The organism is Bacillus sp. LBA3-1-1.1 (assembly GCF_040676495.1).
GTDB lineage: Bacteria > Bacillota > Bacilli > Bacillales > Bacillaceae_G > Bacillus_A > Bacillus_A nitratireducens.
The window spans coordinates 229,460-287,130 of record NZ_JBEGIB010000022.1; the positions used below are offsets into that span (position 1 = coordinate 229,460).

Consider the following 57,671-nt stretch of genomic DNA (forward strand, 5'->3'; position numbering starts at 1 on the left):
TTGATTTAAACCATATGTTTGTGCTGTCATGACAAACATGAGTCCGACCATTAATACGCTATACATGACAATAATTTGTAGCATTGATGTATCAGGAGTAATGCCTTTAAATAAGAACATTGCAATACCTACTAACACAATACCAGGAACGATAACAACTTTCGGGCTAAATTTATCAAATAGTTTACCTGCGATTGGTCCCATTATGGCGCTAATAATACTTCCTGGAAGCATTATTAATCCTGATTTAAAGGCTGTAACGAGTAAAACTGTTTGCAGGAACATCGGTAATAAAGTCATCGTTGAAAATAACGACATCATAACAATGACAATTAATCCAACTGATATTGTAAACATCGGAACTTTAAATGCGCGTAATTCTAAAATTGGATTCTCAATTTTTAATTGTCGAACGACAAAAATACATAGTGATATAAGCCCAACAATTAAAGCACCGTACACTTTCGTATCAGACCATCCTAAATCACCTGATGCACTAAAACTATACACAATCCCGCCAAATCCTAATGTCGATAAAAGAATAGATGGATAATCTACTTTTGGCCTTGTTAACTCTGAAACATTTTGGATGTACTTCATTCCAATTACAATGGAAATGATCACGATAGGAATAACAATGTAGAATAACCAGCGCCAATTTAGTGAATCAACGATTACTCCAGATAATGTAGGACCAATTGCTGGAGCTGACATCATCACGAGTGCGATTAATCCCATTGTGGCACCACGTTTTTCAGGCGGACAAATAATTAAAATCGTATTCATTAATAACGGTGAAATTAACCCCGTCGCTACTGCTTGGACGATACGCCCGATTAATAAAACGGAAAATGTCGGTGCGAATCCCGCAATTAATGTACCGACTAAAAACGTTACCATAGCGATCAAGAACATTTGTCTCGTTGTGAGCCATTGCTGAAGTAACGCTGTAATTGGTACTAAAACACCAACCACCAACATGTAAGCTGTAGAAAGCCATTGAATAGTTGAAGCTGTTACGTCAAATTCTTTCATTAATACTGTTAACGCATTACCAAGTAACGTTTCATTTAATAATGCAACCATTGCCCCTAAAAGTAATGCAATCAAAATGGGGGTATGTTTCATATTAGAAGTATCAACTTTGCCACTTGCAGGGCTCTTAGTTGTTATATTCATTTGCAGATTCTCCTCCTGTTTCTTACTTAAAAAGTTTTAAATACGCCGGAACACATGTAATATAATATACATATGTAGATTAAAAAGGGAGAATCAATTTAAAGCCATTGTATATTTAAGCTACAAAAAAGGAGAATTGTAGATGAACGACAATGAAAAACAACTTGATTTACGTATTAGACGTACACATAAATTACTTTGGGATTCCTTATTTGAATTAATGACGCAATCAAAACAGAAATATAGTACCATCACGATTAACCAAATATGCGATCGCGCGATGGTACACCGAACGACCTTTTATAAACACTTTGAAGATAAAGATTCTTTATTAGCATTTGGATTTAAACGATACAGCAAGATCATTGCTGTAATACCGATTTCAGATCGATTAAGTAAGCCATTTCAAGTGATGGAACAATTCCTACATCATGAAGAAATCGGTAAAATATTAGAGACGCAAATGTCTGATGAACAATTTATTAGCCGTACGCATTATTTAAGCCATGAAACGAGAAAACAAGAAACAGAAGCATTAAATCGACTTTGTAAAAATCATACGATGCCAAATGATTTAATCATTGAATTTTACTCAGGAGTAATTACATCATTAAGCGCGTGGTGGTTTCAAAACGGAAGAACAGTTTCTGCAGCTGAAATGGATCAATATTTCCACCAACTTATTAATCGGGATATTTTTCAGTTTGAAGAGGAATAACTTCACCATCAAAAAACGCCTATATGAAATAGGCGTTTTTTTGTACATATTACATACCGATTTTCTTCAAATCCGAACTTTCAACAATCGAATGGGTATACCCACCTTTCCCAACTCGCACCATCGCTCTTCCTAATTGTTCAGAAGTTATAACACTGCCGAATCTCTTCAAAAGAGGATTAAAAGGCTTCATAATATCATACATCAATTGATATGATTTCGTTTTTGATTTCGCACCATTTGCCGGGATGATTAATCCTGGTCTAAACATATACGCAGCTTTGAAAGGTAAACGTAATAACTCATTTTCCGTTCGTCCCTTCACTCTCGCCCACATCGTACGTCCTGATTCTGTACTATCTGTGCCGCTACCGGATACGTAAATGAATGTCATGTTCGGATTTAACTTCGCTAATGTTTTTGCGGTAGATAACGTTAAGTCGTACGTAACTATAGAATAAAACGTCGATAAATTTTGTTACAAATATTCAGAATTAATATTAAAATGAAAAATGGGGATAGGGGTATGGGATTATAAAATTTATACATAACGAGGGAATAGAAATGAAACTACAATTAAAAGCGGATTTAGGGCTACTACTAGTTACATTCTTTTGGGGTGCATCCATCTTACTTACAAAGGTTGGACTTGAAGGCATAGAAGAATACAATTTAATCGCATTACGATTTATTATTGCCTTTCTTTTATCAGGTTTAATATTTTACAAACATTTATTCAAAGTCGATTTTAAAACTGTAAAATATGCCTTTATACTCGCTTCTGTCTTATTTATCGTTTACATTTTCGCGACTTTCGGCACAAAGTATACGAGTGTTTCTAACGCTGGCTTCTTACTATGTCTCACAGTCATTTTCATTCCGATATTATCAGCTATATTTTTAAAACACATCCCGGAAAAGAAAGTTATAGTAGGAATCTTTTTAACGATAATAGGAATCGGCTTATTAACATTAACTAGCGAATTCAAGATCGGTAATGGCGATATATTTTGCATACTGTCAGCCTTATTTTATGCGATTCACGTCATCATCACTGGCAGCGTAACAAAACATGTGAACTCAATTGCACTTGGAGTCATACAACTCGGTTTCGTCGGCCTATTTAGTCTTATTATTTCATTCATTATCGAAACACCAAAACTGCCTAGCACAACCAACTCATGGCTAATCATCTTAGCCTTAAGCATATTTTGCACCGCAGTCGCTTTCATCGTGCAAGTTATCGCCCAGCAATACACGACGCCTACACATACGGGACTTATCTTCTCATTAGAACCTGTCTTTTCCGCAGGATTTGCCTTTGTTTTCACAGGTGAAACACTGACAGGGAAAGGGTATTTAGGGGCGACACTTATATTGTTGAGTGTGTTGATTGCTGAGGTGGATTTTAAGGGGTTGTTGCGGGTTGGGGTTAGGAGGAATGCGGAGTAAGAATCTCTTATTCCACATCCGCATCATCTAAATGAGTTAATAATATCCTGTTTCATACTACCAAGTCCTATCCCTTATTCACCATCTCCACAAACCGCCCAAACTCCTTCAAAAATCGTAGCTTAAAGCTCCCCACAGGCCCATTCCGATGCTTCGCCACATGGATCTCCGTCATCTCTTTCTGCATCGTTTCCTTATCATAATAATCTTCGCGATACATAAGCATAATGACATCCGCGTCTTGCTCAATTTGTCCTGTCTCTCTTAAATCAGATAAAAGGGGGCGCTTATCTTGACGTGACTCTACAGAACGAGACAATTGCGACAATGCTACTACACAAACATTTAAATCACGCGCTAATAACTTAAGCTTACGAGAAATTTCACTAATCTCTTGAAACCGATTGCCCTTATGCTTCGGATCGCCCGTAATAAGCTGCAAATAATCTACAATAACTAAAAGCTTTTTATCACCGTGCTTCCTCTTTAACTTACGAGTTTGCATCCAAATATCTTGCACCGTAACGCCTGCATTATCGTAAATCTCAAGTGGTAACTCACCAATCTCCGCAAACGCCTTACTCACCTTTTCCCAGTCTTCCATCGCAAAACGGTGCTTCGGATTTTTCAGCCTACCTCCTGATACTTCACCTACGCACGACGCCATCCTTTTTAACAATTGCTTACTACTCATCTCTAATGAAAATAATCCAACCGCCGCTCCAGACTTCGCCGCATGCAGTCCAACATTTAACGCAAACGCCGTTTTTCCCATAGAAGGACGCGCACCAAGAACAACAAAATCACCTTCCTGCAATCCGCACGTCATCTTATTTAACGATGTATAACCAGTCTCAATACCAGTATTCTCTTTCGTATCTTGATGAAGCTCTTCATACAAACCAACTAACGCATCCTTCAAATCAAACTCACATACACAGTCCTTTTCCTCTAACTCACAAAGTTCCGTAATCGTCTCACCAATAATTTTCTCATTCTTCTCCGCAATAAGACGCTCTCCCATCTTGTGCCCGAGAACGCCAGCCTGAAACATTTTCCATGCACCTCGAACAAGCCCCTCATAATAAGAGAAGTTGGCAGTTGTAGGCACCCCATCCATTAACCCTATAAAATACTCCATTCCCCCGATCCCTTCTAAAAACTTCGGATCTACCCTAGAAATGAACGTCACAAGATCAATCGGTTGCCCCTCTTCTTCCATTTTTCGCATCAGCTGAAATATAGACTTGTGCACTGGCATCGAAAAATACTGCTCCGTCAAACGGCACTCCTTAATAAGCTCTCCATCAAGTAATAGAGAACCTAACACCGTCTTTTCCGCCTCCACATTTTGAATACTCATGGACGCCACCCTCGTTCCGCTAAAAAGCGCTGCAACTCTTCCTCAGACGGTACATTCTTCTCCCACTCCTCACACTTCGCCAAAAAATTCTCTGTCTCTCCGCTACTAACAAACGACTCCTTCTTCCGAAACTTCGACGTATCCGCCTCAACCTCAGACACTTTCGTAAACCCTTTCCCGTGCCACCCTCTCAAAATCCCCTTCACATAAGCAACCGTCCGCTTATTATTCTCAAACGCAATTTGAAGAGCCTTAAGCACAAGCTCCTCTGACAAATCATCCATCCACGCACTCAGTTCCTCCACCGTATGAGGAGACAAACTACCAAAATGTTGCTCGAAAAAAGAAAACACGCGACTTCCCGTTTCTTCCTCTATAACCTCTTCTTCCGCCTCTTCACAAACCGGATCAACATCATGAACGGCCGAATCACTAGGCATACCGAAATGTGCTAAAAGCATCGGAACATTCAGCTCCTCCTCCACGCACTTCTGAAGAAACATATGTACAAACTCCTTATTCTTCACACCCTTAAGCTCACGGAGCACACACTTCTCCACATTCGTATTCGTCACAGGATTATAACGAAGCCAATTTAAAACGAATAACTCCCGCGTCTCTGCATCATAAAGAATCTTCCCATAATCAATGAAGCGCTGCACAAGCTTATCAACAGTCTCCCGATTATAACCCGTCTCCATCTCAGCTAACCGCTTCGGAAAAGGAAAAATCCCACACTGCGTCGTCTTCGAACAAGTTAACAAATAAACATAAAAATACCGCTCCTCCGGCGTCAAATCCAAAACAAAATCATCCTGCCAAAAATTCACCTGCACAGTACGATACACCGCCATCCTAATTCCTCCCGTCTCCGTTCAAAAGTGAAAACCTCTTCATAATATATATGGGAGGATGGCCGGGTTTTTGGCGTGTTATTTCAAAAATTTTTTTCGACTACTACTACGGTGTTTGTTGGTGTTTTTGTTTTGTTGTGTTTTTTCTTAGTGATTTATTACTTGGTAGGGGCTTGCAAGGGGCTTATGAGGGGCTAGTTGTCGGTTACTTCGATTAGGAAGACTCGATTTGAAAAGCCGCCTCGTTCTTCTGCTTTCTTTTTACGGATGCTATTGATTTCGTCTAATGTTGTGCCTTCGTGTTCGGCTAGGGCGTTGATTAATTCTAGGAGGTCGGATAGTTCTTCGAGTTTATGTTCTTTTGTTGTTGCTTCTAGGTATTCGGTTAGTTCTTCTTGTGTTTTTTTGCAGATTTCTTTTATGTATTCGTCTTCATTTAGGATTCTTGTTGTGGGTGTTTTTCCGTTAGCTTTTATGATTTGTGGGATTTTGTTTCGGATTAGTTTGTTGTAGGTTGGCATGGGGGGTTCCCTCCGTTGGTTTTTCTTCTATTATAATGGAAAAGCAGTTTAACTAGGTGTTAAACTGCTGCATTGCTTCTTTTATATAGTTTTCTTCTTCAGTTGTGAAGAGCGTTGGGAATTCGGATAGTGGGAGGTTTGATTTTTGGATTATATCCTCTATATCACTTTGAGGTGTATCAAGATAGTTCGTTACCTCTTCTATTACATTGAGAAATTCCTTCAAGGTAATTTGAACATCTTGATGACTCGGATCCTTCTCTTCTACCTTATACTTTTTCAACTTCCCTATCACATCCATAAAACGCTGATCAAACTCTTCTTTTAATTCCTTATTATTATAAAAAGCTTGAACACTCTCTTTTGAAAAATGTTCCTCTAACCATTCCTTATTTTCTTTCTCCCATATAAAAGTTTGCAGAAAAGAAGAAAACAAAGCAACATCCACTCGTTCTTCCTTTTGAAACTTCTTCGTCATCTCATCCATATGCGAAAGCACCTTCGCAATTCTTTCCTGCTCTGCTAAAAGCAATTCCCTTTGAAAATGCATTTGCCTTAAAAATTCTTCCGTCTCTACATTACGCTGCAATATAATATTTTGAATTTCCCCAAGCGAAAAACCGAGATGCTTAAACGATTGAATTTGCTGCAGCGCATACAAATCATCTTTCGTATATAACCGATGCCCGCCTTCAGTATAATCGCTCGGCTTTAATAAATTAATCTTGTCATAATAACGAAGCGTCCGCACCGTAACATCCCCAACACTTGCAAACTCACTAATCATCCACGCCATATCATCACCTACTCCGCTAACTTCTCTTTCACATACTGAAGCATATGAGAAAAACTCATCTCATTCTGCCTACAATATTGAAACAAACCTACAACAAATAATAAAAAAGGAACATTCCCTCTATAACGATTTTCATACTCACTAATACCATCATAAAAGTACTCATACTTTCTTTTTCGTAAAACAATATAAATCGCAATAAACAACACACCAATCATAATAAAAATTCGCTTTCTCCTTATCTCCACTTCTTTTTTCATCACCTATTCTCCTTCCACAGCGTACTTATCTTCTTTAAATAAAGGAATTCGAATGAAATAACGATATGGCTCGTCGCGTATTACTTTCCATGCAACAATGATCACTTGAACAACCTCTAAGGCAAATACGATCCAAAACAAAACATCACTAATACGCGAACTAATATTAAATAGAAGAAAAATTAACAAATGAAAGTTGAACGCCTTTCGGCAATGATATTTGTACACTTCATTTTTCCGTGCCAGTGTGATGTACATGAGTAGTGGTGAAAAAATTCCTATTGCGGCTGAGAGTAGTAGCATGATGATGGTGTTTCTTTTTCTTTTGTGGTGGTTTTCATGAGTGGTTTTATCCCCCTTTTAATTTGTCTTCTTTAGGTTAGGGGGTGACGTTTGGGGAGGTGCAAGAGGATTATATAGATTAAATTTAGTAACACCAATATAAATAAAATATGACCTTTACCTTGACAGGGTGGAGGTCATCATTTTAATTTTACATCCACTTTATTTACAAATAAAAAGAAGAGCATATACCTCATATGCTCTTCTTCCCATAGCTAACAATACACTTTATCCAACTAATATTTATCTATAATATTTAAATGTTTCTCCACTTCACCTAAAATCATTAGTTCCATGCAAAAATAAATTTGGCCTTTATCCATGACTTAATCACCTTTGTATCTAAGTGCTATTCTTTAACATTTAGCACTTCTAAAACCTCCCTAAACAACACCGATCCTCTCCCAACAACCAACTCCAAAGGAACTTCCTTAACTCGCCCATCTCCCCCCACCATTACAACCTCATTCTCATAATCAACCCAAATCTGAACATCCTGCACATAATAACTCTTAATAGCAGAAGCCTCATCTAAATTGCGATGATCCAACTCAACTTTAACCTGCTTCGTAAAACGGCGTAGTGTTTTCCAAAGAGTTCGTTCTTCTTTTGATTTCATGAAGAGTTCTGGGAGTTCTTGTACTTCTTTTAATAACGACATAGTTGTTATTGTGTATGTTTGAATGCCATATCCTACTGGGCGGATGAGGTGGTCTAGTTTTTTCCATGGTTCTAGTTCGAAATGTACATAATCATCGTTTTGTTGCATTTGAATATGCTTGATTTTGGCAACGTATTGAATTCCACCTTTTTCTCCATGCCATTTTTTCGGTGCATATAATGCTATGTACTTCGCCTCTTGCCATCCTGGTTTTAGCTGTGTGACTAGTAACCGATATAAACCTTCTTTCCTATATGTTTCATAGTCACTTTCAGTTTTCACGCTGCCTACCAATACTTTTTCTTCTATTGAAGAGTGCCATTCTTCTTTTGTACCTCTTGGAAGAATGCCTTCTCTTATAATTTCTTCTGGGCTTTTTTCAATGAGATGATCTAGAAACTGTTCGACTAGTCTTGTTGCGTTTGGTAAGAACGGGAAGCCACCGATATTTACTTTTTCTATACTTTTATAAAATGGATGATTCTCATATGCTTCCTCTTGGTTCCATGGGAATAGTACGTACGCCCCGTAAGCAGTTCGTTCAAATGGTCCTTCTTGTTCTACCACTAGTGCATCTCTGTAACGATGCATTGTGTTAATGTCTTCTTCCATTGGACCAGGGGTGCCATACTTCCTTTTGTAATGAGTTTTTTCAGCAAAATCAATTCGATATTTCGCATCAAAAATGTATTGGTATTGATAGCTCTTTCCCTTTTTCTCAATAGCGAGCATCGTATCTGGCTTTTGTGTAACTGTTGGTAGCCCACTGTTTCTTTTCTGGAAGTAAAGTTCTATTACTTCGTCTGTTTCTGGATGTTTGAACGTTCTTTTTGCATTTTTACTTTCATCTAGCGTTACATATAAACCATCTTGTTTCACTTGAATAACATCTTGATGGAGCGGTATATATTTTTTTGATAGAATTTGTCCGAGTTTTAAATATGTCCAATATTCGTATAACCTTGCGACATCTTTTACCGACATTTTAAAGATTTGTCCCCGTAATGTTAAACCTCGCGATAGCATTAAGAATATTTGATACGCATCTCTATATCCTGCCGCCATTTGGATAACAAGTGAAAAGACTGAGCGATCTAATTTTCCGATTCCTTCCCAAAATGGATCATTCAATTCATTTTTCATTCGATACTTCATATTTTTCACACGTTCTAACAAGTCTTCATCAGTTACACCACGTGTATATCTAGACTTTGGTTCTAGCGCCTTAAGTAAGTCATCTATTTTATGTACGACTCTTTGAATCATCCATTTAACAAATCGATTTTCTAACGTATCATAAGACACTTCCTTATAAGCTGTAATGCCTTTAGTCGGTATACTGTTTTCTCCTTGCAGTAAATGTGGTCGCTTTCGCAAATAGTTCATTCCGACAGAATCCAATTTACGAATTTTTTCTCCTCGTACAAGTTGATGCCTAGTCATAAGCGTATGATGCGGTTGCCTTTTTATATGAGAGATCGACTTCATAAACCGTTCAAAGGAATCATTTAAAATACGATAGAATTCACTCTTCGATGGATTTGTAGCGTAAATTGCAGATGCTCCTAAGTAAGTTCTCTTTAGTAAATGAAACGCTAAATTATAAATTTCATCATTTACTTCATCTAATAAGGCTCTGTAATCATCCTTATAATCAAGTTTTGACGGAAACACTTCAAATATAACGGTTAATAAAGTTTCTTTCTCATCTTTAATTTCAAACCTTGTATTACCTACTTCATTTGGAAATGAAAGATTCCCCATTAACACATGAAGTGACCCCATTTGAATAGAACTAACTTGCTTTCGAAATCCCGGATGTTCATGATAAAAGGAAAGCTGTTGGTTCTTTTTCGGAACAACAACAAGCTGATAACTTCTATTTTCAAAAAAGATTGGCGGATGTTCATTCCATTCATCTAGCCTCTGCAATCTCGCATCAAATACAGAAACGGATTCCGTCTTCCCATCTACATGAAAATACATCATTTCATCCGCGTTCATAGCGTGATATTCTTTTAAACTCTCGTATTTTTCATGATAAGGATTTCCCTTAATCGTCAATGATAGTTCCTCTGTTTCAATCTTAACTAGCTCTATCTCATTATTAGATCCAGAAAGAGGTGAAACCATCATACTCGAACCCCCTTAACATATGAGACAGCTTGTTAGCTGAACGAGGATACTTAGCATATGAAGCGTCATTATTGCCACTATCATATTCTTCATTTGCACATAATACATACAACTGTTTTAATACCTCTTCTGTTCTTCCATCGCTCCCTGCAAGACGCGGTAAAATCTTTTGATATATTTGATAATCAAGCGCTTCATCCAATGATAATAACTTTCCTTGTTCGTTGTATGCCATATAAAAACAAATTTCATCTCGTATACGGTATCCAACTTGAGCACCTACTGATTCAAGTATTTTATTTATTTCTATTAAAATGTTCGATATATTTCTCACAAGATCTTCGTTTTCTTTAAAACATTCCTTTAGATGAAGATACTCAGTTTCTAAAGAGCGATTTGAAGCAATTTCAGCTTCCTTCTCTTCTACATCCATTAAGAAATTAAAATAATCTAAGTTAACTGTATTAAACTCAATTGTATTCGCACGATCTAATACTTTCTTACTCAACGGATGTGTCGTTTCATCCATATTGACAGTTCCAATAATGTATACATTTGATGGAATCGTAATATGCTTATTCGTAATTGATTCTGGAAGAACTGGTGACGTAACAATTTTTCCATCTTTCCATTTACGACTTTCAATTACACTTAAAAAATCACTAAAGTAGTATTCCACTCGAGCTAAATTCATTTCATCCAACACTACAAAATAAGGTCTGTTTGGATTTGCATCTGCATTTTCAAGAACCTTAATTAACGGTCTTTCTTGAAACTCCCCTTGAAGGTTCACATACCCAAGCAAATCAGAACTATCACTCCAATCAGGTCGAACCGGAATAAGCGTAAATTGTCCATTCTCTTCCGTTGCTCCTAAGCTCTCCGCAAACCACTGAACAATTTTCGTTTTCCCTGTACCTGAAATACCTGATAAAATCACAAACGGCTTCGTCTTTAATGAAAGGAAGAAATTAATAAGATCCTTTTTCTCATAAAAGAAACCTTTACTTTGAATATAAGAAGACACATGATCGATAATGGATTGTTGATCTAAATACACTTCTTTCCTCTCATAAATCATTTCATATTTCGTCCCTTCCTCTTTGTAAGCAATAAATCCCTCATAATAACGAAGCATTTCTTCTAGATCTTCTACTAACTCTTTTTCACTTGGCATTTTATTAGCATCGTACGCAATATAAGCCGCTGTTGAATTCGCATATCCTTTTGCTTTTGGGCTTGTCCCTAGGAAGATCTCGTCATCTTTTTTCACCTTTTGAGACATATGTATTTGTTCACGAATCTCTTCTTTAATTTTTTGCATCTCTTCTTTAGTTGTTTCTGTTACACCTTGTCCAATGGTCAAATATAATCGTTGCATATCTTCGCTAAATAAATAGACGATATAATATCCTCTCTGTGTCGATGTTGTAATATCTCTATGCATTAGTGCAATCCACGGAACTGTTGCCCAATTCCCTTTCCCAACCGAGCCTATCACACTGTACTGCTTCTCATTTATAAAAGGTAAACGAATGATCTCTGTTGCCATATCATTTCGGACTGTTAACCCTAATTTGTGTCCTGCTAATTTTTCTGTTTTTGCATCCAAATATTCTTTCATTATCTTTAAAAAGCCTTCACGTAAACTACTACTCATATTACCGCCCTTTTCTTCACTCTTTTTTATGTATTGTTCGGCTGGAATCCATTCAGCATTAATTATTTTCAATTTCTCAGACCACATTAAGAGATTATGCGTACGCTCTTTTGCTAATGATTCTAGCATTAAATTATCCCCTCTAGAGTTCCGGACAATCGTCATCGCTAAATGTACTAAAGCTTCTTTCTTTTCCCTTCTCGAATACTCTCTTAAAAGATTAAGTACAAACATAACAATGCGAAAATATTCCTGCTTTAAAACTAACTTCCGAATAACATCATTCTTATTTTCCGCCTCAATATATTCATTTAATAAAGACGTATTAATATTATGATTATCCTTTAAAAATCCCAGTAATCTTAAATCTTGTCTTCCTTTAGATTTAACCCTATACAAATTACCATTGGTTTGATCACTTAAATTTTTCGGATCGTATGTATTGTTTATTACCTCTTCCAAAAATCCAACAACTTTATGATACTGCTCACATGGCAAATTATCAGTTTGGAATTCTTTAAATGTAATAGCTCCCGATTCCGTTACATCTACAAATGGAAGCTGTGAAAAGAAAGCTACCAAGAAAGCATTCCATTCACTGGCTTGTCCGAAATCCTGACTCTTTACCGTACGCATATCGATAATTTTTTTCCAAACGTTCTTAAGAAGTTCAAAGTTCACTTTGAACTGAGACGATGTTTCCTCTTCCTTTTCATATTGCTCACATGAAAGTTTAGTTTCAACGTATAACCCTTCATCATCCTTATTTATAATCAAATAAGATTTATTACCTTTTATATCTTCAACCTGTTTCTTTGATTTAGCCAATTCAATTATGAGTTGCTCTAACATTTTCATCCCCACCGTTACAATAAATTACAATTACTACTATTTTACCAAACTATGTATAAAAGAAAAATCATACGCCATACCGTATGATTTAATAATTTCTATTATTCCCCACTAACTCCCCATACTCCTGACTACTCTGCTCAAGAAATATCCTACTCTCTCCACTATCCTTATAATAAGAATTCCAACCCCGCTCCCTCAAAATCCCCTTCCAACTATCACTCTCCACCATCCTTTTAATAATACTATTCCAATAAGCCACCTCTTCCTCCGTCATATCTTTCGGGCCCATAATACCTTTCCAATGCTGGAAGATGACGTCGATTCTTTGTTCTTTCCAAGTTGGGATTTCTGGTAGTCGGTCTAGTCGTTTTGGTGCGGATACGGCTAGTATTTTTATTTTGCCGGCTTTGTATTGTTTTTCGGCTTCGGATAGGGTCATGGTTGCGGCGTTGATTTGTTTGTTCGTTAGGGCGTTTATGATTTTTTCTTTGTTTTCGTAGACGAAGAATTCTAGTTCGGCAGGGTTTATGCCGAAGGCTTTACTTACTTGTACGAAGGATAGGTGATCGTCGTTTCCTAGGCCGGGGGCAACGCCGATTTTGAAGTTTTTCTTGTCTTGTTTTAATTGTTCCATTAGTTGGTTTGCGTTTTCTATATTTGAGTCTTTTGATACGACAACGACTTCCCAGTCAGATGCAAGTAGCGCGAGCGGCGTGAAGTCTTTATATGTTAGTTTACTATGGCCTAGTAGGTTGTTCGTTATGAGTAAGCTTGAGTTAATCGCCAGTACGTGACCGCCTTTTTGTTTCGTATATTTCCATCCGACGTCACCGCTGCCACCTACTTTGTTTGTGACAGTGATTGGTTTTGTGAAGATTTTTTCTTCTGTCAGTGTTTTTTGCATCGCTCGTGCTGTTAAGTCCCATCCTGCTCCTTGAACGTTTGGCGCAACAATTTCTACTTCTTCTATGTTCACTTTATTCGTATGCGTTTTTTCTACGGTACAACCAGCTATTACTCCTGTCATGATCCATATACATAGTAATAATCGTTTTTTCATAGCCCTCGTCCTATGCGATATTTTCGTTCTGGTCGTCCGATAATGCCGTATGTGTACTCTACTGTGCATTCGTTTGTCGCTACTAAGTATTCTAAATATCTTCTTGCGGTTGTTCTGGAGGCTCCCATTTGTTCTCCCATTTCTTCTATTGTGATGCCCTCTTCGAACCCCTTTATAATCCCTTTCACTTTTTGAAGTGTTAACGGATCAACACCTGTCGGTAAGTTTTTCATATCTTGCATTTGCGAAGTACCGAAAAAGTTATCGATGAGTGCTTGATTTACTTCATTGTTACTACGTAATAATTGCTTCTTTCTTTTATAGCCTTCAATTGTGCGGACAAATTTTTCTAACGTGACCGGTTTTATAAGGTAGTTGCTTACGCCGTTTCGAATTGCTTTTTCTAACATATGGTTTTCATTCGCCGCTGTAACCATAATGACGTCAACGTTTGGAAAGTCAGCATGGATTTTCGGCAATAAGTCTGTACCAATTCCATCTGGTAAATAATTATCTAATAGAAGTAAATCGATTTCTTCTTTTTGTAGTAGTTCCATCGTTTCTTTTGCGTTCAATGCTTTTCCAATCACTTTTACGTCCTTTATTTTTGATAAAAATCCCTCTTGAATTTGCGCTACGCGGAAATCATCTTCTGCAATTGCAACCTTCAACATATGCCCATCCCCCTGTTTGTCATGTACTTTCTCTCAATGTTTTCGGAAGGTAAATTGTAAAAATAGCTCCCCCATTTTTCTCGTTTTGAATTTCAATTGTTCCTTGTAGTAGACCTACCATTTCTTTCACGTTTGCCAGCCCGTAACCACGATCATTTCCTTTCGTTGAAAATCCTTTTTGAAAAATGGTCGTGATTTTTTCTGTCGGTACTCCCGCTCCACTATCTATCACTTCAAACACAATATCGTGTCCAATATCCGTAACAAAGAAGGAAACACTCTTTCCCTCTCGTTCACTCACCGCATCAAATGCATTGTCGATTATGTTTCCAAGGATCGTAATAAGGTGCGAAACTTTTATATGGTCTGGTAACGGTTGAAGCGCACTATCTCCTTCAATATGAAAATCAATTTTCTTCTCAGATGCTGTTCCGATTTTCCCTAATAAAATAGCTTGTACTTTCGCATCATGAATTTGATGGAATAAAATATGGTTTTGGCTTTGATGAATATTAGATTCTTGTTGAATAAATTCAATCGCTTCTTTGTAATGTCCTAACTGAAGTAGTCCTGATAAGACGAAAAGCTTATTTGTAAATTCATGTGTTTGAGCACGTAAGTCCTCTGAATACTTTCTTACTTCAGATATTGTATTCACTAAGTTTTGCAATTCTGTTTTATCTCTAAAACTACATACAACGCCTACTGTACTGTTATTTTCGAGTATCGGTGTCATGTTTAAAATAAACACTTTATCTTGAAACGCGATTTCTTGATCGTTTTCTAGCACTCTTTCCATATTAAAATTCGGTAAAACTCTTGAAATGTGCTGCTGCATATAATCATCACTTACATGCAGCATTTCTTCTGCCGACGTGTTCATCATCGTAATAAAACCATTTTGATCAATAGCGATAATCCCTTCTTTTATGGATAGTAGTATCGCACTTCGTTCCCTGTATAACGCTGCGATTTCATTCGGTTCCAGACCGAGTGTATCTTTGCGAATACTACGCGCTAAAAGAATGCCACCAACAATTCCAACTAGTAACACCGCTAAGGAAAAGAGGATAATTTCTTTCGTTCTGCTCAGTATGTTAGATTCAATACCCTTTATTAAAAACTCTACTGTCACAACGCCTACGACTTGATCGTAGTCTCCGTTATGAACAATAATGGGTGCCTTCGCCATTAAAGCCGGACCACTTTCACCATTTCCTTCGAGTGTATAATAGCCACCAAAAGTGAGTGCTTCATAGTTATATGGATTGTTACTTTTTGTTCCAATCAACTCCGAATTAGAATGTGAATACATAACGCCATAACGATCTTCCACAATTACATAATCTGCACCAGCTTGCTCACGAACTTGTTCCGCAATGGATTGAATCGTACTTTTATGCTCGTTGTATTGAAAAGCATCTTTTATAGCTGGCATAAAAGACAAAGATTTAGCCGTTTGCAGAGCTAACTGTTCTACTTGGCGCTTCGTATCAACGGACTGAATATAAACAAATATTCCTGCTAACAGGAGAACGACAAATAAAATTAACGTAATAATTAAGCTTACTATTTTCGTTTGTAATGACACTTTGCGTGATTTCTTCATACTCCATATCCTTTGATAAAATATTCAAAACTATCAATCTCCTTTTTCTATTATTATGACAAAACTAATAATGAAGCAACTATTAAAAATCTCCATGTACATAAAGTACAAAAAGAATAAAATTGTCATAATATTGAGATTTAATTCTATAGACAGTACAATTCAACTACAATGAGCACGCTTTCATAATTATCATTTTATTTATAAGCAAGAGGAGGAATTATTATGGCTCAAGCAAAATCAAACCGAGTCGCCGGCAATATCTTTAAAGGTTCCGTCGGCAATTTAATTGAATGGTACGACTGGTACGTTTACTCTGCTTTCGCTGTTTACTTCTCAGCAGAGTTCTTTCCTAAAGGAGATCCAACGAGTCAGTTACTGAACACAGCAGCTATTTTCGCAGTCGGATTTTTAATGCGCCCTATCGGAAGTTTATTAATGGGACGTTATGCGGATCGGCACGGACGCCGAGCAGCATTAACGCTTTCCATTACGGTTATGGCCGGTGGTTCTTTAATTATTGCCTGCACACCTAGTTACGAAAGCATCGGTATTATGGCGCCAATTATTTTAGTTCTTGCTCGTTTACTTCAAGGGTTATCACTTGGCGGAGAGTATGGAACTTCCGCAACATATTTATCTGAGATGGCTAGTAGTGGACGCCGTGGTTTTTATTCAAGTTTTCAATATGTAACGCTCGTTGCTGGACAGATGGTTGCGTTAGGCGTTCAAATTGTTCTTCAGCAATTACTAAGCGAACCAGATATGAAAGCTTGGGGATGGCGTATTCCATTCATTATTGGTGCGATGGGAGCAGTAGCTGTATTATGGCTTCGACGTACAATGGATGAATCAGAGCAGTTCTCAAATATGGAATCGAAAAACCGCGAAAGCGCAGGAACCGTTCGCGCTCTTATGAAACACCCGAAAGCAGTATTAACAGTAGTCGGCCTAACACTAGGAGGCACTGTCGCATTCTATACGTACACAACATACTTACAAAAGTTCATGGTAAACACAGTCGGTCTTCCGAAAGAAGTTGTAAGCTGGATTAACTTTGCCGCACTACTTATATTCGTTGTACTTCAACCAATTGCAGGGCTATTATCCGATAAAATTGGACGGCGCCCACTATTAATGGCTTTCGGTATTCTCGGAACTTTACTAACAGCACCAATCTTCTTCTTTATGGAAAAAACGACAGACCCAATGGTAGCATTCTTACTCATGATGGTCGGTCTCATTATCGTTACTGGTTATACCTCCATTAACGCCATTGTAAAAGCAGAACTATTCCCAACCGAAATTCGCGCACTTGGCGTAGGTTTACCTTATGCACTAACAGTTGCGATATTTGGTGGAACAGCTGAGTTCATCGCATTATGGCTAAAGAGTATTGGGATGGAATCACTATTCTACTTCTACGTAGCTGGATGTATCGCGATAAGTTTTATTACGTATTGGCGTATGGATGAGTCATCGAAGACTTCGCAGATTGAGGCGGAGCTTAGTGGTGGGGATAAACTAGCTAATAATAAATCTAGTTAAAATTACGTATTCTATGTTCTTCGTTTACCTGAACTCGATTTGCTTTATCTAAAAAAGCATAATTCATTAATATACAATTTAAAAACCTCTACTTATATGTAGAGGTTTTTGTATGACGAAAAAACACGTAGTTCCATTGTTATTTTACAAACCCAAAATTCTTCCTCATCTTAAAGTGGAACAAATTTATTACTTAGAGTGTCTAATAAGTGTATTTCTAATAGTAGTTGTCCAGATTGGATACAACATATCCCGTTTGACATCTATTTTTATGTATTACCCAAAAAAAGAAAGGACTTATTATTCCCGAAAGTAAAAAATATGTATTGTAATACTTTCACAGGTGAGCCATTACAAGTGAAAACAAAAAAGAAATAACCCAAACCGTGACTTATCAATCATATAAAGTGAAACTTTAATCAGTGGGGTTTTGTTCATCCCCCCACTGATTATCAGCCCTCACCAATCGGGCTTTTACGGGCAGCCCGACCCCCACCTAACTTCTTTGCTTCCGCTGAATTTTGAGATGGGGGTCTTACTGCCCGGCAAATAGCGGGATAAACGTTTTGGATGTCCTTTAACCTGTGAAATTTTAGCTGCTTTAGTATTGTTACCCTATGCCATCTTTAATTGCATTGGTATTTAGAATACCTAGACAAAATCCATATATTCTTGAAAGAGGTTGAAAATTTATGTTCGTTTTAAACAAGTTCTTTAACATTTTACATTACAAAAAGATTGTGCCTGTAGTATTACTTTCATGTGTATCACTTATAGGTTGTTCCAATAGTAACACTCAATCTGAACCACCTAAACAAACGAATCAAGCTAATCAAATTAAACAAGAAAATACAGGTAATCAATCTTTCGCTAAACTTGAAAAAGAATATGATGCTAAGCTTGGTATTTATGCACTGGACACAGGTACAAATCAAACTGTTGCTTATCATTCAGATGATCGTTTTGCATTTGCATCTACATCTAAATCATTAGCTGTGGGCGCTCTTTTACGCAAGAACTCATTAGAAGCTCTTGATCAAAGGATTATGTATACTCATGAAGATCTTTCTAATTATAATCCAATTACTGAAAAGCACGTTGATACAGGAATGACGTTAAAAGAACTTGCAGATGCTTCTGTTCGATATAGTGACAGCACAGCACATAATTTGATTCTTAAACAGTTAGGGGGGCCCTCTGAATTTGAAAAAATCTTGAGAGAAATGGGAGATACTGTTACTACTTCAGAACGATTTGAACCTGAATTAAATGAAGTGCATCCAGGAGAAACACATGATACCAGTACACCAGAAGCGATAGCTAAGACACTTCAATCATTTACATTAGGAACTGCACTTCCAACAGAAAAACGTGAACTATTAGTAGATTGGATGAAGAGAAATACAACTGGAGATAAATTGATTCGTGCGGGCGTACCAAAAGGATGGGAAGTAGCTGATAAAACAGGCGCGGGATCTTACGGAACAAGAAATGATATCGCAATTATTTGGCCACCAAATAAAAAGCCGATTGTTCTTGCTATACTTTCTAATCATGATAAAGAAGATGCTAAATACGATGATAAACTTATTGCAGACGCAACCAAAGTCGTGTTAAATACCTTAAAAGCTACGGAATAAATGATAATAGGTTAAAAGTTTTCTATTTTAGGCGGGTGTTTTCATCAACTAAAAATTTAATAGTGTCCCAAAAACGAAATTTGGTGCTAACTTGTAATAAAAAGCTCATTTTTATTGTTTGGGGATAAATCGTTCTTTAAGCTTGATGGCGATTTGGTGCTATCCCTAAAACATCTGGACTTTAATAGCCAACTAAAAAATGCAAACAAAAAGACCTTTAATCAGTCGTTTTGTTTGCATTTCCTTTTTCTAAAACCACAGAAAAGATAAGTACTATAGTTAACACCATAATAAACCTTACCTCACTTCCATCACTTACAAAAAATGAATACAAAGTATAAATTAAAATTAATATTCCATAAATAACTTTGTGCAATGAACTCCCCCCTTTTTGCCGTATATATTTTAGTGTAAAAATTTAATTCAAGCCCTATATCAAAATGAAAATAAAAAGCACCTGTGATATACACAAAGTGCTTTTCTCTTGTCAATTTATCTATTTTCACTATATTTATCTATTTTCTTTTTATAACTCAAATTTCTTCGAATCGTACTTTTCTAGAGTTTGCTGCAATTCATTTTGTTCATATGGAATATGTTTATCTGTCTGTACATCTTCAACATTTTCTCCACCCGTTAATAATCTCCTGTACTTAAAAGAGTGCCCTGTTAATACTGTTGTAATCATTTTGTATTGCCCTCCTTTTGTTTGATTACTTGTATCATAAAACAAGTATCTGAAGTTGATATGTAGTTTATCTAGAGTGTATGTAAATTTAAAAAATCTCTAATAAAATGTTTATGTTGTAACGTTACCACCAAAACTAGTGCTTCAAACACCATAATTTGAAGAGACAGTAACCCATATTCTAGTTTGAATTCCCACTACAGTTCTATATTGAGTAAAACCAGTGGATCCCTATAATATAAAAAGAGCACCACTTTTTGGATGCTCTTCGTTATAACTATATATTATTTAATTTCCTTCTTTTGTTGGTACCATTTTTCCTTCTTGAGAACCTGTACCTTCTGTTCTTTCAACAGTTTTTGCATGTTCTTTAAAAGTTGCTGGCACTGCATCTTTAGGTAAATCAAAGTTTTGTGAGAAAGACGTTGTTCCATCTGCACTTTGTGTAATTACTTGATTTGAACTATCTTCATTTGACTTTAAATTGTCCATTTTCGCATCATCTGCACCTACTGCACCTCCCGCTACCAATCCTGTACTTAAAAGTGCTCCTGCTAATAATGTTTTAATCATTTTTCATTACCTCCTGTTTATTTGTAATATTCATCAAAAAAGTATCTAGAGTTAATGTTTTAGTCATTATCTTTATCTACTTGCTTTTTGATTACATTTAGCATAAGACAAGAATCTATAGTTGATATGGACTGTATCTGGAGATTATGTAAAGAAAAATAGATGATCAATTGTATATCCTAATGGATGCTTAGACAAGATTGAAACTTTATATGAGTTTGAACAATTGAGTTCCCCTTTGTTTTTGGGTGTGAGGTTTTTAGCTGGAGTGGAGTGAGGGACTAACCTTTTCTAATTTGAAAGCAAACTTTTTATTATTAGTTTACATTCAAAACCCTGTAAATAAAGATGCTAAAAATCCGTGAACAAAAACCACATCTCATTGATGTCCACCCCATCAGAAGTATGGAAGGGAATTAAATATAATCCTCCCCTGTCTTTATGCATTAAGATAGAAAAAATTATAAAGTGAAACTTTAATCAGTGGGGGTTTTGTTCATCTCCCACTGATTATTAGTTGAACCAATCGGGCGTTTACGGGCAGTCGATCTCCCACCTGAATTTTGAGGTGGGAGTTTTACTGCCCGTTAATGCGGGATAAATATAGACTTAAATATTTTTTTGAAAGGATATTGTTTAACAAACATAAAAAAGAGCTAAGGCTGTATGAGAACCTTAGCTCTTTTTTATGTTTATTGTTTATTATATAAAGTATTTAACGCTACAAGCCATACCAGCTATCATATTACCAACTGAAATACCACCAGGTTCCCCCGATGCGCTCCTTCTAAAACAAATGACAAGCCACCTCATGCCCCTTCGCAATCTCAACCATCTTCGGTACTTCCTGCGCGCATTTTTCAGTGGCGAATTTACATCGCGTTCTGAATTTGCAGCCGGATGGTGAGTTTAGTGGGCTTGGTACTTCTCCCTCTAGGATGATCCGTTCTTTGCCTGTGTTTGTTGGATCTGGTTCTGGCATGGATGAGAGTAGTGCTTGTGTGTATGGATGTGCCGGTTTTGTGTATAGGTCTTTGCTGTCGGCAATTTCTACTATGTTTCCTAAGTACATGACTCCGATTCTATCTGATATGTGTCTTACCATGGATAGGTCATGTGCAATGAATAAGTATGTGACGCCTGTTTCTTCTTGAATGTCTTGCAGCATGTTTACGACTTGTGCCTGAACTGAGACATCTAGTGCTGAGATTGGTTCGTCACATAGGATGAAGTCAGGTTTTACAGATAGTGCGCGCGCGATGCTGATGCGCTGTCTTTGGCCTCCGCTAAATTCGTGCGGGTAGCGATATAGATGTTCTTCTTTTAAGCCTACTTTTTTGAGAAGGTCTAGAATAATTTCTTTTCTTTCTTCCGCTGTGTAAGATCCGTGAATGTTCATCGGTTCGCTAATAATTTGGAATACGTTCATTGTCGGGTTTAATGATGCGTATGGGTCTTGGAAAATGATTTGCATTCTTTTTCTATATTCTTTTAGTTCACTTTCTTTTAGATCTGCGATATCTTTTCCGTCGAATAGGATGTTACCTGAAGTGACATCGTGTAAACGAATGATACTTCTTCCTGTCGTTGATTTTCCGCAGCCAGACTCCCCTACCAGTCCGAATGTTTCACCCTTTTTAATTGTGAAGCTTAGGTCGTCGACTGCTTTTAATTGCTCTGTTTTTCTGCCGAATAGTCCTTTTTTAATAGGAAAATACTTTTTTAAGTTCCGAACTTCAATTAAGTTTTCTTCATGCATGGGAATCACCTACCGCCCTATCGTTTAGCCAGCACATAGAGCGTCTTCCGTTTCCGATTTCAAAATATGGTGGACGTTCTGTTTCACAAATGTCCATTTTATGTGGGCAACGCTCTGCGAATGGGCAACCTTTCGGCGGGTGTAGTAAGTTTGGCGTTACACCTTGAATTGGCGCTAGTCTTTCTTTTACGCCGTTCGATATTTTTGGCAGAGAGTTTAATAGCCCTTTCGTATACGGATGATTCGGCGATTGGAAAATATCAAGTACATGCCCTTCTTCCATAATAAGCCCGCCGTACATAACGATGACGCGTGTACAGTTTTGCGCAACAATTCCAAGATCATGTGTAATAAGAAGTAACGACATATTCGTTTCGTTTTTTAAGTTTTTCATTAAGTCTAGTATTTGCGCTTGTATCGTTACATCAAGTGCTGTCGTCGGTTCGTCCGCAATGAGAAGGTCTGGGTTACAAGACATCGCCATCGCAATCATAACCCGTTGTTTCATTCCGCCGCTTAGTTCATGCGGATATTGTTTTACTCTTTCTTCCGGTGAAGACAGACCAACTTGTTTTAGTAAGTTGACCGCGATATTTTGTGCTTCTTTCTTTTTCACTTTTTGATGCCGAATAATTACTTCCGTCATTTGCTTTCCAATTTTCACAACCGGGTTTAATGCCGACATTGGATCTTGAGAGATAAGTGAAATTTGATTTCCTCTAATAGAGCGTAATTCTTTCTCCGATTTAGAAAGTACGTTTTCATTTTGAAAAAGAATCTCTCCTTCTTTCACTTTCCCTGGCGACGTAACGAGGGCCATAACGGATTTCGCCATAACACTCTTTCCGCTTCCCGATTCACCAACAATCCCAACGACTTCACCCTTTTTCAGACTAAATGAAACGCCGCGAACCGCTTCTACTTCGCCGTCTTCTATGAAAAAAGAAGTCTTTAAGTTTTTTACTTCTAATAGTTTTTCAGACACGCTTTTCACTCCCCCTCACTTAAAGCATTAGTTCTCATGATGAGCCCCTTTTGGTGCGAAAGCTTTTTTCAACGCTTCACCGATTACGTTAAAACTTAGTACTGTTAATAAAATAAGGAACCCTGGGAAGAGTGTTAAATACCAAGCTTCACCTATGTATCCTTGCGCATTATTTAGCATGCTGCCCCAAGAAGAATCTGGTTCTCTAATACCTAAACCTAAGAAGCTAAGTGATGATTCCATTAAAATCGATGTCGCAATTGTTAATGTCGCTGCGATTATAATGGTCGATAAAATGTTAGGAATGATGTGTCTTACAATAATCATCAATGATTTTTGTCCAGATACTTTTGCATATAAAACGTACTCACGCTCTTTTACAGATAACGTTTCTGCCCTTACGATACGCGCGGTGTCCATCCACGTTAATAATCCGATAATAAGAACAAGCGTTGTAATTCCTGGTTTTAAATATGCATTTAATAGTAGCATTAAAAAGAATGACGGAATCGACATAAGAACCTCGACAATCCGCATTAAGAAGTTATCTAACTTTCCGCCAAAATATCCGCTAATTGTTCCTACTGCGGTGCCGATTGTAATAGAAACAACCATCGCTAGAAAACCAACCGCAAGCGAAACTCTTCCGCCATATAACGCTCTCGTTAAGTAATCCCTTCCGTAATCATCCGTGCCGAACGGATGACTTAAACTCGGCTCTTGTAAACGATCTGGAATCGACATTTTGCTAGGATCATACGGTGATACGAATGCGAAAAGAGACGCTATTGTTAAAACCGCAAGTATAATAACTCCCATTAGTACAAACTTATTTTTCGTAAAATTACTTTTTATCGTTTGAAATCTCCTATTATTCATTCCAAATCACCCCCTCATTCGAATGCGCGGATCTACTACGCCATATAAAATATCAGCAATTAAATTACCGAGAATTAGCATGAACGATGATAATAATGTGATTGCCATAATAATTGGATAATCAAATCTAAAAATAGCATTCACCCCGAGCGAACCAAGTCCCGGCCATGAGAATACGGTTTCCGTAATGAACGCTCCGCCTACTAAACTTGGAATGGATAATCCGAAAATTGTAATGATCGGTATTAATACGTTTCGAAGTACGTGATTAAATAAAACTGTTTTCTTTGAAGCACCGTACGCATATTGAATTTGTACGTAATCTTCTTCTAATTGCTGAATTGTGCTGGAACGAATATATCTCATATAAACAGAGATGTTTTGGAACGCTAGCACCATGCAAGGTAAAATGCCGTGCTGGACAATATCCCAGAAGGAATCTTGACCGACTGTGCGCATACCCATACTCGGAAGAAGGTTCAATTTTAAAGAGAATAGATAGATTAATAGTAACGCGAACCAAAAGACTGGCATTGAGATTCCCACATAGGAGATAAAGTTCACAATGCGATCAAAAATAGAATTCTTTTTCACCCCTGTAAATAGTCCAAGTGGTATTGCGATTACAAATGAGACGAGTAAAGATGATCCCATTAACCCGATTGTTGCGGGTAATCTTTCTGTAATAAGTTCTAAAACAGGGCGATGGTTTTGAAGTGAGTATCCAAAGTTTCCTGTTAAAATATTTTTTAGCCATAAAAGATATTGCACGTAAATTGGTTGATCTAGCCCTAAACTTTTGCGAATACGCTCGACATCAATTGGACTCATATTCGGCGTTACAAAGTTTCGAACGGGATCGCCCGGCGCTAGTTTTATTAATAGAAAAGAAATAATAGAAATAACAAATAAAAGCGGAATTGCATTTAATATCCTCTTTGCAATTACTTTATACACAAACTTCCCCCCTCAAGATAAAGTGAAACTTTAATCAGTAGGACTTCCACCTAATTTCCTCGCATTCGCCGAGTTTTGAGGTGGGAGTCTTACTGCCCATTAAAGCGGGATAAAGAAGCTGATTTCCACCAGCTTCTTTACTGTTTCTTATTTCACTTCATAGATTTTCGATAGATCTTCAAACATTGTGACAGGAATTGCTTTTGCTTCTTTTAATCCATCAAACTTTTTATCTACTGCAATAACTGCTTTCGGATATGCGATTGGTAGATAAGGTAAGTCTTCTCTAGCTGTCTCTTGGATTTTATGGTATAGCTCTGCGCGTTTCGTTTTATCTGTTTCAACTGCAGCTTCTTCCCATAATTTATCGAAATCAGCGTTTTTATAACGTGCGTAATTGTATTCAGCATTACTTAAGAATAAGCTCTTATATGAATCTGGCTCAGGTCCCATTATGTAACCACCGAATGTAATGTCATATTCTTTATTTTCTTTATCTAAGCTTTTTTCACTTGCTGCACTAGCATCTAATGCATTCAGTTCAACTTCTAAACCAACTTCTTGTAATTTTTGTTGTGTATAAAGCGCTAAGCTTTCCATAATTTTATTATTCGTTACATACATAACGCGTACTTTTTCTTTATCTTTCACGCCAGCTTTCGCTAATAAATCTTTCGCTTCTTTTTTATCATACTTATAATCTTTAATGTCTTTTGCATAATACATAGCGTCTGGCGTTAAGATTGAATTTGCTGGTTCTGCGAATTGACTAGAAACGAATGCTGAGTTAATCATTTCTTTCTTATCTAACGCATGCGCAATTGCTTGGCGCACTTCTTTTTTCTTCATAAGATCTGTATTTTGGTTATAAGATAAGTAGAATAATCTACCTTCAGGGAATGTCACCATTGAGAAGTTCCCAGTGCTATCTAATTTCTTAAAGTCTTGTGGCTCAATCATCTTCATGTTGATTTGACCATTTTGTAGTGAAACATTTGCTGTATTACGGTCTTTTACAACACGATATACGATAGAGTCTAATTTAGCTTTACCACCGACATAATCATCGAATCGATCTAATGCAACGTACTCATCTGATTTATACTCTTTAAACTTAAATGGACCTGATCCTACAGGTTGTAGATTTTTCTTACTCTTCACTAAATCTGCTTCCCCTTCAAATACATGTTTCGGAATTGGGAAGAAATCATTCATCACACCTTCAAAAGATGCACTTACTTGTGGTAAAACGAATTGAGTCGTTAGCTCATCCACTTTTTTCACCTCAAGCGGCTTTCCTTTAAAAATAAAGTTTTCACGGCTTGAACTATTTTGCTTCTCATCTAAAATAGATTGGAATGTAAATACAATATCGTCTGATGTAATTTTCTTACCATCATGCCATTTCAAATTATCCTTTAGTTTTAAAGTCCATGTTAATTGATCCTCTGAAGGCGTAAAGCTCTCAGCAAGAACAAACTTTTTCTTACCGTCTTCCATATGATACAGCGCTGCATATAAAGCTTGCTGTATCGTTAACGACACACGATCATTCGCATAAAGCGGGTTCATCGTATCTGGATTATCACTAACACCAACTGTTAACGTTCCTCCATCTTTCGGAGTCCCTGATTTACTAGTGTTCGCTTGCTTCGAAGAATCTTTCTCCCCTGAGCAAGCCGCTAATGCAATAAGTAATAGTAGGACAAATGGTAATGCAAACAACTTCTTCTTCATATTTCGACCCCTCTCGACTATTTACACCTATAAGAAAACTCGGAATTAATACCGAGTTTTCTTATAGGTTTTAAATTACCACTACCCGTATGTATTGTCAAACTTTTTCGCAAAGGTAGAAAGTTTGAAATCTATTAATGAATTCTTGCGATAAAATATATTTATGCGGAGGGTAAAATAAAAAGACCACGAATAGGTGGCCTAGCAAAATGAGTTAGAAAACTAATAGCCTACAGGAAATTCTTCCAAAATGGTTGTTATATATAATTGAAAATGTAGAATGAGATTAAAGATAAAAAACACTTTTAGGAGGTTATCATGACATTTGATGAATTGAAAAAAAACAAACCAACAACCTCATGGGTTGAGTATGATGAAGATGGGGAATTTTTCACTGAAGAAAATATAAGTGCAACAAATAAAGTTCTCGACACTTACATTAACAATTTAGAGCAATTAGGCGAGAATCCAACCGAAGTCGAAGTAATGCAAGTTGTTAAAGAGGTAGTTATTAAACTAAATGAATTAAATATCGAACATGACCATTTTATCGAAACAATGGAAAGAGAAGATCTCTATGAATTTATCGATACAGGAGCACGAATAGCTGGCTTAGAATCCGAGGAAGATATAACAGAAGAATGGCGAGAATGGTAAAAAAAGCTGCATACTTAGTGTCTAAATTTACTCCTTCATAAAACTTTGTCCCTTATTCTCCAATTAGAAAATAAGGGACAAACAAAAACAACTCCATTAGAATCAAATACTGATATTTTTCTAAGTTCTTCTTCTCTAACTAAAATCAATCTATTTTCCAAACTCATTTCTCTAATCAATTACCAAGGTGTTTTGAACATAAATATCTTATACCCTTTAACACTAGCTTTTGCATTGCATTTGATATGTGTACACGCATTATAAACAAAAAGAACACCACAATCTCAACACACTTTCATGTGAAAATATATATAGATTTCCAAATAGAGTAACTTATCCCCCAAATGAAAAAGACCACCAAAAGGCAGTCCCTCAAAACTCAATCCTATTCCCCACGCCGCGCTCCACCGCTTTCTCATACAAATACTTCGCAACGATAATATCCACTACCGCCAAACCAACCGATTTAAAAACAGTAATCTCTTCATCGCTTTCGCGGCCTGTTCTTTCCCCGCTTATAATTTGACCAAGTTCAGCATGGATGTTGCTTGCTTCAAATAAACCTTCTCGCACTGGAACTTGAAGATCACCTGTTTCTTCTAGTGCTGCTTCTTTTGATTCGACTATTACTTTGTTAGCGCCCGCGATGGCGTGGGATGGTAGTTCTTGCATATTCGGTTTGAATGAGCCGACGGCGTTTACGTGGACGCCTTTTTGTAGTTTTTCTGAGAAGACTGGTGTGGATGCGTTCGTAGTTGTGACGATGATGTCTGCTTCGCTTATTGCTTCATTTGCATTTGTGTGAACATAAGCAGGTTTATTGAATCTCTCTTGTATATATTGCGAGAATGCATACGCTTTTTCTTCTGTTCGATTGTATAAAATGACTTTTTCGATATCTCTCACCGCAAATACAGCTTCAGCAATTCCTTTCGCTTGTTCACCTGTTCCGATAATGCACAAGTTTTTTGCATTATGACGAGCTAAATATTTTGTCGCTACTCCTGATAAGGCGCCTGTTCGAATCATCGTTAAGTACGATCCTTCTAAAAGTGCGAGCGGTTCTCCCGTTTGAAAGTCTGATAGCATCACAATCCCGTTTATCGTTTTCTTTCCTATCTTTTTGTTCTCGGGGACTACTGTTACTACTTTTAAGCCAAGTGCCTCAAGTCCTTCCGCTACTGAAGGCATAATTAATGCCGTATTTTTCTCGTTCGCAAATGGTAATGAGCCGCGAATTGGTGTGATCGTTCTTTCTGCTGAAAATTCTTTTAAAGCACGCGCCGCGCATTCAATGACTTCGTTCATATTTACTAAGTTTCTTTGTTCGTTTGCGCTTATGACTAGCATATCTTTCCACCTCCTCCTTTTAGCTTAACAAAAATCCCCGATTCAAATCATCTCTCGGGTCTACAACGAACTGATGAAACCCTGTAATAAATGCATTCCCCGTTACTTTCGGAATGACAGCTTCATATGTATCTACTGCGGTTACCGATAATACTTCTCCCTCAAATTGGCCGTCAGTAATGCATTCGTGAATGAACGTTTCTCCCTTTTGTAAGGCATCTTTTTCAAAAAGAGTTGCGATTCTTGCGGAAGTTCCTGTACCGCAAGGAGAACGGTCTACTTGCCCATCAGCGAAAATCGTTACATTTCGTAAGCTAGCGTCTTTCCCTTTCGGTTCATCTGAGAAAATAACGCCGTATATTCCTTTTAAATCTTCTTCAAGTGGATGTTTTACTTCCATTTGACTCTCAATGTAGTGCTTAATTTTACCTCCCCACGTTTGAATCGCAGCTAAATCTTTGAAATCAACTTTCAAACCAAATTCTTTACTATCTACAACAGCGTAGAACGCTCCGCCAAACGCGATATCTACTTGAAATTCATAGTTATCTATTTTAATAGGAACATCTTTCTTATATACAAATGAAGGAACGTTTTCAAATGATACTGACTCTACTTCGCTCCCGTTAAATTTTGCGTACGCAATAACTTCCCCGGCAGGGCTATCAATAATGAATTTTTGTTTTTCCCCTATCACTTCAAACATACCAGTTTCAATTCCTACTGTAATAACAGCGATAATTCCGTGACCACACATCGTACTCCAGCCTTCATTGTGCATAAATAATACACCAAAATCAGCATGAGCACTCGCAGGCGGAGTAATGATACAACCGTACATGCCGTGATGTCCTCTCGGTTCATACATAAGAACCTCGCGAAGGTGATCCAAATGTTCCATGCAGTATGCGCGTCTTTCTAGCTGCGTTTCTCCTTTTATTTCTGGCACGCCGCCTGTAATAATTCGAAGCGGTTCCCCAGCTACGTGAGCATCAATTGTCGTGTACACTTTACTAACCTTCATTTCTATCTCTCCCCTATATGTTGATACTCTTTTTATTGCAAATATCATGCCAACGCATAGAGTATAAAGTGAAACTTTAATCAGTGGGGGGCTTCATCCCCCACTGATTATTAGCCCACACCAATCGGGCTTTTACGGGCAGTTAATGCGGGATAAATCTGTATACATTTTTTGAAAAATACACACTACTGTCTACTTTTTTATACAGTAGGTGATTATTAGCCCCAAAACAAAAAATCCCCCGAAAACTCAGGGGGTGATTTAAGCCATAGATTTGCGGGATTTGAGTTAAAAATCAAATTTATTCTTCACTCCCCAAGCTTTCCCACTCACTCAAATACATGACGTCTTGTTTTACGTTTTTCTTTTCAGGAAGTAAACATAGAAATTCTAAAGAATTGCCGTCAGGGTCGTAAAAATAAAGATTTGCAGTCGGTGTCCACGTTTGAACCATAGGCTCGGAAGGTTCAAGACCGAAAGCGGCCCTTGGGTTTATTCCTTTATTAAGAAGCCATTCTCTTGCATGAATGATTTCTTCATAGTTAACCTTGAATGCAAAGTGACTTGTATGGAATGCTTCTTCCGATACCTCCCAAATGCCCAGCATTTGTTCCTTCTTATTTTCTTTATCAAACCAAAAGAATGCTACGCGGCGTTCTTCAATAGTGTGAGCATGAAATAATCCAAGTTTAGTATAAAACTCTTTTGCCACTTCTAAATTTTTTGTTTTAACATGTGTTTCATATAAAGTACCTGGAAACAAAGCATATCCCTCCTTTATATTTTTAGAAATTCTTACTATAAATCCTATTTTAATAAACTAGAAATAGAAGTGATGTCGTATTTTCTTTAAATAGTTTTCAATTTCGTAGCCCTAATACTAAAGAAAAATCACCACTGACTAAAATTTCACTTTATGAGAAGGGATGCTTCAAATTCATGATTTACGGTAATATTACGCTTCAAAATGAGGCGAATTTATGACTCAAATCACCCTGACCCATCAAACCCTAACCGCCACCACATCCGGCACTTGCTTCGCAATCTCCTCGCCAATCTTTATACTAGCCGTTGCCGCTGGAGATGGCGCATTACAAATGTGCAGAGAATTGATGCCAGGGATAATACAAAAGTCATCAACCATATTTCCGTTTGATAAAATGGCTTGTGCCCTTACACCTGCATGGGTTGGGACGATATCCTTTTCTGTTAGCTCTGATATTAAACGCTGTAAGCTTTTTAGGAATGATTGTTTACTGAATGAGCGCACCATTTCTTTTATGCCTTCTTTCATATTTGGCATCGCCATTTTCCAAAAGCCTGTGTATGTCATTGTTTCCATGAAGTCTTTTATATCAAAGTCTGTTTTCGTATAGCCTTCTCGCTTAAAGCTTAATACTGCGTTTGGTCCTGCATGTACGTCTCCGTTTATCATTCTTGTGAAATGAACACCTAAAAACGGAAATTCAGGATTTGGAACTGGATAGATTAAATGTTTTACGAGATGGCGTTTTTCTGGGACAAGTTCATAATATTCACCACGAAACGGAACAATTTTCATATCCGTTAATATGCCTGTCTTTTTCGCAATGCGATCACTATGTAAGCCAGCGCAGTTAATGAGAAATTTCGTTTTAAATACACCTTGATTTGTCTCAATTGTTACAGCGTCTTTCTTCTCAGTAATACGCTCCGCCGCTGTTCCTAAATGTACTTCTCCCCCGCTTTCTTGGATCAAACGGGCAAATGCATAACTTACGCCTTTATAATCAGCAATTCCGCAAGAAGGAACACGGATTGCCCCAAGTCCTTTTACATGCGGTTCAATTTCAGCTAATTCTTCCTTATCTATTTTTTCAATATGTAAATCGTTTTGTAAGCCTCTCTCATATAAGTTATGTAAAAGAGGAATTTCGTCCTTTTCTGTAGCGACAATTACTTTTCCGCACATGTCATAAGCGATGTCATTTTCTTTACAAAATTGAACCATAGCTGCATTTCCTTCTTTAGCAAACTTCGCTTTATAACTCCCTGGTTTATAATAAATTCCAGAATGAATTACTCCGCTATTATGTCCAGTTTGATGATGTGCAAGTTCCTTTTCTTTTTCAATGATCGCGATTTTCGCACGAGGGAATTTTTTCGTTAAAGCCATTCCTGTTGAAAGCCCAACAATTCCTCCGCCAATAATTATAAAGTCATACATCCTACTTCCCCCTTAATATGATGAAAGGCAGGCCTTTTTTAAGACCCACCGTACAAACTTATTTAGAAAAACAACCACGTTGACGCATTAGTTCTCTATATAAATCTTTATTTTTCTCAAATGCAGCTCTTCCGTGCATCCAAAATAAGTTGTTTAAAAGAACTAAGTCACCAATTGGTAATTTCAATGCATGTGTTGCTGGTGAATTTTCAACAGAATATGATAAGTCTTTCAAATAGTTTGCTTGTTCAATATTATCTGGATAAGCGAACTGATCAATAAAGCAAATACACGGGGCGTTATTTACGTCAAAAAACGTTTCACGATAGACGATTTCTTGCGAATTTTTACTTGGTGGTGCTTTATACGTAATTTTAACAGATGCGAGTGAATGCTCTCTAAATTTCTGAAGGTCTTCCCAATCGTCTAAATGTAGTAAACGAGATTCTCCGCCTACTGCATTTTGCTCTTCAATTTTCATCATAAGAAGCCAATCTGTCGGCTCATCAACGAATGTACCGTCTGTATGCAGTGTAAACAATCGATACGCTTGACGAAGGTAAGAATCACTACTATCTGTATCTTTCACATTAAATCTAGCATAATACGTTCCTGTCATTGCATCAAAGTTTGGCTCCCCGATTAAATGTGTTAATGCTGTTGCAAATTTCACGTAGTCTGCTGGATCTGCTGTTTCACCTTGCACCCCAATTGTAAATCCGCCCGTTTCACGGTCATGAATAATGCCGCGAATGTTATCCATAAATGATTGCCCAAAAATCTTTCTCATTCCATCCGCAAGATTAAATCGAGAATAAGGAATATATTGCAGTGACTGCTCTGAATGCTCTTTTACCTCTTCAAAAAAATGCTTAAGCAATTGCTGATTTAAAACAATATGATATAAACGCTTATGCTCTGGATGAGGAGCAATTTCATACCCCTCATATTCCTTTGCAAATTTCATCTTCGCATTTTGTTCTGTAATAATCGACATTTCAATTCCTCCCTAATTTAAATATGAAGAACGTATTGACGCTTTTTACAGACAGTTATCCTTATCTTCTTATGCTGAGATTCGGTCTTACTGTCCTAACAACGAAAAAGCCAGTTATACGCATACCACGACATAAAATCGTAGAAACGTACAACTGGCTCATAATTACGAATGTTCTTTAATCTCTTAAAGTACAATAATAATAGACAGTTTGTATGAAAATATTTATAAAACAGGAAAGCAAGATCGGATATAGAGAAGGCTAATTTCTCGTATGGATCTTATTAATTAAATAATAATTCAAAATATTCTAACTGTCAATTCGTTTTTTATTATTTTCTCGACATACTTTACACATGTTACAAATCCCTTTACTTTCTGCGCACCCTCTTTTTTTCGTCTCTTGTTTTACAACTTGCCCTTCATTTAACTTTTTCATAGTTCTTGCCTCCTCAATATAAAAAGCCAGTCGTATCTCTTTAAAAAGAAATACAACTGGCTCTCGTTTATGGTTGTAAACTAGACAGTTTTTATGGTGTTGTTTCCTCGTACTCTCCTCTGGGCTGTTCATCATTTAAATAACTTACGTATTGGCGATGCAAATCTTTGACCGCACTGACGATAGCATTTTGCGCTTTTCCTTGATAATGGTCCGTAATATCTTGAACGATCTCTTCAATACCATCTTGCAAACTATGTCCTCTCAAAATTTGAGAAACGAAGTCTCTACCGTGCTCTGTCGCAAGCGTACATGACGCTTCAATAATGACGTGATATTTATGATCTGCCTCAATTGTAATCGTTAATGTTTCGTACATACTGCGAACAGCCATCCCTTTCGGAAGTCTCGAATGTCCTGCCATAAAAAATGTCCCTTTACGCATATTTCATCCTCCGTTACTATGTTAAGAGCCAGAAAAACAATGTACACATTTACATTGAATTTTACTACCCTTATCCTTATAGCTCGTACTTCTGCTAAAGAAGCTCAAGTGGAAAGAAGTTACTCTCTTCATTTTCAAACATAAATCCGGGCTTACAGCGAGGCTAATCACTGTCATCCGATAATAAGTTAATCATAATAAAAATAAACTGAATATTCAATATTAAACTCCGAAAATTTCATGAATAAAAAAAGAAAATTCTCTCGCCCAGGCACATATACTGTTCAAAAGAAAAAAGGAAGTGGTCTCATGTATTACGGAACAAAAGGCTGGTACGTAGCCGAACTAAAGAAATTAGGTGTTCGCTATCATGAAGGACGAAAACTAGAAAGTTACCGCGGACACGTATTACGCAATTTACTAATTGCACAACAAGAGAAGACGAAAGAAGAGTAATTTACTAACAAAACAACTCTCGAGATATATCGTCTATTCAACAAATCCCGTCAAATCTCCCATCTAAACTACCAACTAATCACACATTGATACAAGCCAAAAAAAGGTCACCTACACAGGCATGCCCATCAACTTAAGAATTCAGAATCACCACAAAATGAAAAAATAAGCTTTTTTGTCACAAGTGTAGCTTTGTAAAAAAGATTGATTAAAAACATCAAACCTCTATAGATTTCTTAGAGGTTTGATGTTTTCTTGTTGGATATTTATGTTAATCTAACGATAAACATTGTGAAGAAATGTACTTCAACTAACAGGGCAGGTTAGTTGAAGATTGCTTTGACCTTTGTTCAACAATTGGGCCATTTAGTTGAAGATCTCATCAAATAAGTAATGATATTTAAAGGAATAATTCATTCTGATAAAGAACATTAAAAAACGTGATGATAAGGAGACGATTGTATGGAAAATCATGTAGAAAATCTATATAACTATCATGTATGGGCAAATCAACGGATTATTGATCATCTTAAGACACTTTCTCCTGAGAAATATCAAAAGGAAATGAAAAGTGTCTTTTCTTCTGTTTCAAAGGTTTTATCTCATCTCTATTTGGTGGAATATGGATGGCTTCATACCCTTGAGGGTCAGAGTATGAATGAAGCAATGCAATCTTCATTTCAAATTCAAGAAAAGATTGAGAAACTGCCCATTGAAGACTTAGAAACGGAATTTCACACTTTAACATCCCGGTTTAAAACCTTTTTGAACAGACAGGAGGATATGGAAAAGAGAATAATGTTGGATAATCCATGGGCAGGATTAAGAGAAACAAGTATATCTGAAATGGTCTTACACGTTGTGAATCATGGAACCTATCATAGAGGGAATATTTCAGCTATGTTACATCAGTTGGGTGATTCTTCAGTTATGACTGATTATGCTTTTTATTGGTATTCTTGAAATGTTATTCATTAAGGCTCAGTAAAATAATCAAACTTTTTTATAAAAATCTCATACTTAGCTAAAAAGGGTAACTCCATTTTGATCAATCTTTATTCAAAATGGAGTTTTTATATTTGTTGTTAAATAAAAAAGGATAATCAGCCTCATAATGGACTAACTATCCTGTAATTTAATAAACGGGTGACCTTTCTTTCTTATTCACAAACAAGAATTTGTCTAGAAAATGATCCTTTTCTTGTGATACAGCGGTCTGTAATTTCAAATCCCGCTTCATGGATCATGTCGTCCATTGTTTCCATCGTGACAACGACTACCTTTTTAGCGATGCGGCGCGCACTTGAAAGAATGGAGAACTGGTCTTCTGGTGTTGCATGCGTAAATAAGTCATACGGCATATCGATAATTGCAACGTCGTAGTTCTCAGTAATTTCCTCGATTGGACCTTTTGTTACTGTTCCTTCAAACCCGAAATGTGCGATGTTTTTTCTCGTTCCGAGCACCACAAGTGGATTTATATCTCTACCAACGATGTTAATCCCCATAGAAAGTGCTTCTACTACTACTGTTCCAATGCCGCAGCACGGGTCAATTGCTCGTACTCCATCTGGGTTTGGTACAGCGATATTTGCGACAGCTCTAGCAACACGTGTGCTCAGTGATGTCGAATAGCTATGCGGTTTTTTTATGTGATGATACCAAACCGGATCACTTTCTACATAGTGTCCGAAGTACCAGCGTCCTCCAAGAGGAACAATCCCGAATACACGCTCTGGATTACGAACATCCGCTTCTCCTTCAATATGCATACCGAGGTCTCGTTCAATAAGGCGTCTTTCTCCATATTCAATTTTATTTTCTTTACCAAGATCATTGATTTTAACGAAGATAACTTTGAATGTCGCTCCCGCTAAATCAATTTGTTCCACTTGTTTTAAAATGCTTTCTAAGTCGTCCCCTTCATACATAACCTCGACGCGCTCTTTAATAAACGGACTTCTACTCGGAGCAATCTTGACTTCACTTTTTAAAATATTAACGTGAGACTCCATCCCAAAGAACGAGCGCATTTCCAAGTAACATAAAGCACGCTCCTCTTCGCGAAATGCATACGTATATATACATGCAGGTGTTTTACTATAATTACTCAATCTATTATCATCCTTTATCGTTTAAAATTGTTATGATCAAAATTACTCAAATACTTTTTTCATATAAAATTAAATGATATCATATGCCCGAAATAAAGAGAAACCTTTATAATTCATTTAATAAAGTGAAAATTCAATCCGGCCGCACCAATCGGGCGTTTATGGGCAGTTGATCTCCCACTTAGCTTCCTCGTGTTCGTCTAATTTCTAGGTGGGAATCTTACTGCCCACAAATAGCGGGATAAATAAAAGAGACTGCCTCTCAGCAATCTCTTCTATCATTCTCTCTATTTATTAACGGTACGAAGATACGTCATTACCCATTGCTTCGTAGTAATCTAAAATACCTTGATAAATAGCTTCTGCTGCACTTTGTCTCTGTTCTGGTGTAGCAATTTTATCTGCATCACTTTTATTATCTACAAATGCTAATTCTGTTAATACAGCTGGCATTGTATTTTCTCTAGTTACGTATAAGTCCTGATGTTTCGCACCACGATCTTTTGTTCCAAGTGCATTCACAAGACGGTTTTGAATTTTTTCTGCTAATAAACGACTCTCTTCTACATTTGGATTCGTTGCTCGTGCTCGTGCTGAGTCATAATATAATGTTTCTGTGCCTTGTCCATTTTTCAATTCAGAACCATTAGCATGGATACTTACAAAAATATCTCCATTATTTTGCTGTGCAAATTCTACACGTTTTTTTAAAGAATCAGGACCACTTGTTCCTGGACGTGTATCATCTGTACGAGTGAATAACACAGTAAACGGTGTCTTTTTCTCAAATATTTTCTGTAATCGTAATGATACATCTAATACGGTTTTACTTTCTTTCTCATAATAACCAGGGTTCCCCGAGTCAATTCCACCATGACCTGGATCAATAATAATCGCTTTACCTTCTAGGAAGTTACCTTGCTTCACTGGGTTTAATTGATTTTTATCCACCCATTGGAAACCAGCTCCCATACGGATACGAATCCAGCTACCATTCTCTTCAATAACAGTTACTTTTTGTGAATTATATGTACCTGACACTTTAGATTGATGCGAAGCTTCTGCATACGCAGTAAATCCTTCATTAATAACATCTGTTTTCTCTGTTAAAGGCGTCCACTTCTCACCTTTACTTGTTACAACTTTCAACCAACCATCCGCTCTTTGCTCTTTCACTTCAAGCATTTGTGGCTTATGTTGAGTGTCAGTAATACCAGATGATAACGATGCTTGATGATATGTAATAAAGTTTCTGTTCATATACATTCTTTTCGATGTATTTGTTTTATTTTTATCTGCCATCGCGATGAACTGAGCTGCTTCAGCACGACTTACAGTACCGTCAGGCTTCCAACCATTTCCTGTACCCATTGAAATCTCTAAAGCTACTAAAATATTAGCTTGTTTCTTACCCCAATGAGGTTCCAAATCATTAAACTGTGTTGGAAGTTCTCCAATAATTTTCTTGTCTAATGAATATGCTTGTACAAGCATAGATGCCATAGATGCACGGTTAATTTGGCTTGATGGATTGAATTTTCCAGTACCATCTCCACTAATTACACCTGCTTTTTCTACCGCAGCAATATATGGTGCTGCCCAATGATCTTGCGAATCTTTAAAAGATGGTTTCGCTTTTGGATCAATTGGTAAACCAAGAACTACCGCTAATATTTTTGCAGCTGATCCTTTATCTACTGCTTCAGATGGAGAAAACGTTCCATCTGGTTTTCCATCAAGTGCTTTTTTCCCTACTAAATAGTCAACCGATTCCTGCGCCCATGTAGGAACATCCGAAAACTTTTTCCCTGCTGCGAAACTACTAACTGGAGACGATAATAAACTTGCGGCTAAAATACCAGCCGCGACTGCACGATACTTCATAAAAAATAATACTCCTCTCAAAAATCATTTACAATAACGCGTAATCTTAATATACAAATTATAACAAATACGAGCAAAAAAAAATTAGTGCGCCTCTATCATTCTATAATACTAGAATTCTGTAGTAAACCTACTTTCTTAATATTGTACAATAAAATACAATTAAAGTAGTTTTTATACACAAAAAAGTGGCTGATTCATAGAATCAACCACCCTCTCACTATTCTACTATCATTTCTGATAACACATATGCATAAACAAGTGCTTCTGTATGTGCAATCGAGCTTTCATGCGTACGCTCAAATGCGTGAGAAGAATCAATACCAGCTCCAATTAATGCATGTTTCACATCAAATCCAGCGCGAATCGCAGCTGATGCGTCTGATCCGTAGTAGGGATAAATATCCACTTTATATTCAATAGCATTCGCTTTCGCCAATTCAACTAAATGCTTACGTAAAGCGTAGTGGTATGGACCGCTAGAGTCTTTCGCACAAATGGATACTGTATATTCATCAGATGCTTGTCCATCACCTAACGCTCCCATATCAACTGCTAAATATTCTACCGTCTCTTCTGGAATGTTTGAGTTACCACCGTACCCAATCTCTTCATTATTAGAAATTAAGAAATGTGTTGTATACGGTAATGTTACCTTTTCATCTTGCAATCTTTTAATTAATTTTAATAGAATTGCTACACTTACTTTATCGTCTAAATGACGTGATTTTATGTATCCACTCTCTGTAATTTGAACGCGCGGATCAAATGAAACGAAGTCTCCTACTTCAATTCCTAACTCACGTACTTCATCTGCTGAAAAGACACGCTCATCAATACGCACTTCAATATTTTTCTCATCGCGCTTCGCTTCCCCTGCATCTTTGTACACATGGACAGAAGTTTGATGCATTAAAATTGTACCTGTATACTTCTTACCGCTTGACGTTTCAATTTCGCAATATTCCCCTTCTACAGAGTTCCAGCGAAATCCACCAATCATAGATAGACGAAGACGACCGTCAGACTTAATTTCTTTCACCATCGCACCTAACGTATCAACATGTGCAGTTAATAAACGATGCTGATCATCATTCTTTCCTTTAACCGTTAAAATAAGAGCACCTTTATTATTACGCTTCGTCTCTACATTCCACTCACTTACATAGTTTTCAATAAAATTAATAATTTTCGCAGTGTTTCCAGATGGACTTGGAATAGAGACAAGCTCTTTAATTAATTCCATCGTTTCTTTTGCATGATGTGCCATTGTCGTTTCCTCCTCATTCTCTCTACTATTTAGTATAGCGAAATTGCGATAAAACCTCTACTCATATAGTTTAATTTTCTAAATTATAGTAAAATTTAGTTTAGTAAGTAAAAAGGAGATAACAAAAATGAATGTAACGAAAAAACATGTACATATTGCACTTATTTGGTTTTTATCATCATTACTATGTTTACAAGTTTCTTATGTCTTTCACACTACTACTTCAATTACAATCGGCTGGACATTAACTGTTATCTTCTTAATCGTTAGCCTAATTATAGGAAAAAAGCACGGCGCTACTGAGTAAGCTGTGCTTTTTCTATAAAACTACTCTTCCGAAACGTCCATCAAATAAATCCCTCTTGTAAATCCGCCGTGCTCTTCTTCTTTCTGCTTACGACGACGCTCTACCTCTTCAATTGTTGCACCTTCTGCACGCGCTAAGGAAATAATAACTTCAAGTGCATCTGCAAGTGAATCTAGCGCATGTTCACGCTCTTTCATCGAAGCAAATTCACGAATTTCTTCTGTACCAATTTTCGCTAACGCTTGTATGTAAGCTTGTCCTGTTAATTTTTGTGCTGTATATGTTTTTCCAGACATTAAAATTTTCTCCGGGACACGGTCTCTTACTAATTTGTTATAAGTTGACATCACTGTTCCTCCTATTTTTAATAACACCCAAGCTCTGCCTTATAGAAAAACCACTCTTTTTTCACACAAGCACTTAACATATCAATTCCCGATCCGTGCGCCCTTACTACCGGAAAGAAGTAATGCTCTGGTTCTTCTTTCTTATCGCCGTATAAGGTCCGGTACTCATCAGGAATCGCCTCTTTTTTCACATCCCGTTCTTTCTTCACTTCACCTGAGAAAGCAACAGTTGGATGTCCCTCAAAGAATAATGCAGTCCGTACCGCAAGAGATGGTGTACTATGCAAAGCATAATATGTAAGTAAAATCATAACGATAACACCGATAATTCTCTTCATTTATACTCCTAAAAAAAGTGCTAACACAATTATACTAAAATGTGTTAGCACTTTCTTCCCTTTATCTCGAATTAACGGGCAGTAAAACTAATAATCCGCGGGGGATAAACAAATCCCCACGGATTAACGTTTCAATTTATTCCCCTTTAAATGCTGGTAAACGTTTTTCTAGAAAAGCAGCAATACCTTCTTTATGGTCCGCTGTTTGTCTCATCGCATATTGACCACGCTTTTCAAGCTGAAGCGTTTGTTCTAAATTAGAACGATTGACTTCACATAAAATTTGTTTCGTTTGAATCATCGCCTTGATTGGTTTGTGTAACCATTCATTAATTTTTTGCTTCACAGCCGTTTGGAAATCCTCACCGATTACTTCATCAATTAAACCGATATCTAATGCTTCTGTCGCTGATAATTTCTTCCCTTCCCAAATGATTTTCTTCGTCATATTTTCACCGACGCGCTTTTGAAGGAAGAAATGGCCACCACCATCTGGAATTAAAGCGATTCCAATAAAGTTCATCGCAATAACTGATGATATATCTGCCATAACATAATCAGCTGTTAATGCAATACTTAATCCAAGTCCAGCAGTTGGTCCATGAATTGCACTAATAACAAGCTTTGGCATCGTATATAACGTCACCACGATTTCAGAAATTGTATTCATGATACCTTCAAACTTACTTTCATCATTACTTGAAAGCATCGATTTAATATCTCCACCCGCAGAAAAACCACGGCCACTGCCGCATAACACAACAACGTGAACAGAACTTTCCGCCACTTCTTTCAACTTTTGTAATAACTCTTTTAACGTTGGTTCATCTAATGCATTTAAAACCTCTGGGCGATTGACCATAACCGTTGCTACGCGCCCTTCATATTTCACAACAACAGATTCTGTTTTACTTGTTACTTCCATTATATATACCCCTCTTTTCCACATAAAGATTATACTTCTATAATTATAGAAAGCATGTTAAAAACCCTTCTTTTTTCTTAATTTTCTGTCTAATTTTCTCGTAATTTGTATATATGTCCGTATAAAACATACAATTTCGTTAAAAAATATAGAAATTAAAGTTGGTTTATCATTGCTTTTCATCTATTTACCATTGCAATGAAATGGTGTATTCTTAAGTTTGATGCAAAAAACAAACATTGAAATTCATTCACCTTACTATGCCAAAAAAAGGCTTTTATACCCATCTCTCGGGTGTTGAAATAAAGGAATGAAGAAATGGAGGAACATATGGTTACTAAGTTGAAACAAACGGATAACTACTTCCCGCATTTCCTATTGCTATTCATTGTGTTTCAACCAATTTTAGATTTATTAACATCTTTTTCAATCTATGTATTACACATGAGCGCAACAGTTGGAATCGTAGTCCGTTTCGCCTTTATGCTTCTTGCATTAGGTTATCTACTTCTTCATAGAAAACAACATGGAGCGAAAAAGTACATTCTCTATTTATGCCTACTCGGGATCGTACTAGCAATTGGTCTTGTAAATAATATGATGGTCAAATCTCCAGTTTCATTTGGCGAAGAAGTGAAATTTATTTTAAAAAGCATATATCCAATTGTGCTACTGTTTGGATATATTATCGTCTTTAAAGAGTTAAAAAATAAAGAATATACATTTCATAAAATCATTACATATTTCTTATATGCAACTTTAATTTTCAGCATCACACTGATTGTTGCAATGCAAACTGGTACAGATTTCCCAAGCTATCCTCACTCAAAGATTGGTTCAAGAGGTTGGTTCTTTGCTGGAAATGATTTAAGTTCTATTTTTGCAATTATGTTCCCAATCGTAGTGTTATATTCGATTCATAAAACAACTTCTTTCTCGAAAATCTATTACTGGATTCCAACAATACTTGCGATGTATGCAAGTATTATGGTCGGAACGAAAGTAGGATATGGTGCAATTGTTCTAACGCTTGGCGTGGCACTTTTATTCTCATTCATTGAATATATGATTCATCGCAAAAAAGAAGGTAAAGGATTCACATATCTCGTAAATACAGTTGTTGCCGCTATTGTTTTAGGAGGTTTAATTGCACTTACACCACATACTCCTATTGCAAAAAATATGGGCATCCACATGCAAATATACGAATACAAAAAATCAGTACAAGAAGAAAAAGATAGAAAAGAAGGAAAAGTAATTAAAGAAGATCCAGACGCAGAGAAAAAACATGCAAAAGGTGAGCTAACAGACTCTGAGGTCAAAAGTTTAATTTACAGTGATCGCGATAAGTTTTTAAAAGTATACAAACAATACTATAAAGACGCACCGCTATCACAAAAATTATTCGGAATGGGCTATGCTGGTAACTATACGGTTAAAATTAAATTAATCGAAATGGACTTCCACGATCTATTCTTTGCATTCGGAATCGTCGGCTTCCTTATTTACTTAATACCGCTTCTATACTTCGGTATTAAATTATTCATTCGCATCATAACAAACTTTAAGAAAATAATAACCGTGAAATATATGCTATTAGCTAGCACCGTTGTACTATCACTTGGAATCGGCTTTATGTCCGGCCACGTATTAACAGCGCCGTCCGTTAGTATTTTCTTCGTTGTTATACTCGCTTACTTAATTGTTGATTTAGAAGCGGAATAAAAGAAGCAGCCATCAGATTTCGGTGGCTGCTTCTTTTTTATACAGTCTACTCGGCAAAGACTAGACCACATTTACGACCTATTTTTTATTGAAAAGACGCCCGAATCTCTTCTAGCACCTCATCAATATTATCCTTCGTAATGACAATACCGAAATCTTTCGGGACGTTGCCATCTTCTTCATTCACAACTTTATGCGCAATCAGCTTTCCAATTTCTGGTCTGAAATGATGCCCATCCATATAGTTGTCTAAATTCGTTGTAACGGAATTAAGATACATGAAATGATGAACTTCTCCAAATACATCTACAGCGTCATGAAGCCATCTTTTATAATCTTCCCATCGCCCTGATTGAATCATCGTACGGAATAATGGCTCTGAAACAGGCGTTGTAAAAATATAAAATTTCGTGTTCGGATTATGAGCCTTTACTGTTCCTAATATTTCTTTCATATTTTGATACTCATAATTCCCGCCATAAATCTCTTTACTAAACTTATCTACTTGCGCTGTAACTTGCGCATCACGCTCTTCTTTCGTATAATCGCGCATCGATTTTATATTCTCTCGATTGTACCGGTCAATGTTCGTACTATGATGAGTAGAATTCGCAATTGTATTCTTTGAATAAGTAATTCCGTCCATACTTACATACGATTTAATCGGATACAATAGGCTTTGCGCCTGATTAATATACACTTCTGGTTTATCAAAACCAATTTCCCTATTTTTGTTCGTTCCAAGGAAATCTAAACCAAGTACAATAGATGCGAGTTCACTACCTTTTTGTTCTTTTGCATATTCAATATATGCATCATACTCACGCGGGTCTGTACTACTTACCGCATAATTAAATGCGTTTAACCCGGTGAAGTCATTCTCGTTAATAAAAGTCGTTCTACTACTTCCAAGTATAACTCCATCATATGTAAACGGACGGTACGTTATATAATTTGTTTTCTGTTGTCTCTCGTTAAACCCGTACTGCACATCATTCCACTTATTTTTATGCGGGAATAACCAAAGAGAATCTATATAGCTATTAAATATCCCGACACCTGCGAGAGGAACAAAAACACATACAAAAACGAAAATAAGCCAATGTTTGTTTTTCATATTCTCCACCTAGAAATTAAAGTATAAAAACTCACTAATACTCGTTAAATGTAACACGCTATATACAAGCAATATTGCAGTAAATAAAGCAGTCCACACATTTGGACGGAATGAATCTTTTAACTGAATTGAATTTTTTAAGAAGAAACTAATACATAACGCTCCAAAAATATACGCTACCATTTTCGGATCTAATAAAGAGACATGGTACCCTTCTGTAAATGAAACACCGTACTCTTTTAAAAATTGTAACTTCTCTATTATAAATGATGGGAATACACTATTTGCTAATTCGATTCCATTTAGTCCGAACATTCCTTTTAACACCTTCACCGCATCATGCATAGATGTTGCCCTAAAGAATACCCACGTTATATTAATGAAGAAAAACGTAACGAGCCAACCAGCAAAGGCCGGCATACGCCCTCCTGCTTTACTCCATAATCGGTGAATAACAGAAGCTAAACCGTGCAAGAATCCCCAAAAAATAAATGTCCAACCAGCTCCATGCCAAAGTCCACTTATTAAAAATACAATCATAATATTTACGTACGTACGCGTAATCCCTTTTCGATTTCCTCCTAGAGAAATGTATACGTACTTCGTTAAAAACTGGCTAAGGGTCATATGCCAACGATGCCAAAAATCTTGTATATTCACTGCTTTATACGGTGAATTAAAATTTTGAGGTAATTTAATATTAAACATTAAAGCGATTCCAATTGCCATATCACTATATCCACTAAAATCAAAATACAATTGGAACGTAAACGCTAACGACGTAAGCCATGCTTCAACAAATGTTAATGATTGCTGCACATCAAACCCTTCATGTACAAGGGGTGATAATACATCTGCAATACCTACCTTTTTGAAAATACCAACTGCAAATACGAATATACCAAGAACGATATACTTCGATTGCCAGTTCTTTTTACTATCGTCAACAAACTGCGGCATAATTTGCGCATGATGTACAATCGGTCCTGCAATAAGCTGCGGGAAAAATGTTACAAACAGTGCGTAATCAAGAAAATGACATGCCTTCGTTTCCCCGCGATACGTATCTACTAAAAATGCGATCTTTTGAAACGTATAGAAACTAATCGCAAGTGGTAACGTTAAAGATAATAATGTAAAATGAGTTCCAAATAATGAATTCACATTTTGTAAGAAGAAATCATAATACTTGAAATAACTAAGCATTCCTATATTAAATATTAAGCCTACTGTTAAAAGAAGTTTACTCTTTTGTTTCACGAGCCTCATTCCGATAAAATAGTTCACAATGAGCGACACTAACATAAGCGGTAAATATTTCACATTCCAATAACTATAGAAAAATAGAGAGGCCGCAACGAGCCAAGCTTTCGCTAATGTAGCATGTCCAAATTTATTTAATAGAAAATATAAAAGAAATGCTATCGGTAAAAATAAAAAAATAAACTCAAATGAGTTAAATAACACACCATCTCTTCCCTTCTAAACAAATCACACCTTATTCATCTTATCTTATACAAATAGTGAGTGTCAAAAGGATTCCGCTCCCCTTTTCTTCTATTATATAGGATAATCATTTCAATCGAATTATTAACATGCTAAAATATTAAAGGCACTTTTATTTAAAAGAATATATAATAGAAATGTCGGTTTTTTGCACGAAATGTATTTTTGAAAAAGTGAGGAGAGTCCTTTGGTATTTAGTAGTTCGATTTTCTTATTTATCTTTTTACCTCTCGTATTATTTTTCTATTTTATAGTGCGTGCCGAGCTTCGTAATTTCGTATTACTTGCATTTAGTTTAATTTTTTATGCATGGGGAGAACCACGTTTCGTTCTTTTAATGCTCTTCTCTATTGTATTAAACTATTGCTTCGGCCTACTCGTGCATCATTATGATAAACGAAAAAATATGAAAGTCACATTTTTAATTATGGCTGTGGTCGGGAATATTTTATTACTTTCTTATTTTAAATATATTTCATTTTTCACAGACATTTTAAACAACGCTTTACATTTATCTATCCAGGTGGAACCTATTCCACTACCAATTGGGATTTCATTTTATACATTCCAAGCGATGTCCTATGTCATCGATATATATCGTAAAGACGGGGATGTTCAAAAGAACCCACTTAACTTAGCACTATATATTTCTATTTTCCCGCAGCTTATTGCCGGACCAATCGTTCGTTACAATATCGTTGCTGAACAAATTAAAACGCGTATCCATTCTTTCGAACGATTTACAGAAGGTATCCAAATTTTCGTTTTAGGATTAGCGAAAAAAATATTAATTGCCAATCAAGTTGGGTTTGTCGCAGATAAAATCTTCGCCTTACCGCCGTCTGAGATAAGCGCTGGAACAGCTTGGATCGGGATTATCGCCTATACGCTTCAAATCTATTTCGATTTCTCAGGATACTCGGATATGGCAATTGGACTTGGAAAAATGTTCGGATTTGATTTCCCCAAAAACTTCGATTATCCATACATTTCAAAGTCCATTTCAGAATTTTGGAGAAGATGGCATATTACACTAGGTTCTTGGTTCCGCGACTATATATACATTCCGCTTGGCGGAAACCGTGTTTCCAAACTAGCAAATTACCGTAACCTCTTCATCGTATGGGGATTAACTGGTTTATGGCACGGAGCAAGCTGGACATTTATCGCCTGGGGATTATATTACGGCTTTATTATCTCGATTGAAAAAGCTGGATTCGAGAAAATATTAAATAAACTATGGACGCCGCTGCAACATGCATATGTACTAATCATCATTATGATCGGTTGGGTCTTCTTCCGAGCTGATAACTTCGCATACTCGTTCCAATATTTAAAAGCGATGTTTGGCATAGGGGGGCAATCTTTCATCGATGACAACACAATGTTATACGTACATGAATACATTATTATTTTTATCATTGCCTTTATCGCAGCGACACCGATTTTAAAGAGAGTTAAAAACATACTAGAACTTGCGCCCAAAACATATATGTTCACGATGCAAGTTGTACGTCCTATATTATTACTAACATTATTTATGATTTCGATTATGTATTTAGTTAATTCGACGTATAATCCATTTATTTATTTCAGGTTTTAACTTATCCCGCTATTTTCCGGGCTGCCCGTAAAAGCCCGATTGGTTAAGGCTGATAATCAGTGGGGATGAACAAAACCCCCACTGATTAAAGTTTCACTTTATGTAGGAAGGAAACGTTATTATGAAAAAATTGGGGAACATCGTCCTATTTATCGGTTTTCTCACCATTATCTTTTCATTTGGCATATTATCGCTTCTCAAAACTGACCGAGCAGTTTCGCCCGTTGAAAATCGTCCACTCGCTCAAAAACCGGCTCTTACAAAAGAAGCTGTCGTAAATGGTAGCTTCTTTAAAGCCTTTGAGACATATACAAACGATCAATTAATCGGAAGAGATGAACTCATTAAAAACTATACGCTTGCTCAAATTAAAATGGACAAGTCTCTCATTAACGATATTATTTTAACTGATGATAAATGGCTTCTAAAAAACCCAGCATGGACTACAAAATATACTGAAATCGATCAATCCATGCCTGCTATAAACGATTTATCTCAGTTTTTAAAAGAACAAAACGTTGAGTTTTACTTTGCTTTACCACCGTCCAAAACGAATGCATTATCATTTAAATTACCTACCCATATTCACACATATGCACAGGAAAATTTAAATTATTTTCTAGATAAACTTCCAGCGGACGCAAAACCAATTAAACTCATGGAACACTTTAAGAAAAACTATACAAATGAAGAAATACAAAGTATGTACTTCAAAACAGACCATCACTGGAATATGGATGGTGCCTTCTTAGGCTATCAATATATAATGAACACAATCGCGCAACAATCTTCTATATATAAAGGAAAAGAAATAAAAAAAGAAGATTACACTCGTACGTGCGCTCCAAATAAACATCTAGTTGGAAGCTTTAACAACCAGCTATACCAACTAATCGATGCAACTGGAGAAAAACTTTGCTACTACACACCGAAAGACGGTTTCACCTTTACGAGCGTAGCTGCAAAAGATGTAAATGGCACCGTATATCGCACATTAGATGAACTATATGGCGTAGAAAAACAAAAAGACACAACATCATACGCCGGCTATTACACAAATGACTATCCAGAAATCGTCATCGAAAATAACAATGCACCAAATGATGTACGAGCTTTAGTCCTAAAAGACTCATTCGCAAACGCAATCGTGCCTCACTTAGCACAAAGCTTCAAACACACATCCATCCTCGACCTTCGTCACTATCACGAAAAGGATGTATATCAATACATTAAAGACAACAACATTAACATGGTATTGTTTGTGTATAGTGATTCGAATTTGAGCGGGGATATGTTTAAGTTTAAAAAATAAAAGAAACCTCTTGTAAAAATTACAAGAGGTTTCTTTTCGATATTTACGAAAAAAATCAGTGGGAATCAATCCCCACTGATTTTTCACTCTATCTATAATCAACTTATAGATTTGGGTTGTTAAGCACGTTCACGTGTACAGCTTGTGAACCAATTTCGCTTGTTACAACGTCTTTATCTCTTAATACTTTGAATACTAATGTACCTTTGTCAGTGTACTTAGTAGTTAAAGTATTATAGATGTCCGGATTGAAGTTTGGAAGTGCAGAATCACTTGTTTGATTTACTGTTACATGACCAAGCTCTTGATCGAATAAATCGAAGTGAGCATTGCCATTTGTATCAAGATAAAGTTTACCTTGGTTGTCACCAGATTTTACAACACGTACTTTATGTTGTGTTTCTTTCGTTAAGTTAATACCTTTAACGATATCATCAAGGTTACTTCCTTCAAGTTCTAACACAGTACCGATGTTAATTTTCTTCTCAACGAAGTTTACTGTTTGAACTGGTTTGAAGTTTACAGATTTAATAGCGATTTTCTCTTGAACGATTTCGATTGTCGCTTTACCAGCAGTTGCACCATTTTTCGTTAAGTGAATATCAACTTTACCTGGTTTTAAACCTTTAACAACAACTTTATTTCCAACAATTTCAGCATCAGCTACTGCTGGATTTTTAGACTCTACTACATAGCCTTCTAAGTTTTCAGGATCAGAGTATACGCGATCTGAAGTGTACTTAGATAATTGATACTCAACTGTGTTAGAAACATTTAAGTCAAGTTTTGTATCAGGTGATTCACCGTATTTACCTAATTTAGATACAAGCTCAAAGTTTTTAAATGCAACGTTACCTTCTGTTACGTTTACGTATAATGAACCTAAAGTATTACCGTTACCGTTTTGGAAGTGAACTGTACCTTCGCCTACTTCGTTACCTGTAATACCAACAGTTTTTGTACCAATTGAACCAGCATCAGTTGTTACTACATCTAATCCACCTTCAGCAACTACACCTGTTTTTGGAAGAACTTCTTTAATTGAAGCTGAGTTAGCACCAAATGGATCGCCATATTGGTCAGTTGTTACGAATGTAACAGGTAATGTTTTATTTTGAACAACTTGTAATTTGTCTGGGTTAGCTTTTACTGATTGTAATTTACGAGAATCAGTAGTTACTTTAAATTTAACGTCTTTCGTTACATCGCCTACTTTAATAGTAAGTGTAGCTTCACCAGCAGCTTCAGCAGTAATGTAGTTGTTTACTACAGAGATAATGCCGTGGTTTGAAGATTTAATGCTAATTGAGTTTGGATCAACTACTTTATCTTCTCCAGCAATTGTAGCAACTACGTTATGGATTTGAGCTTTTTCACCAACAACTAAATTTTGGCTATTTAGCTTGAAGTCTTTTCCAGTAAGTGTATTACCGTATACTACACCATTTTTATCAGCATCTACTGCAAATACAGTATTTTTAATTGCAGTAGATGGTGTATCAAGGTTTTTCACTGTAATAATACCAGTATTAGAAACTGTTAAACCACCACGTTTTGTAACTTGTACTTCTACTTTGTAATCACCGTGTGAAAGACCAACACCAAGTTTACCTGTAGCAGAAGTTGACTTTCCATCCTCAAAGATTTCTGCTGGTGAACCGTCTAAGTTATTTGCAACAAATTTGACGTCATGATCTGCTAAGTTTAAGTACTCAACATCAGCGTTACCTTTTTCATCGTTTAATTTGAAGGCAACTGCTTGACCAGAACGATCGTCATCAAATGTTAATTTTTCTACAGCTAATTTTTTAACTTCGTATACGAATTTCGTTACGAATGATTGATTTTTCACTTTTACAGTAAGTTCTTTATTTGGAGCAACTTTACCACCAAGTGTTACAGTTGCAGATGTACCGCCAGCGGTTGCTTCAATCGCAACTGCTTTGTCACCTTCAAGAGTTACTTCATCAGCAGAAAGTTTATCTAAACCAGTTCCTGTTAATGTTAATTTCGTTGGTTCAGAAATTTTCACATCAGTTACATACGCTTGTGTGCTATCTGGTTTTGCATATTTTTTATCTGTTACTGCGATAAATTGAGCTGCTTCTGCACGAGACACAGATTTAGTTGGCTCCCATTTGCCGCCAGTACCTACAGAGATTCCAAGATTAATTAGGATGTTAGCTTTTTCTTCACCCCAAGTATCTCTTAAATCATCAAACGTTGTAACTAACTCACCGTTAACTTTATCTTTTAAGTTATAAGCACTTACTAACATAGACGCGAATGAAGCACGATCGATTTTGCCGGCTGGATAGAAGTTTTCTTTTCCATCACCTTTAACGATACCTGCTTTTTCAACTGCTGCAATATATTTAGCAGCCCATGAATCTTTAGCATCTTTGAAAGAAGGTTTAGCATTTTCATCAACTGGTAATCTTAAAATTTTAGTGAAAATTACTGCTGCAGAAGCACGATCGATTGCTTCAGCTGGACCATATGTACCATCTGGTTTACCAGTAATCGCACCTTTTTCTACTAAGTAGTTAATAGAATCTAATGCCCAATGATCAGCTGGAACGTCCGGGAATGATTTACCTGCTGCTGCTACTGGAGATACAACACCTGCTACCATTGCTGCTGTCATTGTACCAGCGATTAATTTTTTGTAAGAGTTAGTCTTTGCCATTTTATAATTTTCCTCCTTCAGGAATATGCTACTAGTTTCATATCATATGTAATTTGAAAACTAGCTAGTTAGAAAAGCCATAAAACAATAAAAAACATTAACAAAAATATAAAATACCATAAAAAAAGCAGTTCACATAATAAAATGATATAAACCTATAAATGTAAATATAAGGTTTAAATACCATTTTTTGAAACAAGTTCATCATACTATACAAAACTATTCGTTATCAAGAACTTTCTCAAAAGAAGATTCGACATTTTCTGATAATTCAGTCTTTTGATTGTATTATTTGGATATCAATAATACCAAAATATAGAAATGAACAAACTGTTTTCCTATAAACCACCTTCACTGCGCTTCGTATATTTTTCATATCGAATACACAATTGGAATTATAGCACATATTTCCACTTCATCACCTAAATGTTTTTTACAATAAATGCAATTTTCGGACTGTATTCGACTTAAATTATTATAATTCGACATTTTCTTCTTTTTTTTGAATGTTTTTTTAACGAAAAACGCTGTGAATTTACAAAAAATTTACATATTAATGGGGTGTTTCCCCATTTTTGAAAACGCTGTCAATTTATTTCTCAATAAAGCTAACTATAAATCTTCAAAATATAATTTATTTTTCAAAGATCGTTCTTTATAAAAATTAGACCATAAAAAAAGAGCCCACATAATGTGGACTCTTTCCATTGAAATAAATTCCAATTAGCGAGCTGCTGTTACTGATTTGAAAGCAACAAGTTTGTTAGTTGCTGTATCAACTGTATTTAAAGTTTCATTAGCTTTAAGTTCTTTAGCTTTAAGCGTTAATGTACCAGTTGCAAAGTTAACATTCTCTGTAGTTGTTAGCTTAAGTGCTACTTCTTTAGAAGCAGTTTCTTTTGCTTTATTAGCAGATTCTTCTGTTACTGTAAATGGCACACCATTTAAGTCAAATACAAAGTCAGTTGCATCAACGTTTACAGCTTCGGAGAACGTAAGAGTTACTTCTTTTTCTCCTACATTTGTAACTTTAGCTGATTTAAATTCAGGAGCTTTTGTATCAACAACATCTAATAATAAGTTTGTTGTACCCATTTTTACTCCATCTTTGTTTGCAACGTTAGCTACTGTAAACTTCACTGTTTCTGATTTTTCGAAAGTGAATGTTTTTGGTAGTTCGATAGTTGCAGTATCACCAGATAAAGTGATCAATGTACCTTCTGGTAATTTAGTACCTGCTAATGTGTAGTTGCTTACATTAGCAGCTGACTCTGCACCTTGACCACCTTTTACTACCTTGTCAAATTTCACTACAAGAATATTTTCAGCCTTATTAAATGCTGCACTTGTTACCTTTGGAGCTACTTTATCTACGTTTACTACTTCTTCATCTTTCTTTTTATCAACTTTTACATCTGCAGTAAATGCTGCTGAATTATTGCCAGCTGTATCTTGAATAAATCCTTTTGAAGCAGCAACTTTGTAGTTACCTGCAGCTGGGAATGTTAAAGTGATTGCTTTTTTATTATCTTTAACTGCTCCTGCAGTTACTTGTTCTGTTACATCTTCACTTTTATCTTGATTAATAATACGAACAACTTTTTTATCAAATGTAGTTGTTTCAACATTCACTTCTTTATCAAATGTAAATGTAGCTGCATTATCTTGTTCTTTTTCTGCTACAGCTTTTACGAAGTTAGGAGCTACAACATCTTTTGTAACTTTTACTTCTTTAGATACTTTTTGACCTACGTTGTTAGCTGCATCTTTGTAACCAACAAGTTCAACTGTAAGATTTGTAGCTGTTTCATCTGCTGTAAAAGCGTCTTTTACTTCAACAACCGCTTTTGTTTTATCTTGAGCATCAGCAGAAATTGTAGCTACTAAAGTTTCTTTACCTTTTTTAACTGTTACAGTACCTAGGTTCGCGTTAGTCATCTCTTCAGAGAATGTAACTTCTAATGTAGCGTTTCCTTTAGCAAGTTCTTTCACTTTAACATCTTTAACTTCTGGAGCTGTAACATCTTTTTCTACTTTATAAGTAGCTTTGCCTTCGTACATTTCCATAGTGTTATTAACTAAATCTGTAGCACCAGTTACGATGATTGAGAATTCTTTACCGTTCTCAAGATTTAAAGCGTTATTAGAAGTGAACGTATTGTTTTCCACTTTACCTTCAACTTTTTGGCCGTTAACTACTACAGTTGCACCTTTTGTTGCATTTAATTTTTCACTGAATACAACTTTAAGTTTTCCTTCTGGAGTAGATACTGTAGATACAGTTGGAGCTACTTCATCATTAAAGAAGATAACTTCTAATGCTTTTGGAATTTCTTTGCCTTCAGCAGTTTTTAATTTTTCAACAGTGACAACATAAGCATTGTTATTTTTAAGCATATCAGCATCTTCTAGAGTTAAGATTACAGATTTTTTATCTTCACCGATTTTTGCAGGAACTGCTACTGGAGTACCACCTTGAGAAATTGTGAATTTCGCGTTCTTCACATCTTCTTCTTTCACTGTAGCGCCAAGTTTAACTTCGATCTCTTTAGCGTTGATTGCCTTAATAGACTCAACTTTAGCTTCTGATTTTTGTCCGAACTGCTTGTCAGTCTTAGCAATGAATTGAGCTGCTTCTGCTTTAGTTACAGTTTTATTTGGCTCCCATTTGTCGCCAGTTCCTACAGAGATTCCTAATTCAACTAGGATGTTAGCTTTTGCTTTACCCCAGCTATCTTCTAAGTCTTTGAATTTAGTTTCTGGAGTACCGTTTACTTTAGTATCTAATTTGTAAGCTTCTATAAGCATAGATGCCATTGAAACGCGGTCGATTTTGCCATTTGGCTCGAATTTGCCGTTATCTTTACCTTTAACTACACCCGCTTTTTCTACAGCTGCGATGTATTTTACAGCCCAGCCTTCTTGAGCGTCAGGGTAAGATGGTTTAGCGTTCTCTTCGATTGGTAAGTTTAAGATTTTAGCCATCATTGTAGCTGCTTCTGCACGAGTTATTTCTTTTTCAGGCTCGAACATTCCTGTGCCATTACCTGCAATTGCGCCTTTTTCTGCTAAGTAGTTAATAGAATCAATTCCCCAATGACCAGCTGGAACGTCTGGGAATGTTTTACCTGCTGCTGCTACTGGAGATACAACACCTGCTACCATTGCTGCTGTCATTGTACCAGCGATTAATTTTTTGTAAGAGTTAGTCTTTGCCATTTTATATTTCCTCCTTCAGGAATGTAATACTAGTTCCATAATATTTTAAATAGATATTCTATTTAATGTTGAAACTAGTAAATATAAATGTAGTTAAGATCCTATATATAAAAATTATTCCGTAATACAGAATAATAACGACATCAAACCATTTTTAACCGAATTTAAATCCTTAAATCCGACAAAAAAGTGAATTCTCATAATTCTAACGTTCATTTTTTTCGACTTTTATTTTAAATAACCCGATTTTAAAATCGGAATATCTTAAATGTACGAAACAATACGTCAGAACTACATTTGCACAATATTTATATAACCATTTACAACTATAGCAGAAAAACACTTACAATTTCAATATCTAAATATAAAGATAATAAAATTAATTAACGCTATATTTCTCTGGCGTTCGAAATAATTCTTAAGGTCGCTTTTTTGAAGAAAACCGACATCATTATCCAATTGTTTTCATATAAAACGCATTATACCGATGTTATTTATATAATAATGTTAAGATTTTAAGATAAAAACACACCTATTCAGGAAGAACTAAAACTTCAATCTGTTGTTTTTTTCGACATTGTTTCTTTCATACGCTTCTCTTTCAAAACCTTTACTTACATAGTAAAAAAAGAACAGACAACCTCTGTTCTTTTTTCTACTCAATTATTGAATTAAAAGAGGAATGGCCTCTATTCCATTCCTCTTTTAATAGACTCTTTTGCATATAAGTCATTAATAATATATTTGGACGCTATGGAAATTTGCTCACGCAATTCCTCTACCCTTTGTCCTAACGTTTCTTGTACATATTCTGTTTGCTCTAATTGTTTAATCGCCATACTATGTAATGTTTCTGTCGTCCAGTCTCCATCAACATTCCCAATAATCGGCTGATTTACTTGTTGTAAAAACGAATCGATCTTTGGATCATATGAAATTCCAATCATAGGCGTGTTTGCAACTGCCGATAATATAAGAGCATGCAGCCTCATCCCTATTAAAAGGGAGCATTCTGATAAAATAGAGATTTTCTCATGAATATCCATTTTATAAGGGAGCATGTGCGCTTCTTCTCCCATCAAATTAATGATATCCCTTGATGCATTTTGATCAAATGGTCCATGCATCGGTACAAATAAAATATGGTATCCCTCTTGCTTAAGCTTTTTCAGCGTATCTGCTAACTTCTTCATATAATCTTCTTTTGCATCCCAGTACCTTACACTAACCGCAACGACTTTTCCTTGCAGAGAATGTTTTTGAAGCCAATTGGATTTCTTTTCTTCTGGCTGACAAGCTAATACCGGATCTGGAACAAGTTCGATATCTTTCTTAATACCAATTTCTTTTAAGTACAAAAAAGAGTCTTCATCACGCACTGATATATATTCAGCCTTTGATACATGCCATTTCACTAATAAACGATTTTGCTTCTTCGTAATAGGTCCGATTCCTTGGGCGTAAATATAATACGGCTTTTTCAAAAAACGGGCAAGTCGCATAATACCCGTATAGTATAAAATACTTTTAATACTCGTCTTATCTTGCAAGAGACTTCCGCCTCCGCTAATTAAACCATTACTTCTCTTTATTTCTCGGTAAATCGCTCTTATATCCCAGCGATTTACCGCTTCTACACCGTACATTTTCCTTGTATAGTCGGGGTCATTTGAAAGTACAACAAGCTCAAGAGTAGGATCCTCTTCATGTAGCGCTTTAATAATTGATTGCAAAATTGCTTCGTCCCCAACATTATAAAAACCATAATATCCTGATAAAACTAACCGCACTCTTAATCTCCTCCAACATTTCGCAATCAACTCTTTTTGTAATTAAACAAATTGTTATCCATTCCTTGCCGAGAAAGGTTTGGTAACTTCAAATTGATTTCTTCCACAAACATCTAACAAGTCATACCCATTTATAATATTGTTCATTTTCTATAACAAACGATTTTATTTACGTAAAAATGGAATTTGTTCTTTCGATATCCAGTTTAGTTTAAGTGCACATATGCCATATAATACTGACGCTACACTTAGCGCCACAGCACTATATATCATTGCTAGAATCCTGGAATCTGTCACATTAATTAATGTAGACACAAAGTATAATGCTATACCTAAAATACTAGATACTCCAATGACCGCCAAAAACTTCCCTATATCCATTGGATAAGAAAGATCTTTTCTAATATAAATATGATTTGCGATACAAATCATTATATAAATAATTAGGGTGCTATACGCTGCTCCATTTATACCGAATTGGTTTACTAGCGCTATATTTAATATAATTTTTACGAAACTTGCACCGATGACAATCCATGCTGCTTGCATCGAACGATTAATCCCTTGCAAGATTCCTATTGATAATACCATAAGTGATGTGAAATACGAGCTACCAATTAAAATAGCTAACATACCACTTCCTTTTGTATCTGTAAATAATGCAACATTAAGCGGTACTGTGAGCGCCATAAGCCATATCGTTATCGGCATTGTTAAAACGTGCGCAAACTCATTTGTACGTTTTACTGTCAGTTTAGCTAAAGCTATATCTTTTTTTGTTAAAGCCGCTGTTAATAATGGAATTAACGGAAATACTATTGCACTTGCAAATACAACAATTAATTGCGTAAATGCAAAACCACGGCTATATATACCAAACTGTTCCTGAATCGTTGTAGAAGATTCATGTAATACATGTGGAATTGTTATAGAATCAACTAAATTTAAAACAGGCATCGATAACGCTCCAATTGCAATTGGAATTGAAACACGGAGTATGTTTTTCGCGTTTGTCTTAAAATCTTGTAATGAATATGTTTCGCTC

49 protein-coding genes and 2 pseudogenes (2 of these 51 running past the window's edge) are annotated in these 57,671 nt (G+C 36.3%); 11 read left to right on the forward strand and 40 right to left on the reverse strand.

All coding sequences use genetic code 11. The annotated features are described in order from the left end of the window. Positions 1-1,179 carry the 5' portion of an MDR family MFS transporter gene (locus MRBLBA3_RS18330; protein ID WP_363382791.1) on the reverse strand. It extends 297 nt beyond the left edge of the window, so only the first 1,179 of its 1,476 coding nucleotides appear in the window; its start codon is at positions 1,177-1,179; the stop codon falls past the left edge of the window. A 142-nt stretch (positions 1,180-1,321) separates the two neighbouring features. Here MRBLBA3_RS18330 and MRBLBA3_RS18335 point away from each other — a divergent pair, with 142 nt between their 5' ends. After that, positions 1,322-1,897 (forward strand): TetR/AcrR family transcriptional regulator, encoded by a 576-nt coding sequence (locus MRBLBA3_RS18335; protein WP_363382794.1) that lies wholly within the window; start codon positions 1,322-1,324, stop codon positions 1,895-1,897. Positions 1,898-1,946: 49 nt separating this feature from the next. Here the strand turns inward: MRBLBA3_RS18335 and MRBLBA3_RS18340 are convergent, their stop codons facing one another. Beyond that, positions 1,947-2,291, reverse strand: a complete 345-nt coding sequence (locus tag MRBLBA3_RS18340) for a hypothetical protein (RefSeq protein WP_363382797.1) — start codon at positions 2,289-2,291, stop codon at positions 1,947-1,949. Positions 2,292-2,461: 170 nt separating this feature from the next. On the opposite strand from MRBLBA3_RS18340, the gene MRBLBA3_RS18345 reads away from it, so the two are divergent. Next, complete coding sequence (locus MRBLBA3_RS18345; RefSeq protein WP_363382800.1) at positions 2,462-3,349, forward strand: DMT family transporter; 888 nt, start codon at positions 2,462-2,464, stop codon at positions 3,347-3,349. A gap of 67 nt (positions 3,350-3,416) precedes the next feature. On the opposite strand, the gene dnaB is transcribed toward MRBLBA3_RS18345, so the two are convergent. The 11 genes and pseudogenes from dnaB to MRBLBA3_RS18400 all read right to left on the reverse strand — a co-directional run bounded on the left by dnaB (position 3,417) and on the right by MRBLBA3_RS18400 (position 16,140). Further along, positions 3,417-4,712, reverse strand: a complete 1,296-nt coding sequence (gene dnaB, locus MRBLBA3_RS18350; protein ID WP_363382802.1) for a replicative DNA helicase — start codon at positions 4,710-4,712, stop codon at positions 3,417-3,419. Continuing rightward, positions 4,709-5,566, reverse strand: a complete 858-nt coding sequence (locus MRBLBA3_RS18355; protein WP_044738288.1) for a DnaD domain-containing protein — start codon at positions 5,564-5,566, stop codon at positions 4,709-4,711. Before MRBLBA3_RS18355 ends, dnaB begins: the two co-directional genes overlap by 4 nt. 194 nt (positions 5,567-5,760) lie before the next feature. After that, on the reverse strand, positions 5,761-6,087 hold the full coding sequence (locus tag MRBLBA3_RS18360; protein ID WP_363382805.1) for a nucleoside triphosphate pyrophosphohydrolase: 327 nt from the start codon (positions 6,085-6,087) through the stop codon (positions 5,761-5,763). A 52-nt stretch (positions 6,088-6,139) separates the two neighbouring features. Further along, on the reverse strand, positions 6,140-6,883 hold the full coding sequence (locus MRBLBA3_RS18365) for a MerR family transcriptional regulator (RefSeq protein WP_363382808.1): 744 nt from the start codon (positions 6,881-6,883) through the stop codon (positions 6,140-6,142). A gap of 8 nt (positions 6,884-6,891) precedes the next feature. After that, positions 6,892-7,143 (reverse strand): hypothetical protein, encoded by a 252-nt coding sequence (locus MRBLBA3_RS18370; RefSeq protein WP_044738286.1) that lies wholly within the window; start codon positions 7,141-7,143, stop codon positions 6,892-6,894. A 3-nt stretch (positions 7,144-7,146) separates the two neighbouring features. Beyond that, a pseudogene (locus tag MRBLBA3_RS18375) lies at positions 7,147-7,484 on the reverse strand (DUF4870 domain-containing protein). A 350-nt stretch (positions 7,485-7,834) separates the two neighbouring features. After that, positions 7,835-10,279 carry a restriction endonuclease-like protein gene (locus tag MRBLBA3_RS18380; protein WP_363382915.1) on the reverse strand — a complete coding sequence of 815 codons (2,445 nt, stop codon included), beginning with the start codon at positions 10,277-10,279 and terminating at the stop codon, positions 7,835-7,837. Continuing rightward, positions 10,254-12,794 carry an McrB family protein gene (locus MRBLBA3_RS18385; protein WP_363382812.1) on the reverse strand — a complete coding sequence of 847 codons (2,541 nt, stop codon included), beginning with the start codon at positions 12,792-12,794 and terminating at the stop codon, positions 10,254-10,256. The genes MRBLBA3_RS18380 and MRBLBA3_RS18385 overlap by 26 nt, the downstream gene beginning before the upstream one ends. An 88-nt stretch (positions 12,795-12,882) precedes the next feature. Beyond that, a complete protein-coding gene (locus tag MRBLBA3_RS18390) occupies positions 12,883-13,857 on the reverse strand; it encodes a tripartite tricarboxylate transporter substrate binding protein (RefSeq protein WP_363382815.1) in 975 nt (324 codons plus the stop codon). Then, positions 13,854-14,531: a response regulator gene (locus tag MRBLBA3_RS18395; RefSeq protein ID WP_363382818.1), complete on the reverse strand. Its 678-nt coding sequence runs from the start codon at positions 14,529-14,531 to the stop codon at positions 13,854-13,856. The genes MRBLBA3_RS18390 and MRBLBA3_RS18395 overlap by 4 nt, the downstream gene beginning before the upstream one ends. Positions 14,532-14,550: 19 nt before the next feature. After that, positions 14,551-16,140 carry a sensor histidine kinase gene (locus MRBLBA3_RS18400; protein WP_363382821.1) on the reverse strand — a complete coding sequence of 530 codons (1,590 nt, stop codon included), beginning with the start codon at positions 16,138-16,140 and terminating at the stop codon, positions 14,551-14,553. A gap of 225 nt (positions 16,141-16,365) precedes the next feature. Here MRBLBA3_RS18400 and MRBLBA3_RS18405 point away from each other — a divergent pair, with 225 nt between their 5' ends. Then, on the forward strand, positions 16,366-17,688 hold the full coding sequence (locus MRBLBA3_RS18405; RefSeq protein ID WP_000035845.1) for an MFS transporter: 1,323 nt from the start codon (positions 16,366-16,368) through the stop codon (positions 17,686-17,688). 692 nt (positions 17,689-18,380) lie between these two features. Further along, positions 18,381-19,328: a class A beta-lactamase BlaIII gene (gene blaIII / locus MRBLBA3_RS18410; protein ID WP_363382825.1), complete on the forward strand. Its 948-nt coding sequence runs from the start codon at positions 18,381-18,383 to the stop codon at positions 19,326-19,328. A gap of 217 nt (positions 19,329-19,545) precedes the next feature. Here the strand turns inward: blaIII and MRBLBA3_RS18415 are convergent, their stop codons facing one another. From MRBLBA3_RS18415 to MRBLBA3_RS18450, 8 genes and pseudogenes are all read right to left on the reverse strand, one after another. Next, positions 19,546-19,704 carry a hypothetical protein gene (locus tag MRBLBA3_RS18415; RefSeq protein WP_002087303.1) on the reverse strand — a complete coding sequence of 53 codons (159 nt, stop codon included), beginning with the start codon at positions 19,702-19,704 and terminating at the stop codon, positions 19,546-19,548. A gap of 150 nt (positions 19,705-19,854) precedes the next feature. Continuing rightward, the gene (locus tag MRBLBA3_RS18420; protein ID WP_002150223.1) at positions 19,855-20,016 is read right to left on the reverse strand and encodes a hypothetical protein; all 162 of its coding nucleotides are present in this window, start codon (positions 20,014-20,016) and stop codon (positions 19,855-19,857) included. 294 nt (positions 20,017-20,310) lie between these two features. Beyond that, positions 20,311-20,589: pseudogene (locus MRBLBA3_RS18425) on the reverse strand (hypothetical protein); the annotation flags it as partial. A gap of 787 nt (positions 20,590-21,376) precedes the next feature. After that, a complete protein-coding gene (locus MRBLBA3_RS18430; RefSeq protein WP_363382829.1) occupies positions 21,377-22,348 on the reverse strand; it encodes an ABC transporter ATP-binding protein in 972 nt (323 codons plus the stop codon). Further along, positions 22,341-23,333 (reverse strand): ABC transporter ATP-binding protein, encoded by a 993-nt coding sequence (locus MRBLBA3_RS18435; protein WP_363382831.1) that lies wholly within the window; start codon positions 23,331-23,333, stop codon positions 22,341-22,343. The genes MRBLBA3_RS18430 and MRBLBA3_RS18435 overlap by 8 nt, the downstream gene beginning before the upstream one ends. A 27-nt stretch (positions 23,334-23,360) precedes the next feature. After that, positions 23,361-24,212: an ABC transporter permease gene (locus MRBLBA3_RS18440; protein ID WP_363382834.1), complete on the reverse strand. Its 852-nt coding sequence runs from the start codon at positions 24,210-24,212 to the stop codon at positions 23,361-23,363. Between the two features lie 6 nt (positions 24,213-24,218). After that, positions 24,219-25,169, reverse strand: a complete 951-nt coding sequence (locus MRBLBA3_RS18445; RefSeq protein WP_363382836.1) for an ABC transporter permease — start codon at positions 25,167-25,169, stop codon at positions 24,219-24,221. 147 nt (positions 25,170-25,316) lie between these two features. Continuing rightward, a complete protein-coding gene (locus MRBLBA3_RS18450; protein WP_363382839.1) occupies positions 25,317-26,906 on the reverse strand; it encodes an ABC transporter substrate-binding protein in 1,590 nt (529 codons plus the stop codon). 318 nt (positions 26,907-27,224) lie between these two features. Between MRBLBA3_RS18450 and MRBLBA3_RS18455 the strand changes: the two genes are divergently transcribed. Further along, positions 27,225-27,563 carry a hypothetical protein gene (locus tag MRBLBA3_RS18455; protein WP_363382842.1) on the forward strand — a complete coding sequence of 113 codons (339 nt, stop codon included), beginning with the start codon at positions 27,225-27,227 and terminating at the stop codon, positions 27,561-27,563. 372 nt (positions 27,564-27,935) lie between these two features. On the opposite strand, the gene MRBLBA3_RS18460 is transcribed toward MRBLBA3_RS18455, so the two are convergent. From MRBLBA3_RS18460 to MRBLBA3_RS18490, 7 genes are all read right to left on the reverse strand, one after another. Then, on the reverse strand, positions 27,936-28,913 hold the full coding sequence (locus tag MRBLBA3_RS18460) for an ornithine cyclodeaminase family protein (protein ID WP_363382845.1): 978 nt from the start codon (positions 28,911-28,913) through the stop codon (positions 27,936-27,938). A gap of 19 nt (positions 28,914-28,932) precedes the next feature. Continuing rightward, a complete protein-coding gene (locus MRBLBA3_RS18465) occupies positions 28,933-29,985 on the reverse strand; it encodes a proline racemase family protein (RefSeq protein WP_363382847.1) in 1,053 nt (350 codons plus the stop codon). Between the two features lie 253 nt (positions 29,986-30,238). Beyond that, complete coding sequence (locus MRBLBA3_RS18470; RefSeq protein WP_098636391.1) at positions 30,239-30,700, reverse strand: VOC family protein; 462 nt, start codon at positions 30,698-30,700, stop codon at positions 30,239-30,241. A 240-nt stretch (positions 30,701-30,940) separates the two neighbouring features. Further along, complete coding sequence (lhgO, locus tag MRBLBA3_RS18475) at positions 30,941-32,143, reverse strand: L-2-hydroxyglutarate oxidase (RefSeq protein ID WP_363382851.1); 1,203 nt, start codon at positions 32,141-32,143, stop codon at positions 30,941-30,943. Positions 32,144-32,201: 58 nt separating this feature from the next. Beyond that, complete coding sequence (gene glaH, locus MRBLBA3_RS18480; RefSeq protein WP_363382854.1) at positions 32,202-33,140, reverse strand: glutarate dioxygenase GlaH; 939 nt, start codon at positions 33,138-33,140, stop codon at positions 32,202-32,204. A gap of 310 nt (positions 33,141-33,450) precedes the next feature. Then, a complete protein-coding gene (locus tag MRBLBA3_RS18485; RefSeq protein WP_000735815.1) occupies positions 33,451-33,579 on the reverse strand; it encodes a hypothetical protein in 129 nt (42 codons plus the stop codon). Between the two features lie 91 nt (positions 33,580-33,670). Next, positions 33,671-34,024: a DUF3870 domain-containing protein gene (locus MRBLBA3_RS18490; RefSeq protein ID WP_097884598.1), complete on the reverse strand. Its 354-nt coding sequence runs from the start codon at positions 34,022-34,024 to the stop codon at positions 33,671-33,673. A 240-nt stretch (positions 34,025-34,264) separates the two neighbouring features. Here MRBLBA3_RS18490 and MRBLBA3_RS18495 point away from each other — a divergent pair, with 240 nt between their 5' ends. Then, the gene (locus MRBLBA3_RS18495; protein WP_001036193.1) at positions 34,265-34,480 is read left to right on the forward strand and encodes a YflJ family protein; all 216 of its coding nucleotides are present in this window, start codon (positions 34,265-34,267) and stop codon (positions 34,478-34,480) included. 462 nt (positions 34,481-34,942) lie between these two features. Further along, complete coding sequence (locus MRBLBA3_RS18500; protein WP_363382863.1) at positions 34,943-35,443, forward strand: DinB family protein; 501 nt, start codon at positions 34,943-34,945, stop codon at positions 35,441-35,443. A gap of 197 nt (positions 35,444-35,640) precedes the next feature. On the opposite strand, the gene MRBLBA3_RS18505 is transcribed toward MRBLBA3_RS18500, so the two are convergent. From MRBLBA3_RS18505 to MRBLBA3_RS18515, 3 genes are all read right to left on the reverse strand, one after another. Continuing rightward, positions 35,641-36,594 carry a TRM11 family SAM-dependent methyltransferase gene (locus tag MRBLBA3_RS18505; protein ID WP_016128797.1) on the reverse strand — a complete coding sequence of 318 codons (954 nt, stop codon included), beginning with the start codon at positions 36,592-36,594 and terminating at the stop codon, positions 35,641-35,643. Positions 36,595-36,888: 294 nt separating this feature from the next. Then, on the reverse strand, positions 36,889-38,478 hold the full coding sequence (locus MRBLBA3_RS18510; protein WP_363382866.1) for an N-acetylmuramoyl-L-alanine amidase: 1,590 nt from the start codon (positions 38,476-38,478) through the stop codon (positions 36,889-36,891). Between the two features lie 220 nt (positions 38,479-38,698). Then, a complete protein-coding gene (locus MRBLBA3_RS18515; protein WP_044738311.1) occupies positions 38,699-39,748 on the reverse strand; it encodes a M42 family metallopeptidase in 1,050 nt (349 codons plus the stop codon). A gap of 127 nt (positions 39,749-39,875) precedes the next feature. On the opposite strand from MRBLBA3_RS18515, the gene MRBLBA3_RS18520 reads away from it, so the two are divergent. Next, entirely contained in the window at positions 39,876-40,055 is a 180-nt protein-coding gene (locus MRBLBA3_RS18520) for a hypothetical protein (RefSeq protein ID WP_363382868.1), read from the forward strand. Positions 40,056-40,075: 20 nt separating this feature from the next. Here MRBLBA3_RS18520 and MRBLBA3_RS18525 read toward each other — a convergent pair whose 3' ends face one another. The 3 genes from MRBLBA3_RS18525 to MRBLBA3_RS18535 all read right to left on the reverse strand — a co-directional run bounded on the left by MRBLBA3_RS18525 (position 40,076) and on the right by MRBLBA3_RS18535 (position 41,665). After that, positions 40,076-40,402, reverse strand: coding sequence for a nucleoside triphosphate pyrophosphohydrolase (locus tag MRBLBA3_RS18525; RefSeq protein ID WP_363382871.1), 327 nt, complete (start codon positions 40,400-40,402; stop codon positions 40,076-40,078). 17 nt (positions 40,403-40,419) lie between these two features. Continuing rightward, complete coding sequence (locus MRBLBA3_RS18530) at positions 40,420-40,740, reverse strand: hypothetical protein (RefSeq protein ID WP_363382874.1); 321 nt, start codon at positions 40,738-40,740, stop codon at positions 40,420-40,422. Positions 40,741-40,876: 136 nt separating this feature from the next. Then, positions 40,877-41,665 (reverse strand): enoyl-CoA hydratase, encoded by a 789-nt coding sequence (locus tag MRBLBA3_RS18535; protein ID WP_002150258.1) that lies wholly within the window; start codon positions 41,663-41,665, stop codon positions 40,877-40,879. A gap of 330 nt (positions 41,666-41,995) precedes the next feature. Between MRBLBA3_RS18535 and MRBLBA3_RS18540 the strand changes: the two genes are divergently transcribed. After that, positions 41,996-43,390, forward strand: coding sequence for an O-antigen ligase family protein (locus tag MRBLBA3_RS18540; protein WP_363382877.1), 1,395 nt, complete (start codon positions 41,996-41,998; stop codon positions 43,388-43,390). 85 nt (positions 43,391-43,475) lie between these two features. On the opposite strand, the gene MRBLBA3_RS18545 is transcribed toward MRBLBA3_RS18540, so the two are convergent. Further along, the gene (locus MRBLBA3_RS18545; protein ID WP_000790887.1) at positions 43,476-44,507 is read right to left on the reverse strand and encodes a hypothetical protein; all 1,032 of its coding nucleotides are present in this window, start codon (positions 44,505-44,507) and stop codon (positions 43,476-43,478) included. 9 nt (positions 44,508-44,516) lie between these two features. Beyond that, positions 44,517-45,974 carry an MBOAT family O-acyltransferase gene (locus MRBLBA3_RS18550; protein WP_363382880.1) on the reverse strand — a complete coding sequence of 486 codons (1,458 nt, stop codon included), beginning with the start codon at positions 45,972-45,974 and terminating at the stop codon, positions 44,517-44,519. 226 nt (positions 45,975-46,200) lie between these two features. On the opposite strand from MRBLBA3_RS18550, the gene MRBLBA3_RS18555 reads away from it, so the two are divergent. After that, positions 46,201-47,616: an MBOAT family O-acyltransferase gene (locus MRBLBA3_RS18555; RefSeq protein ID WP_000232134.1), complete on the forward strand. Its 1,416-nt coding sequence runs from the start codon at positions 46,201-46,203 to the stop codon at positions 47,614-47,616. A gap of 121 nt (positions 47,617-47,737) precedes the next feature. Beyond that, on the forward strand, positions 47,738-48,928 hold the full coding sequence (patB1, locus tag MRBLBA3_RS18560; RefSeq protein ID WP_363382884.1) for a secondary cell wall polysaccharide O-acetyltransferase PatB1: 1,191 nt from the start codon (positions 47,738-47,740) through the stop codon (positions 48,926-48,928). A 103-nt stretch (positions 48,929-49,031) separates the two neighbouring features. On the opposite strand, the gene MRBLBA3_RS18565 is transcribed toward patB1, so the two are convergent. The 4 genes from MRBLBA3_RS18565 to MRBLBA3_RS18580 all read right to left on the reverse strand — a co-directional run. Then, complete coding sequence (locus tag MRBLBA3_RS18565; RefSeq protein WP_363382887.1) at positions 49,032-51,617, reverse strand: S-layer homology domain-containing protein; 2,586 nt, start codon at positions 51,615-51,617, stop codon at positions 49,032-49,034. A 723-nt stretch (positions 51,618-52,340) separates the two neighbouring features. After that, a complete protein-coding gene (locus tag MRBLBA3_RS18570; RefSeq protein WP_363382890.1) occupies positions 52,341-54,836 on the reverse strand; it encodes an S-layer homology domain-containing protein in 2,496 nt (831 codons plus the stop codon). Positions 54,837-55,525: 689 nt separating this feature from the next. Next, the gene (csaB, locus tag MRBLBA3_RS18575; protein WP_098270896.1) at positions 55,526-56,626 is read right to left on the reverse strand and encodes a polysaccharide pyruvyl transferase CsaB; all 1,101 of its coding nucleotides are present in this window, start codon (positions 56,624-56,626) and stop codon (positions 55,526-55,528) included. A gap of 165 nt (positions 56,627-56,791) precedes the next feature. Then, on the reverse strand, positions 56,792-57,671 hold the 3' portion of the coding sequence (locus tag MRBLBA3_RS18580) for a putative polysaccharide biosynthesis protein (protein WP_098270895.1). Its footprint extends 641 nt past the window's final position; only the last 880 of its 1,521 coding nucleotides appear in the window; the start codon falls outside the window, past its right edge; it ends in the stop codon at positions 56,792-56,794.

What these genes read in the sequence shown, in the direction of transcription:
- MRBLBA3_RS18335 (WP_363382794.1), top strand. Translation starts at nt 1,322, where the DNA reads ATGAACGACAATGAAAAACAACTTGATTTACGTATTAGACGTACACAT.
- MRBLBA3_RS18340 (WP_363382797.1), bottom strand. Translation starts at nt 2,291, where the DNA reads ATGACATTCATTTACGTATCCGGTAGCGGCACAGATAGTACAGAATCA.
- MRBLBA3_RS18345 (WP_363382800.1), top strand. Translation starts at nt 2,462, where the DNA reads ATGAAACTACAATTAAAAGCGGATTTAGGGCTACTACTAGTTACATTC.
- dnaB (WP_363382802.1), bottom strand. Translation starts at nt 4,712, where the DNA reads ATGAGTATTCAAAATGTGGAGGCGGAAAAGACGGTGTTAGGTTCTCTA.
- MRBLBA3_RS18355 (WP_044738288.1), bottom strand. Translation starts at nt 5,566, where the DNA reads ATGGCGGTGTATCGTACTGTGCAGGTGAATTTTTGGCAGGATGATTTT.
- MRBLBA3_RS18360 (WP_363382805.1), bottom strand. Translation starts at nt 6,087, where the DNA reads ATGCCAACCTACAACAAACTAATCCGAAACAAAATCCCACAAATCATA.
- MRBLBA3_RS18365 (WP_363382808.1), bottom strand. Translation starts at nt 6,883, where the DNA reads ATGGCGTGGATGATTAGTGAGTTTGCAAGTGTTGGGGATGTTACGGTG.
- MRBLBA3_RS18370 (WP_044738286.1), bottom strand. Translation starts at nt 7,143, where the DNA reads ATGAAAAAAGAAGTGGAGATAAGGAGAAAGCGAATTTTTATTATGATT.
- MRBLBA3_RS18380 (WP_363382915.1), bottom strand. Translation starts at nt 10,279, where the DNA reads ATGGTTTCACCTCTTTCTGGATCTAATAATGAGATAGAGCTAGTTAAG.
- MRBLBA3_RS18385 (WP_363382812.1), bottom strand. Translation starts at nt 12,794, where the DNA reads ATGTTAGAGCAACTCATAATTGAATTGGCTAAATCAAAGAAACAGGTT.
- MRBLBA3_RS18390 (WP_363382815.1), bottom strand. Translation starts at nt 13,857, where the DNA reads ATGAAAAAACGATTATTACTATGTATATGGATCATGACAGGAGTAATA.
- MRBLBA3_RS18395 (WP_363382818.1), bottom strand. Translation starts at nt 14,531, where the DNA reads ATGTTGAAGGTTGCAATTGCAGAAGATGATTTCCGCGTAGCGCAAATT.
- MRBLBA3_RS18400 (WP_363382821.1), bottom strand. Translation starts at nt 16,140, where the DNA reads ATGAAGAAATCACGCAAAGTGTCATTACAAACGAAAATAGTAAGCTTA.
- MRBLBA3_RS18405 (WP_000035845.1), top strand. Translation starts at nt 16,366, where the DNA reads ATGGCTCAAGCAAAATCAAACCGAGTCGCCGGCAATATCTTTAAAGGT.
- blaIII (WP_363382825.1), top strand. Translation starts at nt 18,381, where the DNA reads ATGTTCGTTTTAAACAAGTTCTTTAACATTTTACATTACAAAAAGATT.
- MRBLBA3_RS18420 (WP_002150223.1), bottom strand. Translation starts at nt 20,016, where the DNA reads ATGATTACAACAGTATTAACAGGGCACTCTTTTAAGTACAGGAGATTA.
- MRBLBA3_RS18430 (WP_363382829.1), bottom strand. Translation starts at nt 22,348, where the DNA reads ATGCATGAAGAAAACTTAATTGAAGTTCGGAACTTAAAAAAGTATTTT.
- MRBLBA3_RS18440 (WP_363382834.1), bottom strand. Translation starts at nt 24,212, where the DNA reads ATGAATAATAGGAGATTTCAAACGATAAAAAGTAATTTTACGAAAAAT.
- MRBLBA3_RS18450 (WP_363382839.1), bottom strand. Translation starts at nt 26,906, where the DNA reads ATGAAGAAGAAGTTGTTTGCATTACCATTTGTCCTACTATTACTTATT.
- MRBLBA3_RS18455 (WP_363382842.1), top strand. Translation starts at nt 27,225, where the DNA reads ATGACATTTGATGAATTGAAAAAAAACAAACCAACAACCTCATGGGTT.
- MRBLBA3_RS18460 (WP_363382845.1), bottom strand. Translation starts at nt 28,913, where the DNA reads ATGCTAGTCATAAGCGCAAACGAACAAAGAAACTTAGTAAATATGAAC.
- MRBLBA3_RS18465 (WP_363382847.1), bottom strand. Translation starts at nt 29,985, where the DNA reads ATGATATTTGCAATAAAAAGAGTATCAACATATAGGGGAGAGATAGAA.
- lhgO (WP_363382851.1), bottom strand. Translation starts at nt 32,143, where the DNA reads ATGTATGACTTTATAATTATTGGCGGAGGAATTGTTGGGCTTTCAACA.
- glaH (WP_363382854.1), bottom strand. Translation starts at nt 33,140, where the DNA reads ATGTCGATTATTACAGAACAAAATGCGAAGATGAAATTTGCAAAGGAA.
- MRBLBA3_RS18485 (WP_000735815.1), bottom strand. Translation starts at nt 33,579, where the DNA reads ATGAAAAAGTTAAATGAAGGGCAAGTTGTAAAACAAGAGACGAAAAAA.
- MRBLBA3_RS18490 (WP_097884598.1), bottom strand. Translation starts at nt 34,024, where the DNA reads ATGCGTAAAGGGACATTTTTTATGGCAGGACATTCGAGACTTCCGAAA.
- MRBLBA3_RS18495 (WP_001036193.1), top strand. Translation starts at nt 34,265, where the DNA reads ATGAATAAAAAAAGAAAATTCTCTCGCCCAGGCACATATACTGTTCAA.
- MRBLBA3_RS18500 (WP_363382863.1), top strand. Translation starts at nt 34,943, where the DNA reads ATGGAAAATCATGTAGAAAATCTATATAACTATCATGTATGGGCAAAT.
- MRBLBA3_RS18510 (WP_363382866.1), bottom strand. Translation starts at nt 38,478, where the DNA reads ATGAAGTATCGTGCAGTCGCGGCTGGTATTTTAGCCGCAAGTTTATTA.
- MRBLBA3_RS18515 (WP_044738311.1), bottom strand. Translation starts at nt 39,748, where the DNA reads ATGGCACATCATGCAAAAGAAACGATGGAATTAATTAAAGAGCTTGTC.
- MRBLBA3_RS18520 (WP_363382868.1), top strand. Translation starts at nt 39,876, where the DNA reads ATGAATGTAACGAAAAAACATGTACATATTGCACTTATTTGGTTTTTA.
- MRBLBA3_RS18525 (WP_363382871.1), bottom strand. Translation starts at nt 40,402, where the DNA reads ATGTCAACTTATAACAAATTAGTAAGAGACCGTGTCCCGGAGAAAATT.
- MRBLBA3_RS18530 (WP_363382874.1), bottom strand. Translation starts at nt 40,740, where the DNA reads ATGAAGAGAATTATCGGTGTTATCGTTATGATTTTACTTACATATTAT.
- MRBLBA3_RS18535 (WP_002150258.1), bottom strand. Translation starts at nt 41,665, where the DNA reads ATGGAAGTAACAAGTAAAACAGAATCTGTTGTTGTGAAATATGAAGGG.
- MRBLBA3_RS18540 (WP_363382877.1), top strand. Translation starts at nt 41,996, where the DNA reads ATGGTTACTAAGTTGAAACAAACGGATAACTACTTCCCGCATTTCCTA.
- MRBLBA3_RS18545 (WP_000790887.1), bottom strand. Translation starts at nt 44,507, where the DNA reads ATGAAAAACAAACATTGGCTTATTTTCGTTTTTGTATGTGTTTTTGTT.
- patB1 (WP_363382884.1), top strand. Translation starts at nt 47,738, where the DNA reads ATGAAAAAATTGGGGAACATCGTCCTATTTATCGGTTTTCTCACCATT.
- MRBLBA3_RS18565 (WP_363382887.1), bottom strand. Translation starts at nt 51,617, where the DNA reads ATGGCAAAGACTAACTCTTACAAAAAATTAATCGCTGGTACAATGACA.
- MRBLBA3_RS18570 (WP_363382890.1), bottom strand. Translation starts at nt 54,836, where the DNA reads ATGGCAAAGACTAACTCTTACAAAAAATTAATCGCTGGTACAATGACA.